Origin of the sequence: Sphingomonas sp. HMP9 (assembly GCF_013374115.1) — a bacterium.
Taxonomy (GTDB): domain Bacteria; phylum Pseudomonadota; class Alphaproteobacteria; order Sphingomonadales; family Sphingomonadaceae; genus Sphingomonas.
Window position 1 is genome coordinate 1,845,479 of the sequence record NZ_AP022673.1, and the last position, 55,854, is coordinate 1,901,332.

At 66.4% G+C, this 55,854-nt stretch carries 59 protein-coding genes (1 of these 59 running past the window's edge); 18 read left to right on the forward strand and 41 right to left on the reverse strand.

Annotated features, from left to right (window positions below):
- On the reverse strand, positions 1–206 hold the 5' portion of the coding sequence (locus HMP09_RS18385) for an excalibur calcium-binding domain-containing protein (protein ID WP_232090795.1). Its footprint begins 196 nt before the window's first position; the window shows 206 of its 402 coding nt (coding positions 1–206); it begins with the start codon at positions 204–206; its stop codon lies beyond the left edge, outside the window.
- A gap of 1,009 nt (positions 207–1,215) precedes the next feature.
- Between HMP09_RS18385 and HMP09_RS08100 the strand changes: the two genes are divergently transcribed.
- The 4 genes from HMP09_RS08100 to HMP09_RS08115 all read left to right on the forward strand — a co-directional run bounded on the left by HMP09_RS08100 (position 1,216) and on the right by HMP09_RS08115 (position 5,312).
- Positions 1,216–1,578, forward strand: a complete 363-nt coding sequence (locus tag HMP09_RS08100; RefSeq protein WP_176499938.1) for a hypothetical protein — start codon at positions 1,216–1,218, stop codon at positions 1,576–1,578.
- Positions 1,579–1,628: 50 nt separating this feature from the next.
- Positions 1,629–3,263: a hypothetical protein gene (locus HMP09_RS08105; RefSeq protein ID WP_232090797.1), complete on the forward strand. Its 1,635-nt coding sequence runs from the start codon at positions 1,629–1,631 to the stop codon at positions 3,261–3,263.
- 286 nt (positions 3,264–3,549) lie between these two features.
- Positions 3,550–4,854: an alkaline phosphatase family protein gene (locus tag HMP09_RS08110; RefSeq protein WP_176499939.1), complete on the forward strand. Its 1,305-nt coding sequence runs from the start codon at positions 3,550–3,552 to the stop codon at positions 4,852–4,854.
- A 14-nt stretch (positions 4,855–4,868) separates the two neighbouring features.
- The gene (locus tag HMP09_RS08115) at positions 4,869–5,312 is read left to right on the forward strand and encodes a MaoC family dehydratase (RefSeq protein ID WP_176499940.1); all 444 of its coding nucleotides are present in this window, start codon (positions 4,869–4,871) and stop codon (positions 5,310–5,312) included.
- A gap of 36 nt (positions 5,313–5,348) precedes the next feature.
- Here HMP09_RS08115 and HMP09_RS08120 read toward each other — a convergent pair whose 3' ends face one another.
- The 5 genes from HMP09_RS08120 to petA form a co-directional block, all read right to left on the reverse strand.
- Entirely contained in the window at positions 5,349–5,996 is a 648-nt protein-coding gene (locus tag HMP09_RS08120; RefSeq protein ID WP_176499941.1) for a hypothetical protein, read from the reverse strand.
- Positions 5,997–6,804: 808 nt separating this feature from the next.
- Entirely contained in the window at positions 6,805–7,353 is a 549-nt protein-coding gene (locus HMP09_RS08125; RefSeq protein ID WP_055880983.1) for an adenine phosphoribosyltransferase, read from the reverse strand.
- 138 nt (positions 7,354–7,491) lie between these two features.
- Positions 7,492–8,334, reverse strand: a complete 843-nt coding sequence (locus tag HMP09_RS08130) for a cytochrome c1 (protein WP_176499942.1) — start codon at positions 8,332–8,334, stop codon at positions 7,492–7,494.
- 21 nt (positions 8,335–8,355) lie between these two features.
- On the reverse strand, positions 8,356–9,675 hold the full coding sequence (locus HMP09_RS08135; protein WP_151991015.1) for a cytochrome b: 1,320 nt from the start codon (positions 9,673–9,675) through the stop codon (positions 8,356–8,358).
- Between the two features lie 10 nt (positions 9,676–9,685).
- Positions 9,686–10,252, reverse strand: a complete 567-nt coding sequence (gene petA, locus HMP09_RS08140) for a ubiquinol-cytochrome c reductase iron-sulfur subunit (protein WP_056489394.1) — start codon at positions 10,250–10,252, stop codon at positions 9,686–9,688.
- 204 nt (positions 10,253–10,456) lie between these two features.
- Between petA and HMP09_RS08145 the strand changes: the two genes are divergently transcribed.
- The 3 genes from HMP09_RS08145 (at position 10,457) to HMP09_RS08155 (ending at position 12,490) form a co-directional block, all read left to right on the forward strand.
- Positions 10,457–10,906 carry a tRNA (cytidine(34)-2'-O)-methyltransferase gene (locus tag HMP09_RS08145; protein ID WP_176499943.1) on the forward strand — a complete coding sequence of 150 codons (450 nt, stop codon included), beginning with the start codon at positions 10,457–10,459 and terminating at the stop codon, positions 10,904–10,906.
- Positions 10,907–11,052: 146 nt separating this feature from the next.
- Complete coding sequence (gene hemF / locus HMP09_RS08150; RefSeq protein WP_176499944.1) at positions 11,053–11,895, forward strand: oxygen-dependent coproporphyrinogen oxidase; 843 nt, start codon at positions 11,053–11,055, stop codon at positions 11,893–11,895.
- A gap of 1 nt (position 11,896) precedes the next feature.
- A complete protein-coding gene (locus HMP09_RS08155; RefSeq protein ID WP_176499945.1) occupies positions 11,897–12,490 on the forward strand; it encodes a GNAT family N-acetyltransferase in 594 nt (197 codons plus the stop codon).
- 283 nt (positions 12,491–12,773) lie between these two features.
- Here the strand turns inward: HMP09_RS08155 and HMP09_RS08160 are convergent, their stop codons facing one another.
- Together HMP09_RS08160 and HMP09_RS08165 are read right to left on the reverse strand one after the other, a co-directional pair.
- Complete coding sequence (locus HMP09_RS08160; RefSeq protein WP_176499946.1) at positions 12,774–13,514, reverse strand: hypothetical protein; 741 nt, start codon at positions 13,512–13,514, stop codon at positions 12,774–12,776.
- A complete protein-coding gene (locus tag HMP09_RS08165; RefSeq protein WP_176499947.1) occupies positions 13,511–14,359 on the reverse strand; it encodes a hypothetical protein in 849 nt (282 codons plus the stop codon). Before HMP09_RS08165 ends, HMP09_RS08160 begins: the two co-directional genes overlap by 4 nt.
- A 118-nt stretch (positions 14,360–14,477) precedes the next feature.
- Between HMP09_RS08165 and lipB the strand changes: the two genes are divergently transcribed.
- From lipB to HMP09_RS08180, 3 genes are all read left to right on the forward strand, one after another.
- On the forward strand, positions 14,478–15,131 hold the full coding sequence (gene lipB, locus HMP09_RS08170) for a lipoyl(octanoyl) transferase LipB (RefSeq protein WP_232090799.1): 654 nt from the start codon (positions 14,478–14,480) through the stop codon (positions 15,129–15,131).
- A 103-nt stretch (positions 15,132–15,234) separates the two neighbouring features.
- On the forward strand, positions 15,235–15,501 hold the full coding sequence (locus HMP09_RS08175) for a hypothetical protein (RefSeq protein ID WP_055881015.1): 267 nt from the start codon (positions 15,235–15,237) through the stop codon (positions 15,499–15,501).
- A 304-nt stretch (positions 15,502–15,805) separates the two neighbouring features.
- Positions 15,806–16,516: a hypothetical protein gene (locus tag HMP09_RS08180; protein WP_176499948.1), complete on the forward strand. Its 711-nt coding sequence runs from the start codon at positions 15,806–15,808 to the stop codon at positions 16,514–16,516.
- A 70-nt stretch (positions 16,517–16,586) separates the two neighbouring features.
- On the opposite strand, the gene queE is transcribed toward HMP09_RS08180, so the two are convergent.
- The 8 genes from queE to parE form a co-directional block, all read right to left on the reverse strand.
- The gene (gene queE / locus HMP09_RS08185; RefSeq protein WP_176499949.1) at positions 16,587–17,219 is read right to left on the reverse strand and encodes a 7-carboxy-7-deazaguanine synthase; all 633 of its coding nucleotides are present in this window, start codon (positions 17,217–17,219) and stop codon (positions 16,587–16,589) included.
- A 3-nt stretch (positions 17,220–17,222) separates the two neighbouring features.
- Positions 17,223–17,939 carry a 7-cyano-7-deazaguanine synthase QueC gene (gene queC / locus HMP09_RS08190; protein WP_176499950.1) on the reverse strand — a complete coding sequence of 239 codons (717 nt, stop codon included), beginning with the start codon at positions 17,937–17,939 and terminating at the stop codon, positions 17,223–17,225.
- A gap of 295 nt (positions 17,940–18,234) precedes the next feature.
- Complete coding sequence (gene hslO, locus HMP09_RS08195) at positions 18,235–19,140, reverse strand: Hsp33 family molecular chaperone HslO (protein ID WP_176499951.1); 906 nt, start codon at positions 19,138–19,140, stop codon at positions 18,235–18,237.
- Between the two features lie 148 nt (positions 19,141–19,288).
- Positions 19,289–20,209, reverse strand: coding sequence for an ornithine carbamoyltransferase (gene argF, locus HMP09_RS08200; protein ID WP_176499952.1), 921 nt, complete (start codon positions 20,207–20,209; stop codon positions 19,289–19,291).
- 139 nt (positions 20,210–20,348) lie between these two features.
- A complete protein-coding gene (locus HMP09_RS08205; protein ID WP_176499953.1) occupies positions 20,349–21,539 on the reverse strand; it encodes an aspartate aminotransferase family protein in 1,191 nt (396 codons plus the stop codon).
- Between the two features lie 106 nt (positions 21,540–21,645).
- On the reverse strand, positions 21,646–21,906 hold the full coding sequence (locus HMP09_RS08210; RefSeq protein WP_332103273.1) for a BrnA antitoxin family protein: 261 nt from the start codon (positions 21,904–21,906) through the stop codon (positions 21,646–21,648).
- Positions 21,899–22,156 (reverse strand): BrnT family toxin, encoded by a 258-nt coding sequence (locus HMP09_RS08215; RefSeq protein WP_176499954.1) that lies wholly within the window; start codon positions 22,154–22,156, stop codon positions 21,899–21,901. The genes HMP09_RS08210 and HMP09_RS08215 overlap by 8 nt, the downstream gene beginning before the upstream one ends.
- A 39-nt stretch (positions 22,157–22,195) precedes the next feature.
- Complete coding sequence (parE, locus tag HMP09_RS08220) at positions 22,196–24,202, reverse strand: DNA topoisomerase IV subunit B (protein WP_176499955.1); 2,007 nt, start codon at positions 24,200–24,202, stop codon at positions 22,196–22,198.
- A 159-nt stretch (positions 24,203–24,361) separates the two neighbouring features.
- Between parE and HMP09_RS08225 the strand changes: the two genes are divergently transcribed.
- Entirely contained in the window at positions 24,362–25,219 is an 858-nt protein-coding gene (locus tag HMP09_RS08225) for an outer membrane protein (RefSeq protein ID WP_176499956.1), read from the forward strand.
- Between the two features lie 714 nt (positions 25,220–25,933).
- Here HMP09_RS08225 and HMP09_RS08230 read toward each other — a convergent pair.
- Entirely contained in the window at positions 25,934–26,704 is a 771-nt protein-coding gene (locus tag HMP09_RS08230) for a GcrA family cell cycle regulator (protein WP_176499957.1), read from the reverse strand.
- A 65-nt stretch (positions 26,705–26,769) separates the two neighbouring features.
- Here HMP09_RS08230 and HMP09_RS08235 point away from each other — a divergent pair, with 65 nt between their 5' ends.
- Positions 26,770–27,624 (forward strand): ABC transporter permease, encoded by an 855-nt coding sequence (locus tag HMP09_RS08235; protein WP_176499958.1) that lies wholly within the window; start codon positions 26,770–26,772, stop codon positions 27,622–27,624.
- A complete protein-coding gene (locus HMP09_RS08240) occupies positions 27,582–28,895 on the forward strand; it encodes a serine hydrolase (RefSeq protein WP_232090801.1) in 1,314 nt (437 codons plus the stop codon). The genes HMP09_RS08235 and HMP09_RS08240 overlap by 43 nt, the downstream gene beginning before the upstream one ends.
- 271 nt (positions 28,896–29,166) lie before the next feature.
- On the opposite strand, the gene HMP09_RS08245 is transcribed toward HMP09_RS08240, so the two are convergent.
- The 19 genes from HMP09_RS08245 to HMP09_RS08335 form a co-directional block, all read right to left on the reverse strand.
- Positions 29,167–29,694 (reverse strand): GNAT family N-acetyltransferase, encoded by a 528-nt coding sequence (locus HMP09_RS08245; protein WP_232090803.1) that lies wholly within the window; start codon positions 29,692–29,694, stop codon positions 29,167–29,169.
- Between the two features lie 41 nt (positions 29,695–29,735).
- Entirely contained in the window at positions 29,736–30,518 is a 783-nt protein-coding gene (locus HMP09_RS08250) for a LysR family transcriptional regulator (RefSeq protein ID WP_176499960.1), read from the reverse strand.
- Positions 30,515–30,913, reverse strand: a complete 399-nt coding sequence (gene apaG / locus HMP09_RS08255; protein WP_176499961.1) for a Co2+/Mg2+ efflux protein ApaG — start codon at positions 30,911–30,913, stop codon at positions 30,515–30,517. Before apaG ends, HMP09_RS08250 begins: the two co-directional genes overlap by 4 nt.
- Complete coding sequence (locus HMP09_RS08260) at positions 30,910–32,115, reverse strand: trans-sulfuration enzyme family protein (RefSeq protein ID WP_176499962.1); 1,206 nt, start codon at positions 32,113–32,115, stop codon at positions 30,910–30,912. Before HMP09_RS08260 ends, apaG begins: the two co-directional genes overlap by 4 nt.
- A 217-nt stretch (positions 32,116–32,332) precedes the next feature.
- Positions 32,333–33,466, reverse strand: a complete 1,134-nt coding sequence (locus HMP09_RS08265) for a glycosyltransferase family 2 protein (protein ID WP_176499963.1) — start codon at positions 33,464–33,466, stop codon at positions 32,333–32,335.
- Entirely contained in the window at positions 33,441–34,487 is a 1,047-nt protein-coding gene (leuB, locus tag HMP09_RS08270; protein ID WP_176499964.1) for a 3-isopropylmalate dehydrogenase, read from the reverse strand. The genes HMP09_RS08265 and leuB overlap by 26 nt, the downstream gene beginning before the upstream one ends.
- A gap of 40 nt (positions 34,488–34,527) precedes the next feature.
- Entirely contained in the window at positions 34,528–35,259 is a 732-nt protein-coding gene (gene recO / locus HMP09_RS08275) for a DNA repair protein RecO (RefSeq protein ID WP_176499965.1), read from the reverse strand.
- 258 nt (positions 35,260–35,517) lie between these two features.
- On the reverse strand, positions 35,518–36,468 hold the full coding sequence (locus HMP09_RS08280) for a GNAT family N-acetyltransferase (RefSeq protein ID WP_176499966.1): 951 nt from the start codon (positions 36,466–36,468) through the stop codon (positions 35,518–35,520).
- Positions 36,423–37,400 (reverse strand): polysaccharide deacetylase, encoded by a 978-nt coding sequence (locus HMP09_RS08285; protein WP_176499967.1) that lies wholly within the window; start codon positions 37,398–37,400, stop codon positions 36,423–36,425. Before HMP09_RS08285 ends, HMP09_RS08280 begins: the two co-directional genes overlap by 46 nt.
- Before the next feature lie 156 nt (positions 37,401–37,556).
- Positions 37,557–39,482, reverse strand: a complete 1,926-nt coding sequence (gene uvrC / locus HMP09_RS08290) for an excinuclease ABC subunit UvrC (protein WP_176499968.1) — start codon at positions 39,480–39,482, stop codon at positions 37,557–37,559.
- A 312-nt stretch (positions 39,483–39,794) separates the two neighbouring features.
- A complete protein-coding gene (locus HMP09_RS08295; protein WP_176499969.1) occupies positions 39,795–40,115 on the reverse strand; it encodes a DMT family transporter in 321 nt (106 codons plus the stop codon).
- A gap of 198 nt (positions 40,116–40,313) precedes the next feature.
- On the reverse strand, positions 40,314–40,886 hold the full coding sequence (locus HMP09_RS08300; protein WP_176501666.1) for a F0F1 ATP synthase subunit B family protein: 573 nt from the start codon (positions 40,884–40,886) through the stop codon (positions 40,314–40,316).
- A gap of 37 nt (positions 40,887–40,923) precedes the next feature.
- Entirely contained in the window at positions 40,924–41,418 is a 495-nt protein-coding gene (locus HMP09_RS08305; RefSeq protein ID WP_176499970.1) for a F0F1 ATP synthase subunit B family protein, read from the reverse strand.
- 57 nt (positions 41,419–41,475) lie between these two features.
- Entirely contained in the window at positions 41,476–41,703 is a 228-nt protein-coding gene (locus HMP09_RS08310) for a F0F1 ATP synthase subunit C (RefSeq protein WP_055873230.1), read from the reverse strand.
- Between the two features lie 41 nt (positions 41,704–41,744).
- The gene (locus HMP09_RS08315; RefSeq protein ID WP_056056028.1) at positions 41,745–42,503 is read right to left on the reverse strand and encodes a F0F1 ATP synthase subunit A; all 759 of its coding nucleotides are present in this window, start codon (positions 42,501–42,503) and stop codon (positions 41,745–41,747) included.
- Between the two features lie 70 nt (positions 42,504–42,573).
- Positions 42,574–42,894: an AtpZ/AtpI family protein gene (locus tag HMP09_RS08320; RefSeq protein ID WP_055873233.1), complete on the reverse strand. Its 321-nt coding sequence runs from the start codon at positions 42,892–42,894 to the stop codon at positions 42,574–42,576.
- A 301-nt stretch (positions 42,895–43,195) separates the two neighbouring features.
- Complete coding sequence (locus HMP09_RS08325; protein ID WP_056416692.1) at positions 43,196–43,576, reverse strand: YdbL family protein; 381 nt, start codon at positions 43,574–43,576, stop codon at positions 43,196–43,198.
- Position 43,577: 1 nt separating this feature from the next.
- Positions 43,578–43,754: a YnbE family lipoprotein gene (locus HMP09_RS08330; protein ID WP_176499971.1), complete on the reverse strand. Its 177-nt coding sequence runs from the start codon at positions 43,752–43,754 to the stop codon at positions 43,578–43,580.
- A gap of 47 nt (positions 43,755–43,801) precedes the next feature.
- Complete coding sequence (locus tag HMP09_RS08335) at positions 43,802–46,981, reverse strand: YdbH domain-containing protein (RefSeq protein WP_232090807.1); 3,180 nt, start codon at positions 46,979–46,981, stop codon at positions 43,802–43,804.
- 85 nt (positions 46,982–47,066) lie between these two features.
- Between HMP09_RS08335 and radC the strand changes: the two genes are divergently transcribed.
- Positions 47,067–47,759 carry a RadC family protein gene (gene radC / locus HMP09_RS08340; protein WP_176499972.1) on the forward strand — a complete coding sequence of 231 codons (693 nt, stop codon included), beginning with the start codon at positions 47,067–47,069 and terminating at the stop codon, positions 47,757–47,759.
- Between the two features lie 82 nt (positions 47,760–47,841).
- Positions 47,842–48,054 (forward strand): hypothetical protein, encoded by a 213-nt coding sequence (locus HMP09_RS08345; RefSeq protein ID WP_176499973.1) that lies wholly within the window; start codon positions 47,842–47,844, stop codon positions 48,052–48,054.
- Between the two features lie 76 nt (positions 48,055–48,130).
- On the opposite strand, the gene HMP09_RS08350 is transcribed toward HMP09_RS08345, so the two are convergent.
- Positions 48,131–48,580, reverse strand: coding sequence for an EF-hand domain-containing protein (locus tag HMP09_RS08350; RefSeq protein WP_176499974.1), 450 nt, complete (start codon positions 48,578–48,580; stop codon positions 48,131–48,133).
- Positions 48,581–48,811: 231 nt separating this feature from the next.
- On the opposite strand from HMP09_RS08350, the gene purB reads away from it, so the two are divergent.
- Positions 48,812–50,110, forward strand: a complete 1,299-nt coding sequence (purB, locus tag HMP09_RS08355; protein WP_176499975.1) for an adenylosuccinate lyase — start codon at positions 48,812–48,814, stop codon at positions 50,108–50,110.
- Between the two features lie 359 nt (positions 50,111–50,469).
- On the opposite strand, the gene HMP09_RS08360 is transcribed toward purB, so the two are convergent.
- From HMP09_RS08360 to dnaK, 4 genes are all read right to left on the reverse strand, one after another.
- Positions 50,470–50,928 carry a TM2 domain-containing protein gene (locus tag HMP09_RS08360; protein ID WP_176499976.1) on the reverse strand — a complete coding sequence of 153 codons (459 nt, stop codon included), beginning with the start codon at positions 50,926–50,928 and terminating at the stop codon, positions 50,470–50,472.
- Positions 50,929–51,003: 75 nt separating this feature from the next.
- The gene (locus HMP09_RS08365) at positions 51,004–51,474 is read right to left on the reverse strand and encodes a hypothetical protein (RefSeq protein WP_176499977.1); all 471 of its coding nucleotides are present in this window, start codon (positions 51,472–51,474) and stop codon (positions 51,004–51,006) included.
- 34 nt (positions 51,475–51,508) lie between these two features.
- On the reverse strand, positions 51,509–52,642 hold the full coding sequence (gene dnaJ / locus HMP09_RS08370; RefSeq protein WP_176499978.1) for a molecular chaperone DnaJ: 1,134 nt from the start codon (positions 52,640–52,642) through the stop codon (positions 51,509–51,511).
- Between the two features lie 115 nt (positions 52,643–52,757).
- Complete coding sequence (gene dnaK / locus HMP09_RS08375; protein ID WP_176499979.1) at positions 52,758–54,665, reverse strand: molecular chaperone DnaK; 1,908 nt, start codon at positions 54,663–54,665, stop codon at positions 52,758–52,760.
- 167 nt (positions 54,666–54,832) lie between these two features.
- On the opposite strand from dnaK, the gene HMP09_RS08380 reads away from it, so the two are divergent.
- Positions 54,833–55,270 carry a copper chaperone PCu(A)C gene (locus tag HMP09_RS08380; protein WP_176499980.1) on the forward strand — a complete coding sequence of 146 codons (438 nt, stop codon included), beginning with the start codon at positions 54,833–54,835 and terminating at the stop codon, positions 55,268–55,270.
- Positions 55,267–55,740: a vgr related protein gene (locus tag HMP09_RS08385; protein WP_176499981.1), complete on the forward strand. Its 474-nt coding sequence runs from the start codon at positions 55,267–55,269 to the stop codon at positions 55,738–55,740. Before HMP09_RS08380 ends, HMP09_RS08385 begins: the two co-directional genes overlap by 4 nt.
- Positions 55,741–55,854: the final 114 nt, after the last annotated feature.

Genomic DNA, 55,854 nt, shown 5'->3' on the forward strand with positions numbered 1-55,854 from the left:
TTGTAGGGCTCGGCGTCGGCTACGCGCCGGGCCGGTGCGACCATAGGGCGCGTCGACGCGGGCGGCGCTGTGACCGCCGGATCGGGCCGCGGTCTGGTATCGACGAGCGCCGGGGCTGCGATCGGCGGCGGTTCGGTGGCTTTCCAGACACCGGCAAACATCAATGTCGAGGCGATCGCAGTGACCGCGATAAAGGAACGCTCCATGGCGTGACCTTACGGGCGTACTGGTTGACGAAGATTTATCGTCGGTTCGGCCTCTGGGGGTGCGACGGTACGGGCGCGATGCCTCCTATGGGGAGGGAATCAGACGTTCAACTTTTGGGGTTTCTTCAATCAGCTGGCAGTTACGGAGACTGATCGCAGCCGAGCCCCGGGCAGCATTTTACATCCCTCTTCTATCGCTATCCCCGCGGACGCTTGTCGTGGTCCGGCAACCCGGAACAAAGAAACGGATGGGGCAAGAAACAAAAGGCCATTCGCCCCCGGTCGTGAACGCTCAAACGTTGCCACGGCGTCCTGAGAGGCATGGTTCGACACCGACAATCTGGGACGATCTCGCCCATTGAGCCCTGTCGTTGTTAGCTGGGTACGGCTTTCATCATCCATAGTGGATAAGTCGTATGTATATACGGGCTGAACAGGCGCGGCCGAGCTTGGCAGACGGTGAGCTATCGCCGAGAACCGGGCGGCGCACTCACTGAGGGTCTCAGGTGCCTGACCGCAGGCCGCTACTAGAAAGGCGACCGAGATAGCCGCAGCGCTTCGCATACAAAACCTTCCAAATCCTGCTCGCAATCATACACGGATACCTCTCATCGGAAAGACCGGTCACGAACGACCGGAATTGAGCGTTAGCTGTCGGCCTTGGTATGATCACGCAATGCCAGCGGCTGTCTTGCGGGTTTGCGGCCGGCTGCGGCGACGATGACGGCGCTGGACAGGAGGATGCTGGAGACGAGCGCGCCGACCGACAGCAGGCCGGCGGTCGTTACTGCGGCGTCAAACGTGGTGCGCTTGCCGATCCGGATCGAGACTGTGGCGGCGGAGGTTTGGCGGGTTTTGGTTCGCTCGGGGGCGTTGGGGTCTTCATGCGGCGAGGCTGGACCTTTCGCGGCTTTCGGGCAAGGCGGCGCGGTGCGGCCGCGAGGGTTGGGGCGCGTTCGGCGCGAGACTGGCTGGTTGTGGCGCGTCGCGCGGGGGGTAGACCGGCGGCATGATCGCGCGTCTGATCCTGGCTTTGCTCCTTGCCGCGTTTGCGTTTCCTGCGGTGGCGCCGGCGGCGTGCCATGACGCATCTATGTCGCGCGGCCACGGCGTCGTGATGGATATGGCGGGGATGCGCGGGACGCGGGCGGCGATATCGGATCATGCGTCGGACCAGCGGCCGGATCACGAACCCGACCGCAAGGCGACCCCGCTGCATGGCTGTATCGGGTGCGTCCCGCCTTCGAACTGGAACGCCGCTCGGGTTCTCGGGCCGGCGTTGCGGGAACCGGCGATGGTGACCGAGCGGGCGGCGGTGCTGGATCTCGGGGCTGGCGTCGCGCCGGCGTTGCGGCCTCCGCGAGACGCCTGATCGTTGGGTGCTGACGCACCCCGATGTTTAGGCGTTTCAAGGATATAACGATGACTCGATCGAGGTTGCTCGCGGCTGGTGCCGTGAGGGCGATGCTGCTTGCGGGCGGTGTCACGGGAACAATGCTGCCGGCTGGCGCAGTGGCGCAGCACGCCATGTCCATGCCGGGCATGACGATGCCGATGCCGGATGCGGCGCACAAGACGACGGTGAAGAGAGCCAGGCCGCGACCGGTCGCGAAGCGGTCGGGTGGGCGTTCGACGGCTCCGACGGTTCGTCCGTCGCAGTCCGGCGTTACGGTCGATCATGCGACGATGGACCATTCGGTCATGCAGGACGCTGCTCCGGTCGTTCCTCCGGTTCCGGCCGCACCGTCTGTGATGCCGGACGCCCGGCTGGAAGTTGGGCCGGACGCCATGCCGGGGATGGATCATGGTGCGATGGGGCGCGCGATGATCGATGACGCTGCCTACCGCGCGGCGTCCGATGCGGCCGTGGCGAAGATGCCGGCGGGGTCGGCGATGGCGGGGATGGCGATGGGAACGTCGGCCGGCTTCTACGGCCAGGGTAGCGGGACGTCGCGGCTGCCGGCGGCCGAGGGGCCGATGCGCGGGTATATGAGACAGGCGGGCGCGTGGATGCTGATGGCGCACGGCTATGCGTGGGGCGTCGCGACCGACCAGGGGGGTCCACGCGGGAAGAGCGAGGCGTTCGTCCAGTCGATGGCGATGCTGATGGCGGACCGCGATCTGGGCGAGCGGTTTCATATCCAGCTCAGGACGATGAACAGCCTCGAGCCGCTGATGGGCGCGCGGGGCTACACAAATTTGTTCGCGACGGGCGAGCTGGCGAACGACCGTCCGCTGGTCGATCGGCAGCACCCGCACGATTTGTTCATGGAGCTGGCTGCCAAGCTCGATTACCGGCTCGGCAATGGCGCCACCGTGTTCCTGTACGGCGGGCCGGTCGGCGAGCCCGCGCTGGGGCCGAGCGCGTTCATGCACCGCGGGTCGGCGCGGTATCAGCCGATGTCGCCGATCACGCATCACTGGTTCGATTCGACTCATATCACCTACGGCGTGGTGACGGCGGGGTATGCGACGCCCGCGTTCCAGCTGGAGGCGTCGGCGTTCAAGGGGCGCGAGCCGGACGAGCATCGCTGGAATATCGAGACGCCGCGGCTCGATTCCTGGAGCGTGCGGGGCACGTGGACGCCGTCGCCGTTCTGGGCGGTGCAGGTGAGCCATGGGCGGCTGAAGGAGCCCGAGGCGCAGCATCCCGGCGAGGACGAGAACCGTACCACCGCCAGCGTGCAATATGCGCGCGGCGGGCTGGCCACGACATTCGCGTATAGCCTCAAGGACCGGGTGCCGGGGGAGAAATTGAGCGCGTTCCTGGCGGAGGCGACGTACGAGCTGACGCCGCGGCATGCGGTGTTCGGCCGGCTCGAGAACGTGGCGAACGACGAGCTGTTTCCCGACGAGGCGGACCCGCTGCACGACACCAAGTTCCGCGTGACGAAGGCGGCGGTCGGGTACGCGTACCGGCTGCCGATCATCGGGCCGCTCGGGCTGGCGCTGGGCGGGACGGTGGCAGCCTATGCCAAGCCGGCGGCGCTGGAAGCGGCTTACGGGAAGGCGCCGGTGAGTTGGACGCTGTTCAGCAAGCTGGCGGTCGGGTTGTAGGGTTCGGGCGCATCGACAGCACGGCCTGCGCCGTCCTCACCCCCTCGGCGAAGGCCGGGGCCCAGTTGGCTCGGCCGGGCTAACCGTTCGCAACGCACATCAGCGACGTCGCCCAACTGGACCCCGGCCTTCGCCGGGGAGGTGCTTTGTGCAAACGAACCCAAATTTCGAGCTGTCGCACACTGGTCATGGCTGCATATCGGCCCCGCCCGACGGATCGCTTCCACTCGCCGTTCGTGCCGCGTAAGGACCGCGCGAAGTCGCCACCTTCTCGGGACGAACGGTTATGATCAAGACGACTGCGCTCGCACTCCTCGGACTGACGCTCGCCGGGTGCGCCTATCCGTACACGCCCCCTGCCCTGGCGCCGATTACTGCCCCCGCCCCGCCATCGACGGCAGCGGCGGCGATGCCCGGCGAGACACGCGCGCCGGTCACGATCCTGGTATCGATCGACGGCTTCCGGCCGGATTATCTCGATCGGGGCGGGACGCCCAACCTCAACCGCCTTCGCACAGGCGGGGTGTTCGCGGGCATGCGGCCGTCGTTCCCGAGCATCACCTTTCCCAATCACTGGACGCTGGTGACGGGCCTGCGTCCCGATCGCAGCGGGATCATCGGCAACAAGATGGAGGATCCGGCGCGACCGGGCGAGACCTTCACGATGGCGACCGACGATCCGTTCTGGTGGAGCGAGAGCTCGCCGATCTGGGTCGACGCGGAGAAGGCCGGGATCCGGACCGCAACGATGTTCTGGCCGGGCGCGAACGTGGCGGTCGGCGGCACGGTGAAGCGCGACAGCCACGGGGCGATCGACGGCGGCACGCGACCGGAGGACTGGCAGCAGTTCAACCAGCAGGTGTCGGGCACGCAGCGAGTCAATGCGGTGCTCGACTGGATGCGGCGGCCCGCGGCGATCCGCCCGAAGCTGGTGACGTTGTATTTCGATACGGTGGACAGCGCAGGCCATGCGGACGGGCCGGACAGCGCGGGTGTCACTCAGGCCGTGGCGGACGTCGATGCGAGCATCGGTGCGCTGGTCGACGGCCTCGCCGCGCTGGGACAGACGGCGAACCTTGTCATCGTCGCGGACCACGGCATGGCGGCGACGAGCAGCACCCGCGTCGTGGCGCTCGATACGATCGCGGACAAGGCGGACTATCGCACCGTCGAGATGGGGCCGTACGCGACAATGTTCGCGGTGCCGGGGCATGAGGCGGCGCTGGAGGCACGGTTGCTGAAGCCCCATGCGCACCTGCAGTGCTGGCGGAAGGGGGAAATCCCGGCGCGGTTCCATTACGGACGCAATCCGCGGGTGCCGAGCTATCTGTGCCTCGCCGATGTCGGCTGGCGGGTCGACACCAGCGCGCCGACCAAGGCGTCGGTCGGCGGGATGCATGGGTATGACAATATGGCGCCGGAGATGCGCGCGCTGTTCATCGCCAACGGGCCGGCGTTCGCACGCGGCAAGACGATCCCGAGCTTCGACAATGTCGCGATCGAGCCCTTGCTGCGCGACCTGATCGGACTGCCCGCCGAAGCGGGGCTGGACGGCACCGACGCGCCCTTCCAGAAGGTGATGCAACGATAAGAGGAGAGGTTTGCGTGCAGTATTTCGAGGATATCGAGGTCGGTCGGACCGCGTCGTTCGGCGCCTATGCCGTCACCCGCGAGGAGGTGATGGACTTCGCGGCGAAATACGATCCGCAGCCGTTTCACCTGTCGGACGAGGCTGCCGCGCAGACGCATTTCGGGCGGCTGTCGGCGAGCGGGTGGCATACCTGCGCGATGACGATGTCGATGCTGGTCGCGCACCTGAAGGAGAACCAGCAGGCGGGCCTTGGGTCACCCGGGATCGACGAGCTGAAGTGGGTAAAGCCGGTGTATCCGGGCGACACGCTGCGGTGCGAAACCGAGATCCTGGAGAAGCGCGCTTCGGCAAGCCGGCCGGAGATGGGAATCTTCAAGAGCCGGATGCGCGTGCTCAACCAGGACGATGTTCTGGTGATGACGTTCGTGTCGAACGGGCTGGTGCAGACGCGCCCATAGGACGCGCCTGCACGCTCTGTCTAAGCTTGGCGCGGATTAGCGCGGCGTGCGGTTGCCACCGCGATTGCCGCCACGGTTGCCGCCGCCGAAGGTGCGACCGCCGCCGCCGCCAGTGCCGCGGTTCTGGCGGAACTCGCGGCGGTCCTGGCGGGCTTCGCTGCGATAGCCCTGGCGGGCGTCGCGACGCTCGCCGCGGAACTGGTCGCGGGTGACCTGGCCGTTGCGCAACTGACCGCGATCTTCGCGGCGATCCTGACGGAAGTCGCGATTGGCTTCGCGGCGATCCTGGCGATAGTCGCGGGCGGCGGGGCTGTTGCCGCGCGCGAAATTGCCCCAGTTGCCGCCACCGCGATAATTGCCGCGGCGACCCTGCCAGTAACGCTGCTGAGCGCCGTTCCAGCGATAGGGACGACGGTTGCGATCGTAGACGTACACGCCCGAGCCGGGATAATAATAATCGCCGCTCCAGCCGTAATAGGAATTCAGGCCGCCATAGCCGGCGAACCCGTCATAGCCGCCGCCGTACCCCCCGCCATAACCGGCGCCGCCATAGCCACCGCCGTAATAGGGATCGCTGGCGTAGCCGACGCCTGCGCCGCCATAGCCGTAGCCGTCGGTGCAGCCTGCAACGCCTAGTCCGAGACCCAGAGCTAGGCCGATAATGCCGAAGCGCTTCATAAACATGGAGATTCTCCCGTACGTGGAGAGCGGACACAACGCGCCGCCATTCGTCGCACAACGGACTCTGTGTGTCGCAAGTTCCATGAACGGGGTCTGACGGGGTTTTGGGCCGGGGGTGGGAAAGGGGTCTGACGAGTTTGAGTTCGGCGAGAGCCTCGGGGGACCGGGACGCCTTACCTTACTGTTCCTCCGCGTACGCCGGGGTGCAGGGTAGCGGTACGCTACGATATTTAGCTGGGCCCCCGCGTCCGCGGGGGAACGGTTTGGGAGGGACGGTTCCTCCCCGGCAGAGGCCGGGGCCCAATTGGAATGGCTGAAGTAATGGGGCGACGCCCTTCGTTAGCAACGTTCCCCAACTGGACCCCGGCCTCCGCCGGGGAGGTATCTAGTGGTGCGTAGTTCAGTCCACTCCAAGCGTGCGCTAGGTGCGAGCATTGGATGACGACGTGTATCGGCGCCGCCCCGGCGATCTCCTCGGTCCACAGAACGAGGGCGCTGCTGATGTGGAGCGGTGGCGGTAGACGCGGCTGTAGAAAGCCATGCTGAGGATCATGGCCACACCCTAACTGTTCCCCCGCGGAAGCGGGGGGCCAGGGTGGCGGGGTGCTGCGGTACTTAGCTGAGCCCCGACGTCGCGGGGGAACGGACGGTCCCTCCCCGGCGGAGGCCGGGGCCCAATTGGAATGGCTGAAGTAACGGGGCGACGCCCTTCGTTGGCAACGTTCCCCAATTGGACCCCGACCTACGCCGGGGGGGAGCTGTGGTTGGCGGCGGGCGCGCGATATGCGAGCGGCGGGCGCGCGGCGAGCGATCAGTGGCCGGGGAAGTCGATCAGGGCCGTGGCGTCGATGCCGTCGGCGCGCAACGCCTCCGCGCCGCCGAGATCGGGGAGGTCGACCAGGAACTGCGCCTGCGTGACCACCGCGCCCGCCTTGTTGAGCAGGCGGACCGCGGCCCGCGCGGTGCCGCCGGTGGCGATCAGATCGTCGACCAGCAGGACGCGCGCGCCGGGCGCGAAGGCGTCGGCGTGGATCGCGATACGGTCAGTGCCATATTCGAGCGCATAATCCTCGGCGATCGTCGCGCCGGGGAGCTTGCCGTCCTTGCGGATCAGCAACACGCCCGCCTTCAGCGGCGCGGCGAGCGCGGCCGCGAACAGGAAGCCCCGCGCCTCGATACCTGCAACGAGATCGACCGGGCCCGAGACCGCCGCGACCATCCGCTCGATCGCGGTCGCCCAGCCGGTCGGGTCGAGCAGCAAGGTGGTGATGTCGCGAAACTGGATGCCGGGCTTGGGGAAGTCCGGGATGGTGCGGATCAGCGCTTTGAGGTCGGCGTTGCGCTCTTCGGTATCGGACATAAGCGTTCCCTTCTTCGCACGGGCGGCAGACGTATCGCGGCACCACATTACGGCCAAAACGAAAGCGGCGGATCGGGCTGTTCGCCCGTCCGCCGCTCCCTCTATCCGTGCGCCCTTACCGTGGGAGCCCTGCGATCATCAATGCTTAACGTCGCGCCAGACATTCTGATACGCGCCCCAGGCAAGCCCGCAGAAGATCAGGATGAAGATGATCGACGCGAACCCGGCGGCGTGGCGGGCCTCGAGGTTGGGCTCGGCGGTCCAGGTCAGGAACGCCGACACGTCGGTCGACATCTGCTCCTTGGTCGGCTTCGTCCCGTCCGCATAGGTCACCTGACCATCCGAGGTCAGCGGCGGCGGCATCGCGATGTTGAGGTTCGCGAAATACGGGTTGTAATGGAGACCCTCGGGCGTCTTGATGTCCGGGAATTCCTTCAGCAGCGCAGCAGGCTGCGTCGTGTAGCCGGTCAGCAGCGAGTGGACATAGGCGGTCCCCTCCTCGCGCGCCTTGGTGATCAGCGAGAGATCGGGCGGCAGCGCGTTGTTGTTCGCGGCGCGGGCGGCAACCTCGTTGGCGAACGGCGACGGGAAGCGATCCGACGGGATGTTCTTGCGTGTCGCGGGCTCGCCGGTCTCGGGGTTGATCGACGGCTGTTCGATCACCCACTGGTTGGCGATCGCCTTAACCTCGGGGTCGGTATAGCCGATCTGGGTCAGGTCGCGGAACGAGAGCAGCCGCAGCGAGTGGCAGGCCGAGCAGACTTCCTTGTAGACCTGGAACCCGCGCTGGAGCTGGCGACGGTCGAACTTGCCGAACACGCCGTTCGAGGCGAGCTCGAGTTCCTTGGGGTGCTTGTGCGCGACGCTCTCCGCGGTCGGCGCGACGGGGTCGGTGATGACCCCGACCACGCTGCCGAAGAGCGCGATGCCGAGCACCAGCACGAAGGCCGCGCCGACCAGGGATGCGATGAGACGAACCATGTGTGTATCCTCGAGTTCGTATCAGTGCGCGGCGTGCGGCGTGGACGACGTCGGCGACGTCTCAAGGGCGGTATGCGCAGGGCTGGTCCCGCCATGATTGGCCAGCACGGCCTCGGTGATCGAGTTGGGCAGCGGCCGCGGCCGTTCGGAGCGCGAGATGATCGGCAGGATGATCAGGAAATGCGCGAAATAATAGGCCGCGCAGATCTGGCTGAGGATCACGTAGAACGCATTCGCAGGCGCCCCACCGCAATAGCCGAGCACGAAGATATCGGCGACCAGCACCCAGAACGCGATCCGCGCCTTGGGCCGATAGTTCATCGAACGCACCGGCGAGCTGTCCAGCCAGGGCAGGAAGAACAGCAGCAGGATCGAGCCGAACATCGCCAGCACGCCCCAGAGCTTCGCCGGCAGGATGAAGTCCGCGGTGAAGGCGCGCAGGATCGCGTAGAACGGCCAGAAATACCATTCGGGGACGATGTGCGCGGGCGTCGAAAGCGGGTTCGCCGGGATGTAGTTATCCGGGTGGCCGAGATAGTTCGGGAAGAAGAACAACAGGCTCGCGAACACCAGCATGAAGATGCCGAGCCCGAAGCCGTCCTTGGCCGTGTAATAGGGGTGGAACGGGACGGTGTCCTGCTCGCCCTTCACGTCGACGCCGGTCGGGTTGTTCGACCCCGGGATGTGCAGCGCCCAGATGTGCAGGATGATGACCCCCGCGATCACGAACGGCAGCAGGTAATGCAGCGAGAAGAAGCGGTTGAGCGCGGCGTTGTCGGGGGCGAATCCGCCCAGCAGCCAGATGCGGATGGTGTCGCCGACCAGCGGGATCGCCGAAAAGAACCCGGTGATGACCTGCGCGCCCCAGAAGCTCATCTGGCCCCAGGGAAGCACGTACCCCATGAACGCGGTCGCCATCATCAGCAGGAAGATGACCACGCCGAGCAGCCACACCATCTCGCGCGGTGCCTTGTACGAGCCGTAATAGAGCCCGCGGAAGATGTGCGTGTAGACGACGATAAAGAACATCGACGCGCCATTGGCGTGCGCATAGCGCAGGAACCAGCCCGCGTTGACGTCGCGCATGATGCTTTCGACCGAATCGAACGCGACCGCGCCGTTGGCGGCATAATGCATCGCCAGCACGATGCCGGTGATGATCTGGATCGCGAGCGCGGCGCCGGCAAGGACGCCGAAGTTCCAGAAGTAATTGAGGTTGCGCGGGACGGGATAGCCGCCGCCGAGTGAATTATAGACGAGCCGGGGAACGGGAAGTCGCTCATCCAGCCACCGCGTCAGCGGCAGCTTCGGTTCGTATTGCTTGGCCCAGGGAAAGCTCATGATGTTTTCCTCAGCCTACCGTGACGACGGTGTCGGAATTGAAGGCATAGTCCGGAACGTGGAGGTTCGACGGAGCGGGGCCTTTGCGGATGCGCGCGGCGGTGTCGTAGGCCGAGCCGTGGCACGGGCAGAAATAGCCGCCGAACGGGCCCTTGTTCTCGCCCTCGCCCGCGCCGAGCGGGACGCAGCCGAGATGCGTGCAGACGCCGAGCGTGATCAGCCAGTTCTTCTTGCCCGCCTTGGTCCGCTGTTCCAGCGTCTGCGGATCGCGCAGCGTCGAGATGTCGACCGCGTCGGCTTCCGAGATTTCCTTCGGCGTCAGGTTGCGCACGAACAAAGGCTGCTTGCGGAACGACGTCTTGATCGCCTGGCCGGGGAGGATCTTCGACAGGTCGATCTCGGTGGTCGACTGCGCGAGCACGTCGGCCGAGGGGTTCATCTGGTTGATGAGCGGCAGGACGATCGCGACGGCGCCGACGCCGGCGAAGGAGACGGCGGCAATGTTGATGAAATCACGGCGGCGAGGGTCATGGGCCTCTTCGTGAAACGGCTCTGGCGATTCGCCGGGAGGAACCATGTCGTCGACTGTCGCCATTCATCTCGCCCTTGCACGTTATTTTTTTCGTGGCCGACTGGGTTACCCGGTTTCGCGAAACCATATCCCCATTCCGCCCGACCGTCCCCACGGAGGCTGCGTTCTGATAGACGGCGCGACCGCGCTTTGCCAACTCCCTTTTGCTTTGGGTTACCCTTGGGCGCTCGCCGCGCTAGAGGATCGGGTATGCGTATTGCCCTGTATCAGCCCGATATCGCCGGAAATGTCGGCGCCATCCTGCGCACTGCCGCGTGCATGGGGATCGGCGTAGACCTGATCGAACCGATGGGATTCACCTGGAGCGAAAAGGCCGTGGCGCGATCCGGCATGGACTATGTCGGCGCGGTCGACGTGGTGCGGCATGTCGATTGGGACGCCTTCCTGGCGCAAGTGACGGGGCGGATCGTGCTGCTGACGACGAAGGGCGCAGTGCGGCTGGATGTGGCCGCGTTTCGCGACGACGACGTGCTGCTGATGGGAAGCGAGGGCGCCGGCGTGCCCGAGGAGGTCCACGCGCGCGCCGACCTGCGCGTACTGATCCCGATGCAGCCTGGGTTGCGATCGATGAATATCTCGGTGGCCACGGCGATCGTCGCGGCCGAGGCGTTGCGCCAGACGGACGGCTGGCCGGTGTAACGGCGACCTCGCCTTGACCCCCACCCCGTTCGTGCCGAGTAGAGACCGAGCGTCGTCGAGGGCTCGTATCGAGGTACATGTCTCTCGATACGCCATCTCGACAGGCTCGATGGCTACTCGAGACGAACGGAAAACTGGACCCGCGCATGATCGAACTCGACCCCCAGCAAGCCGCCGCCCGCCAGTGGTTCGAATCGCTTCGCAACCGCATCTGCGCGGAATTCGAGGCGATCGAGCGCGAGGCGGGCTCCGATGCCGCGTTCGCCTATACGCCCTGGGACCGGATCGACCCGTCGGGCGGGCCTGGCGGCGGTGGCGTGATGGGCGTGATGAAGGGCCGCGTGTTCGAGAAGGTCGGCGTCAACGTCTCGACCGTCGGCGGCACGTTCGAGGGGGAGTTCGCAAAGTCCATCCACGGCGCGGGCGAAGACCCCCGCTTCTTCGCAACCGGGATCAGCCTGGTCGCGCACATGGCCAACCCGCATGTGCCCGCGGTGCACATGAACTGCCGCTTCCTCAACACCACCAAGCGCTGGTTCGGTGGTGGCGGCGATCTCAATCCGCCGCTGCCGATCGAGGAGGATACGGCCGACTTCCATGCGACGATGAAGGCGGCGTGCGACGCGCATGATCCGACGCACTACGCGAGGTTCAAGGAGTGGGCGGAGACCTATTTCTACATCCCGCACCGCAAGGTCGGGCGCGGCGTGGGCGGGATCTTCTTCGATCATCTCGACGGCGATTTCGAGACCAACTTCGCGTTCACGCGCGATGTCGGCGAGGCGTTTCTCGATGCCTATCCGCGGATCGTGCGGCGGCGGATGAACACGCCGTTCGATGCGGCCGACGAGGCGCGGATGCTCGAATGGCGCGGGCGCTATGCCGAATTCAACCTCGTCTATGATCGCGGCACGCTGTTCGGGCTGAAGACCGGCGGCAATATCGACGCGATCCTGATGAGCCTGCCGCCGCGCGCGACCTGGTCGTAGGATGGCGCTGATCCCGGTCGCGGGCGACACGCTGGCGACGATCGTCACCACGCTGGAGATGCGGACGCGGCCGCCGCTCAGGCCGAGCCCGGGGTCGCGGCTGAGGCTGGTGCGGTGGGACCGCCCCGCGCTGGCGAAATACCGCGCGCTGTTCCGTCGGGTCGGCGGCCCGTGGCTGTGGTTTTCGCGGCTGGTGATGGCGGACGATGTGCTGGCGGCGATCGTCCATGATCCGGGGATCGGGGTGTATGCGGTGCTCGATCCGACGGGGATCGAGGTCGGGATGCTCGAACTCGATTTCCGGCAGGCGGGTGCGTGCGAGATTTCGTATTTCGGGCTGATCCCGGAACTGGCGGGGCAAGGTCATGGGCGGTGGCTGATGGCGGAGGCTTGCGCGCGGGCCTGGGCGAAGGGGGTGACGCGGGTCTGGCTGCATACGTGTACGCTCGATCATCCCAGCGCGCTGGGCTTCTACCGCGCGCAGGGGTTCGTGGCGGTGAAGCGGACGATCGAGACGTTTCCCGATCCGCGCGCGTCGGGGGTGCTGCCGCCGGAGACCGCGCCGCAGATCCCGTATTTGGGGAAGCTGGGGTAGACCTGAGACGGGTTTCCCCGCGAGCATAGAGCCAGCAGGCGCAACACGAAGCCCAGAGCCCCGACGTCGAAGAAGTCGCAACCGAAACTCCCTCTCCCCTCTGGGGAGAGGGGCGGGGTGAGGGGCAGCCCCAAGCGGAAACGCTGGCAACAGCCCCAACCCCTCACCCCAACCCTCTCCCCAGAGGGGAGAGGGAGCAGTTGGTGCGTGCCTTCCCCGCAGGCAGTGCAGAGCAACAAGCCTACGTGCTCGCAAACATTGGCGGCCCCCTGAGGCCCGCGCCCTACCGTGCCAGGCGGCGGTAGGCCGAGATCGCGATCAGCGCCATCGCGATGCCGGCCGCCATCGCCGCCACGGCGGCGCCGGCGTCGACGATCGCCAGCGCGACTGGGTTGGCCTGGCCGCCTTCGCGCAGCGCGCGGTCGAGCATCATGAACGGCGCGCCGACGAGCCAGCCGCTGATGTAGCTGAACGCCGCCAGCCCCATCAGCGGCAGCCCCGCGCCGCGGCTGAGCACGAAGCTGCGGCGGATCGCACCAAGCGCGCCAAGCGGGGCTTCGGCGAACAGCGCCGGGCCGGTCAGCATCGTCCGGCCGAGGATGTAGAGACCGGGAATCGCGTACAGCAGCAGCCCCGCCCCCGCCGGCAGCGACACGATGATCATCGCCAGCAGGAAGCGTGGGAATATCCGCAGGCACCGCGTCAACGCCTGCCGCAGGTCGAGCTGGTCGCGGTCGAGATACAGCGCGTAGAATAGCGACGTGCCAAAGAAGCTCATCACATAGGCAAGCAGATACCAGCCGCCATGCGCCGCCGCCCAGCTCTGCACCGCGTCGGCCCAGACGATCGCTTGCGCCTCGTTATTGCCAGCCGCCGCATCGGGCATCGGCGGATCGGGCACGACCAGCGCTAGCGCGAAGGCGGGCAGGAACAGGAACGGTGCGGCAATCCGCAGCAACAGGTCGCGGTCGCGCTTGAAGAGCGTCCAGGCGTCGGTGAGAACGGTCGCGAAATCGAGCTTCATGGGACGGCGTGTTTCTCTCTGGTCGCGACATAGAGCTGCGCGGTGAAGACGGCGGCGAGTGCCGTGAAGGCGGTGGTGACGATCGAGCCGGCAACGCCGGCGAGGAAGGCGGCCGTCGCGGTGGAGCCTGCGCCCAGCACGAGGCGGAAGATGATACCCGTGACCGCTTGCGCGGCGCCGGTAGCGACCAGCAGCACGATGCCGAACAGGATCAGCACGCCGATGATCCGCCACGTCATGCCCTTCGTGAGCTGGATCGACCGACGGATCGCACCGACGCCGAGGCGTTCGTTGAGGATGACCGGATTGAGCAGCACCAGTCGCGCGCCGATCCAGAGCAGGACGAGCAGATAGGCCAGCCCGTAAAGCGCGGTGAAGCTGGCGGCACTGACGCTGGGCGGTGTCATCTGCGCGCTCGATCCGTTCGCCGCGGCGGCGAAGTCGAAGCCGGACTGGACCAGCACGACGATCGGCGGCACCGCAAGCAGGACCGCGACGATCGTCAACAGGACGGTAATGCCCAGCGCCGGGAGCACGCGCGCGCTGCCCTGGCGACGCGCGGATGCGGCGTCGACCGCAGGATCGGTCGCGATCGCGACGATGGCGAGTTGCGCCCAGACCAACGCGACGAGCGCGCCGATCGTCAGGACTGCGCCGACCAGCATCGAAAGGGGATTCGTGCGCGACGAGAATGCGACGAAACCATCGCGCACGACCGTCGGCAATAATATCCCGAGCACCGCGATCCGCGCGATCATGCCGGTGCGTCCGTTGAGCACCTCGACCGTACGATCCCAGACCGTTCCCATCTTCACGCGTGCATTGACCATGCCCGTCGTCGCCATGCCCGTGCTCCCACCATTCCCGTTCCTGCGCGAGGTAGCCCAAGCCCTCGCGCTTGACCACATGGTTGCAACGCGCGCCGCAGTTGCATCTTCGGGTCCGGGTGCGCAATTGGGACCGGTGACCACCCCTCTCCTCTCCGATATCGAATGGCGGACCAGCGCCGGCCTCACCCCCTATGCGGATGCACTGGCCGAAATGGAGACGCGGGCAGCCGCGGTCGGCGCAGGCCAGGCGCGCGAGCTCTTGTGGATGCTCGAACACCCGCCGGTCTACACCGCGGGGACCAGCGCCGAGCCCGGCGACCTGATCGATGCACGCTTTCCCGTGATCCCGACGGGGCGTGGCGGAAAATACACCTATCACGGGCCGGGGCAGCGGATCGGCTATGTCGTGCTCGACCTCACCAAGCGCGGGCGCGACGTGCGGTGCTACGTCCACGCGCTGGAATCCTGGGTGATCGCGGCGCTTGGCGCGCTTGGCGTCGAGGCGTTTGCGGTCGATGGGCGGGTCGGCATCTGGACGCTCGATCGGGGCCGCGAGGCGAAGATCGGCGCGATCGGCGTGCGCGTGAAGCGCTGGGTGACGCTGCATGGCTTCTCGGTCAACGTCGCCCCGGACCTGTCGCACTTCGGTGGCATCGTGCCGTGCGGCCTGCCCGATTACGGGGTTACCAGCCTGCAATCGCTTGGCATTCGGGCCGACCTTGCAACTTTCGACGATGCCCTGGCGTTGACGACCGATGCTTTCCTTAAAACAGTTTCTTGTCCTTGAGAAAACGAGGCTTGAGGGCAAAGCGTTATCGGATTAATGTCCACTACGATTTGGGTATTAAGGGCGAGCAGCCAGCCAAATCCTCTTTCTAGGGAGCTTCCACATGCGTGCACTCATTTCCAAGGTTCTGACCGGTTCGCTGATCGCCAGCGCAGCACTTGCCGTTTCGGCTTGCGGTCCGAAGACCGAGACGACCACCGACAACACGATGGTCACCGACATGAACGCCACTGAAGGCATGGACACCATGACTGACAACATGACCGCAGTCGACGGTGCGTCGAACGGTGGCATGATGGCAAACGACACCATGATGGCGAACGACACGATGATGTCGAACGACACCATGATGACCAACAACGCAATGTAATCCCTTGGCGATCGCCCGTTTAGGCGGGCGGTCTCCAACCGGACTTACGTGGTGTGAAGGGCCGCCCGGGCAACCGGGCGGCCCTTTCTCTTGGTCGGGACGGAATGTGCGATCCTCGCCCGCCCGGGGACGATTGATCGGAGCGATTCCCCTGCGGCCGGACGTCGTTTCGGATGCGGCGAATCGAGTTCTGTGGCTTGGTGAAAACTCCGTGCTTGCGATTGCGGGAAAAGGTTAAAATCGCTTGGGAGTTTCTGCGAAACGCTTTAGATTCGATCACTTGGAATGCCCCGGGGAGGTTGGAATGAAGGTGTTGCGTACCGCGCTCGCGCTTTGCGTAGCGTCGAGCGGGCTCGCTATGGCGCAGTCGGCGTCGGCGCAGTTCTTTTTGCAGTCGCGCGATTTCTCGGGCGCAGCGGTGACCGGCGAGGAATCCGATCTCGGCCAGCCTCTGCCTGGCGCGACGTCGGCGGAAATGCGCGCGGCGTTGGTGTGGCACATGCGCGCGGCACTGAACGTCGCAGCATTGCAGTGCCAGTTCGAACCGACGCTTTTGACCGTGCCGAACTACAACTCGATCCTGGCGGACCACGGCGAGGAGCTGAAGGGGGCGTTCGATACGCTGACCAAATACTTCGTTCGCGTGAACAAGGCGGCGGGCCCCAAGGCTGGCCAGACCGCGCTGGATCAGTTCGGCACGCGCACCTATTCGAGCTTCGCCACCGTGGCGGCGCAATACGGCTTTTGCCAGACCGCCGGATCGATCGGGCGTGATGCGGTGTTCGCACCCCGCGGTCATTTCGCCGAGGTCGCCCTGGCCCGCTCACGCGAGTTGCGCAACAGCCTGATCCCGTGGGGCGAGCAGCGCTTCCCGCGGTATATCGGCCGCGAACGCTCGGCGCCCATGATGATCCGCCTCGACCCGATCTGCTGGAACAAGAAGGGCGAATGGGTCGACAAGAAGTGTGGCGCGCAGAACTGGCCACCGGTCGGTCTGGGGATGGCGACGCGCTAAGTTTGCCGCTTGAGGGTCGGGTGATCCGAGGGTGCGGGTGCACCCTCGCCCTTCGCACCCGGCACGTCGGTTAGCGCAGGCCGAGCAGCTTGTGCGTCTGGAGCGACAGCCGCCACTGGGGGCGTTCCATGACCAGATCCACGCACGCCTCGCGGTTGGCGTCGGCGCGTGGATCGTCGAGCGGCTGAAGCAGGAAGTGCGCGAAGTCCCACGTCTCGACCTCGTGGATATCACTGCCCGGCTGCGGCCAGACCAGCTTCAGTTCGTGTCCGGTGCGCTGGACGACGACGCTGCCCGCCTTGGGGCTAATGCAGATCCAGTCGATACCGGGGTGCGCGGGAATCGTGCCGTTGCTCTCCATCGCGATCCGGAAGCCCTCGGCGTGCAGCGCATCGACGATCGCGTCGTCGATCTGCAGCATGGGCTCGCCACCGGTCAGGACGACGAACCGGTCGCGGAGGCCCTCGCCCCAGAAGCCCGCAACCGCCGCCGCCAGCGCCTGCGCATCGGCGAACTTGCCGCCGCCGAGCCCATCGGTGCCGACGAATTCGGTATCGCAGAACCTGCACACAGCGGTTGCACGATCCTGTTCGCGGCCCGACCACAGGTTGCAACCGGCGAACCGCACGAACACCGCGCGGCGACCGGCGTTCACGCCTTCACCCTGCAACGTGAGGAACATTTCCTTGACGGCGTAGCTCATCGATCAGGCCGGCCCGGATCCGGGACGCACCGCGTAGACGGTCGGATCGGCGATCCCGGCGTCCTCGAATCCCTTGGATCGCAGGCGGCAACTGTCGCACAGGCCGCAATGCGCACCGGCGGGCGTCGGATCGTAGCACGACCAGCTAAGCCCGAGATCGAGCCCGAGACGCGTGCCTTCGCGGACGATATCCGCCTTGGTCATCATCTGGAGCGGCGCCTGGATACGGAACGGCTCGCCTTCGACGCCAGCCTTGGTGGCGAGTTCGGCCAAGCCTTCGAACGCGGCGATGAACTCCGGGCGGCAATCGGGATAGCCGGAATAATCGAGAGCGTTGACGCCGATATAGATGTCGCGTGCGCCCGCGGCCTCGGCCCAGCCGAGTGCGAGGCTGAGGAAGATCGTGTTGCGCGCGGGCACATAGGTGACGGGAATACCGCCGCCGTCCTCGGTCCCTGCGCCGTCCTTCGGCACGTCGATGTCGGCGGTCAGCGCGGAGCCGCCGAACGCAGACAGGTCCATTGGCAGGACGATATGGCGTTCGACACCGAGCGCGGCGGCGACGCGGCGCGCGGCATCGAGTTCGATCCGGTGGCGCTGATTATAGTCGAACGACAGCGCGAGCACGCGCTGGCCGGCTTCACGCGCAAGTGCGGCGGATACCATCGAGTCGAGCCCGCCCGAGACGAGGGCGACCGCAAAGGGAGCAGGGGATGTCATGATGCGTGTTCGCTAGGCCAGCGCGCGCAAAAAAGAAAGGGCCGCCCGGTGGAGCGGCCCCAAGTTTGGCGCGGACGTGCGCCACAAGGGAGAAAACGTGCTGAATAAGAGCACCGGATCAGGGGTAATGCCGAGACGTGAAAACGACGTTAACGGGCACGTCCCCTCTCCCCTCAGGGAGAGGAAGGGAGGAGCCGTAGGCGACGGAAGGGTGAGGGCACGTTTGGGCCACACCCGTGCCCTCACCCTCCCACGCTTCGCGCGGGCCCCTCCCTCTCCCCTTCAGGGAGAGGGGTTAGGCCTCGACCGGTACTGGGAATTTCTTCGCGCAGAACGCGCAGTCGACGATGATGAAGCCGGTCTCGTCCGCCATCGACTGGCGTTCCTCCAGCGGGAATTTCGAGATCACGCCCTTGATGTACTCCGGATCGCAGCGGCAGCCACGCGTGATGGGGATATCCGCGAGGATGCGGACGTCCTGCTCCTCGTTGAACAGCCGCCACACCAGCGTCTCCAGCGGAAGCGCGGCGTCGGTCAGCTCGTCCGCCCCGATCGTGCTGCCGAGCGTGGCGACATGCTCCCATTCGGGATGGTCGAGCTTGGTATGCAGCCGCTCGCGCCCGTCCTCGCCCTCGGGAAGGTGCTGGAGGAACAGGCCACCCGCGACGCAGCGGCCGTCGGGGCCCTTGGCCATGCCGGTGCGGACCATCGTCGGGATCTGCTCGGACTGGGTGAAATAGCTCTGCGCGGCCTGCGACAGCGTGTCGCCGTCGAGCGGGACGATGCCCTGATAGCGCTCGTTGCTGCTCGCCATGTCGAAGGTGATGGCGAGATAGCCCGCGCCGAACAGCGCGAACAGCGACGGTTCGGCAGGCGCTTCGGCGAGCTTGTCCGCGTCATATTCGATGTAGCCGCGGACTTCGCCGCCGCGGTAATCGCAGACCAGCAGCTGGACGACTCCATTGTCGGTGCGCGTCTGCATCGTCAGCTGGCCGCTGGCGTCCTTCAGCGTCGCGCCGATCAGCGCGGCGAGCGTCAGCGCCTCGGCGAGCAGCTTCTCGATCGCAGGCGGATAGGCGTGCGCGGCGAGCACCTCGTCGAGTGCGGTGCCGAGCCGGACGATCCGGCCGCGGGCGCTGCGCGCAGGGATCGCAAAGGCCAGCGCGCGGTCGAGATCGGTCATGTTGGGGTCGTTCACCATCGTTCCTTCGTCATTCCCCATCGCGTCGTCATCCCCGCGCAGGCGGGGGATCCAGAGCGGCAAACGCTCACGGTCTCAACGCCGGCTCGGAGGTTATGGGTTCCCGCCTCCGCGGGAATGACGGAAATGGGGGCGCGCGGGCGTCCGATCAACCAATCTGCCCGAAGCACCAGCGCAGCACCGATTTCTGTGCGTGGAGACGGTTCTCCGCCTCCTGCCAGATCAGTGACTGCGGGCCGTCGATCACCTCGGGCGTGACCTCCTCGCCTCGGTGCGCGGGCAGGCAATGGAGAAACTTCGCATCGGGCGTGGCCATCGCCATCAGCGCGGCGTCGACCTGATACGGCGTCAGTGCCGCCAGCTTGGTCTCGGCGTGCGCCTGCCCCATCGAGATCCAGGTATCGGTGACGACGATATCCGCGCCCTCGACCGCCTCGCGCGGATCGGAGACGACGCGCGCCCTGCCCGACGCGCGAACGATCGCCTCTTCCGCCGGCTGAAACCCCTGCGGGCACGCGGCGACGACGTCGAACTGCATCAGCCCGGCGGCCTCGACGATCGAGGCGAGCACGTTGTTGCCGTCACCAAGCCACGCGACCTTGAGGCCAGGCAGCGTCTTGCCGCTCTCGATGATCGTCAGCAGGTCGGCCATGATCTGGCACGGGTGCGACGCGTCGGTCAGGCCGTTGATGACGGGGACGCTGGCGTAATGCGCCATCTCCTCGATCTTGGCGTGATCGTCGGTGCGGATCATGATCGCGTCGACATAGCCCGACAGGATGCGCGCGGTGTCGGCGATGGACTCACCGCGCCCGAGCTGCATCGAGCCGCCGTCGGACACGATCGACGTGCCGCCGAGCTGACGGATCGCCATGTCGAACGAAAAGCGCGTCCGGGTGGAGCTCTTCTCGAAAACCATCGCGAGGGTGTGGCCGGCGAGCGGCGCGTCGGCATCGGCGCGGCCCTTGGGAAAGCCGGCGCGGGCGGCCTTGCGATCGAGTGCGTCGGCCAGCATCGCGGCGATGCCGTCGGCGCCGGCGTCGGTTAGATTCAGGAAATGGCGGGTCATATTATCCTCCCCGGCACGGGGAGGGGGACCGTTCGCATGGCGAATGGTGGAGGGGGTCCTCCACGAACGCAACACGTCGGGGCGATCCCCCTCCACCATGCTTCGCATGGTCGCCCTCCCCATACCGGGGAGGATCAGTTCAATCGTCGGCGGCGGGCACGTAGACGCGCGCGGCGGTCGACAGCTTGTCGAGGCACTCGGCGATATGGCTCTCGTCGATCACCAGCGGCGGCAGGATGCGGATGACGTTCTCGCCCGCCGATACCAGCAGCAGATTGTGGTGATCGCGCGCGAACGCGACGAACGCGCGGCTGTCGCTCTTGAGCTTCAGCCCGAGCATCAGCCCGGTACCACGGACGCTGTCGAACAGATGATCGTGGTTGGGGATCATCTGCTCGAGCCCCTGCCGCAACCGATCGCCCATCGCGGTCACGTGCGCCAGGAACCCGTCCTCAAGGATGACGTCGAGGATCGCCTCGCCCGCCGCCATCGCGAGCGGGTTTCCGCCATAGGTCGAGCCGTGCGTGCCCGCGACCATGCCCTTGGCCGCCTCTTCGGTCGCGAGGCACGCGCCGAGCGGGAAGCCGCCGCCAATGCCCTTGGCGACCGACATGATGTCGGGGGTGATGCCGTACAGCTCGTGCGCGAAGAACTTGCCGGTCCGGCCATAGCCGCACTGGACCTCGTCGAGAACGAGCAGCAGGCCGTGCTCGTCGCACGCCTTGCGCAAGCCGGTGAGGAACTCGTGGCTCGCCTGGCGGATGCCGCCCTCGCCCTGGATCGGCTCGACCAGGAAGCCCGCTGTGTTGTCGTCGATCAGCGCGAGCGCGCCTTCGAGATCGTTGAACTTGGCGTAGGCGAATCCGGGCAGCAGCGGCTCGAACCCGTCGCGCATCTTGGCCTGGTTGGTCGCCGAGATCGCGCCCAGCGTGCGGCCGTGGAACGCAGTGTCGAACGTGATCAGCGTGTGACGCTCAGGGTTGCCGTTGGCAAAATGATAGCGCCGCGCGGTCTTGATCGCGCACTCGACCGCTTCCGCGCCCGAGTTGGTGAAGAACACGGTGTCGGCGAAAGTGTTGTTGACGAGACGCTGCGCGAGATGCTCGCCCTGCGGCGACCCATAGAGGTTCGACACGTGCATCAGCGTCGCCGCCTGCTCCGCGATCGCCTTGGTCAGATGCGGGTGGGCATGGCCGAGCGCGTTGACCGCGATGCCGCTGGCGAAATCGAGATATTGCTGGCCGTCCTCACCGAAGAGGTACGCGCCCTCGCCTCGGACCGGACGCACGCCACACCGCGGGTAGACGGGCATGAGCGGGGTGATGGTCACAGGCGCTTCCTCTTCGAAACGAGAAGGGCGGCCCCGATGGACCGCCCGGAATGCCTAATACGGGCGGTGAGGGAGGTGCGTCAACCTTGGCCGAACGTGGCGCGGCTCAGACCTTGGCCTGTCGCAGCGCCTCGTTCATCCGCGACTGCCACCCCGGGCCGGTGGCCTTGAACTTGTCGAGCACGTCCGGATCTAGGCGGAGGGTCACCGTCTTCTTGGTCGGCGCGGCCTGCGGCCCGCGGCGGCGTACCAGCAGCGCGGCGACTTCGGGGGGCAGGACTTCGGATGCGGGGCGGGCCTTGGCGAAATCCTCCTCGGTCCACTCGGGATTCTCGTCGAAGTCGGGCGGTGGCGGCATCTTATTCATAACGCCGCATCTCCTTTTCATGCGCTCGTCGAAAACTGATGAGGCGGATCGTCGCCTCTCTCCGCATGAAGACGATACAGAAACCGCGGCCAGCGATCCGGCCATACGCACGGTAGCGAACTTCCCCATATTCGTATCGACCGTCGATCCTGACGATCGGATCATCGTCGAACCCTGCGAACGCCGCCAGAGACACGCCATGCTTGGCGATGTTGGCTGCGTCTTTTGCAGGGTCGAACGTAAACTCCACTTAAGCTCACCCCGCCAAATTGGCAATACGATTTGCACCTCACGCGTCGATCGCTTCCTCGTCCATCCGGCCCGCATTCTCCTGGATGAAGGCGAAGCGGTGCGCCGGGTTGTTGCCCATCAGGCGGTCGACCAGGTCCTTGACCTGCGCGCGCTCCTCATATTCCTGCGGGAGCGTGATGCGGAGCATGCCGCGCGTTGCGGGGTCCATCGTGGTTTCGCGGAGCTGGCTCGGGTTCATCTCGCCGAGGCCCTTGAAGCGGCCGACGTCGACCTTCTTGCCCTTGAACACGGTGCGTTCGAGTTCGGCGCGGTGCGCGTCGTCGCGGGCGTAGACGCTCTTGGTGCCGACGGTCAGGCGGTAGAGCGGCGGTTGCGCGAGATAGAGGTGCCCGCGGCGGACGAGTTCGGGCATCTCCTGGAAGAAGAACGTCATCAGCAGCGTCGCGATGTGCGCGCCGTCGACGTCTGCGTCGGTCATGATGACGATGCGTTCGTAGCGCAGCGTATCGGGCGTGCAGTCCTTGCGGGTGCCGCAGCCGAGCGCGAGCGTGAGGTCGGCGATTTCCTGGTTGGCGAAGATCTTCGCGCTGGTCGCCGAGGCGACGTTGAGGATCTTGCCGCGGATCGGGAGGATCGCCTGCGTCTTGCGATCACGCGCCTGTTTCGCCGACCCCCCTGCCGAATCGCCTTCGACGATGAACAGCTCGGTCCCCTCGGGCGAGTTGGCGGAGCAGTCGGTGAGCTTGCCCGGCAGGCGCAATTTGCGTGCAGAGGTGGCGGTCTTGCGCTTGACGTCGCGCTCCTGCTTGCGGCGCAGGCGCTCGTCCATCCGCTCCAGCACATAGTTCAGCAGCGCTTTGCCGCGATCCATGTTGTGGCTGAGGAAATGATCGAAATGATCGCGCACCGCCTTTTCGACGAGGCTGGCGGCCTCGGGGCTGGTCAGGCGATCCTTGGTCTGGCTCTGGAATTGCGGCTCGCGGATGAAGACCGACAGCATCAGCTCGCTGCCGACCATCACATCGTCCGCGCTGATATCCTTGGTCTTCTTGTTGCCGACGAGGTCGCCGAACGCGCGCAGGCCGCGGACCAGCGCCTGGCGCAGGCCCTGTTCGTGCGTGCCGCCATCGGGGGTCGGGATCGTGTTGCAGTACCAGCTGTACGAGCCGTCGCTCCACAACGGCCAGGCGACCGCCCATTCGACGCGGCCCTGCGTCTCGCCGTTCGCGCTGGGGAAATCCTGCGAGCCCGAGAAGAAATCGGAGGTCGCGCATTCGCGGCCGGCGATCTGGTCGCGCAGGTGATCGGCGAGGCCGCCGGGGAACTGGAAGACCGCCTGTGCGGGCGTGTCGTCACCGATCAGGTCGGACGTGCAGTGCCAGCGGATCTCGACGCCGGCAAAGAGATACGCCTTCGAGCGGACGAGCTTGTAGAGGCGCTGCGGCTTGAAGTTCAGTTCGGTGCCGAAAATCTCGGTATCGGGCGTGAACGCGACGCTGGTGCCGCGCCGGTTCGGCGTTGGCCCGAGATGCTCGATCGGTCCGAGCGTCAGGCCCTTGGCGAAGCGCTGGCGGTACAGTTGGCGATCCCGCGCGACCTCGACCACCGTGTCGGACGACAACGCGTTGACGACGCTGATGCCGACGCCGTGGAGGCCGCCCGACGTCGCATAAGCTTTCCCTGCAAACTTGCCGCCCGAATGGAGCGTCGAGAGGATCACCTCGAGCGCGGACTTGTCGGGAAATTTCGGATGCGGATCGACCGGGATGCCGCGGCCGTTGTCGACGATCGTCAGCCGGTTGTCCGCCTCCAGCGTGACTTCGATCCGCGTCGCGTGGCCAGCGACCGCCTCGTCCATCGCATTGTCGAGCACTTCGGCGGCGAGGTGATGCAGCGCGCGCTCGTCGGTGCCGCCGACATACATGCCGGGGCGGCGGCGTACCGGTTCGAGCCCTTCGAGGACCTCGATCGAGGACGCATCGTAGGTGTTTGCAGCGGTTTTCCCGCCAGACGCGCCCGGGGACGCGAACAGATCTTCAGCCATGCCGGGAGCGTAGCCGCTGGTAGCGGACAAAGCCACAGGCTCCGTTTGTTCTCCCTGTGATGCGAAAGCCACATTGATATAGATTGTTGGTTCCAGGGGATAATTTTCCGGCGACGGGCCGTTTATGAAAAACCTGTCATGAAGTTTCCGGGAGTGAATATGACTAAGACGATGATGGTGGCGCTCGCTGGCGCCGCTACGCTGGGGTTTGCTGCAATGCCGGTCTCGGCCCAGGAGATCACCGAAGACGCGCCGTTCAGCGGCATCTATGTGGGCGCGGCCGGTGGGTATGACGTGCAGCCCAACGATATCGGGTCGTCGATCCAGTTCGATCGCAACCTCGACGGCCGGTTTGGCGATGCGGTCACGACCGCGACGGGTGCCAACGCGTTCTCGCCGGGCTTCTGCAACGGCGCCGCGACCAGCAGCACCGCCCCTGCCGTCGGTGGCAGAGGCTGCCGCAACGACAAGAACAACACGGCCTATTACGCGCGCGTCGGCCTCGACCAGCAGATGGGCAACATCGTCGTCGGTGTCGTTGGCGAGTTCGGCAAGTCGAACATCCGCGACAGCGTCACCGCGTTCTCGACCACGCCCGCCTTCTATACGATGACCCGCGATCTTGCCTGGGAAGCCTCGATCCGCGGCCGTGCGGGCTATGCGGTCAACACGACGCTGTTCTACGGCACGTTCGGCGCGGGCTATGCGCGGATCAACCGCGATTTCTATTCGAGCAACACCGCCAACGCTTATGCGCAGAGCGGCAAGAAGAACCAGTTCGGCATCACCGGTGGCGGCGGCATCGAGCAGAAGCTCGCCAAGAACATCTCGGTCGGCCTGGAATATATGTTCCACCAGTATCAGGACGACGACGCCCGGGTCCTGGTGACGCGCGGCACGCAGCCCGCGACCAACCCGTTCGTGCTGGCACCGAACACGGCCGGGACGGCGTTCAAGCGGTCGGACGACAATTTCCGGTGGCACAGCGTCCGCGGCACGGTGGCGTTTAGGTTCTGAGGCGACGGGCGGCCTGCACCATGCTTGTGCAGGACTCGCCCAAGCCCGGCCGGCGCGGCTCGCCGCGGCCGACGACATGGGCTTTGCCCATGGCTAGCTGATACAGAGGCCGCTTCCCCACCAGGGGAAGGGGCCTCTTTCTTGTTTTCGGGAGGTCGATGCTGCGTCCTTAGGACAGCCGGCAGCTCCGTCGCTCGGGTACATCACGTGAGTGACAGACTGATTTTGCTGTCCCGCGAAGCTTGTTCTCCGGTGAAGGCGGGAGCCCAGTCTGGAACCCTGCCTTCGCGGGGAAACATGCTGGGGGCGGTCGGTATGGTCGTGGCTAGATGTTCTCACTGGGTTTGTTAAGCGCCGCCCGTGTCGCTCCGTATACCTCCCCGGCGAAGGCCGGGGCCCAATTGGGAAGGTCGATGTAACGAGGGGCGGCCCGTCGTTATTGCCGTTTCCCAATTGGGCCCCGGCCTTCGCCGGGGAGGGGCCTGGTTTGAGCGTGGCGGCGGGTTGAGACGCGCAAGCCAAAGCGCGCTGCCGGAACGAGCCCGGTACCCAGACGGGCAATCCAAACGGAAAAAGGCCGCTTCCCCGGGGGTGGGGAAGCGGCCTCTGTCTCAGGCTAGCCATGGGCAAAGCCCATGTCGTCGGACGCGGCGTTGCCGCGCCGGCCGGGCTTGGGCGAGTCCGTTGCCAATGTGGCAACGGCCGCCCGGCGCCTCACCTCGGCCGAGGCCCACCGAACGGCAGCGGCGGAGTCGGGCGACGGTCGCGGCGCGGGAGCTGCGCCTGATACGCGTGGCCGCAGTGATCGACGCAATACGGGAAGCCCGGATTCACGGCCTTGCCGCAGAAATGGAAGTCCGGCTCGCCGGGATGACCGAGCGGCCATTTGCAGATGCGGTCGTTGAGTTCGAGCAGGCTCGTCTTGTTCGCCATCTCGGCGGACGGCTTGGCGGGCACGAGGCGACGCGGCGGGGCGGGCGTGCTTGGCGGCTGTTGCTCGCCGGGCGCCTGGCGGAGGAATCCGCCTGGGCCGACCGAGCGCAGGATCGGCTGCGGTGCACGGACGGGCGCGGGCACGGCGGGTACCGCTTCATCCTCGTCCTCGTCTTCGTCCTCGTCGTCCTCCGGGTCTTCAGCAACCGGCTCGGGCTCGACCGGTGCTGCGGGCTTGGCCGCTGCGACGACGGGCGGTGCGACCGGTGCAGGCTTGGGGGCCGCGACCTCGACCGGCTCCGCTGCCGGTGCCGCAACCGGCTCGGGAGCCGCTGCTGCGACCGATGCCGAAGCCTCGGCTGCAGCCGCTGCCTTGGCCTCGGGATCGTTCGGCTTCACCGGCGACGGGCGCGCCTGCAGTTCGAGGCGGTGCGCCTTGCCGATGACGGCGTTGCGGCTGACGCCACCCAGTGCTTCGGCGATCTGGCTGGCGGTCTGGCCGGCCTCCCACATCGTCTTGAGCGTCGCGATGCGCTCGTCGGTCCAGGACATGTTCGTTCCTTAGTCAGCGTCAGCCGGGTTGCGGGCGGCAGCGGCAGGGATTACCCGCAACCACTATGAGCAGCCAGCCCCCAATCGGTGAAATCCATTCGGCGGTGCGATCCGCCCCCGGCGTTCCCGTCATAAAGAGCGTGAACTGGGAGGGTTTGCGAACCCTCTATATCAAGGAGGTGCGCCGATTCTTCAAGGTGCAGCTTCAGACGGTGTGGGCGCCCGCAATAACGACGCTATTGTTTCTGATCGTGTTCACCATCGCGACGGGCGCGAAAAGCCCCGTGCCGGTCGACGGCCAGATCGTCGCGTTCGCCGATTTCATCGCGCCGGGGCTGATCATCGCACAGGGGATGATGGGCCCGGCGTTCGCCAATGCCAGCTTCTCGCTGCTGGTCGGCAAGATGCAGGGCACGATCGTCGACTATCTCCAGCCGCCGCTTTCGACGGGTGAACTGCTGGCCGCGCTGGTCGGTGGGGCGGTCACGCGCGCGGTGATCGTCGGGATCGTCGTGTGGGCGGCGATGGCGCTGTATCCGGGCGTGCACGTCACGCCGCACGCGCCGCTCGCGATCATCTGGTTCGGCTTGCTGGGCGCGGTGTTCCTCGCGCTACTGGGCGTGCTGACGTCGATCTGGGCGGACAAGTTCGATCATGCCGCGGCGGTCACCAACTTCGTGATCGCGCCGCTGTCGCTGCTGTCGGGCACCTTCTATTCGGTCGACAAGCTGGCGCCGGCGTTCCGCGCGTTCAGCCATGCCAACCCGTTCTTCTACATCATCTCGGGCTTCCGTTACGGGTTCCTGGGGATCGCCGATTCGCCGGTGATGGTCGGCGGGATCGTGATCCTGGTAATCGACGTGGTGCTCGCGACGCTGTGCTACCGGTTGCTGAAGAGCGGCTGGAAGCTGAAGAACTGATGCGCGGGCTGGCGCTCTGGCTGATGGCGATGGCGGTGGCCTTGCTGCCGGTTGGTGCAATGGCGCAGGGTGCCGTGGCGGACCCGGCGTTGCGGGCCAAGGCGGACGCGCTGGTGGCGATACTGGACGGTCGCGGGTCGTACGACACCTATTTCGCCGCGAGCTTCCGTGACAAGGTCCCTGCCGCGCAACTGTCGGCCATTGCCGCGCAGTTGAAGACTGCGCTCGGGGCCCCGCAAAAGATCGAGACGTTCACCGCGACCTCGGCATGGTCGGCGGACCTGACCGTCGGGTACGCGCGTGGCACGGCGAGCGTCCGCCTGGTGATCGATCCCGCCCCGCCGCATGCCGCGACCGGACTGCTGATCACCGGCACGGCACCGCGCGACGACAGCATGGCCAAGCTCGAAGCGGAGTTTCGCGCGCTGCCGGGGGCCAGCGGGTTCGGGCTGTATGCGTTGGGCCAGGGCAAGCCTGCGCCGATCCTGGAATATCGTGCCGATGTCGCCGCACCGCTCGGGTCGGCGTTCAAGCTGTGGGTGCTGGCGGAGTTGGCGCGACAGGTGGCGGCGGACGAGCGGCATTGGGCGGACGTGGTGACGGTCGGCGCGCCGTCCTTGCCGTCCGGCGTGTTGCAGACCTGGCCTGCCGGGTCGCCGGTGACGGTGCAGACGCTGGCGACGATGATGATATCGATCAGCGACAACACTGCGACCGATACGCTGCTGACGACGCTCGGCCGTGCGAAGGTCGATGCGATGGCGGCGGCGGCGGGCGGTAGCGTGCCGGTGATGACCACGCGCGAGATGTTCGCGCTGAAGGGCGATGCGGCGCTGACCAAGGCCTGGGCTGCGGGATCGGTGGACGCGCGGCGCACGCTGCTCGTGGACAATGCGGTGAAGATTTCGACTGGGAAGCTGGATCCGACAGTCTTTGCGGGCAAGCCGGTGGCGATCGACAGCGTCGAATGGTTTGCGAGCCCGGCGGCGATGGCGGGGCTGCTCGATCGGTTGCGGACCGCCGACCCGACGACGCGCGCGATCCTCGCGATCAACCCGGGCATCGACCCCGCGATCGCCAAGCGCTTTCGGTACGTCGGGTTCAAGGGCGGCGGCGAGCCAGGAGTCGTCGCGCTCGACTATCTGGTGCAGGCGAAGGACGGCCGCTGGTATGCGGCGACGGGCAACTGGCACCGTGCGGACGGCCCGGTCAACGACATGCGGTTCGCGGGGTTGATGGGGCGGGCGTTGACGCTGCTGGCGGGGCGGTAGCCAGCTTCATACTACCTACGCTGTTCCCCCGCGAAGGCGGGGGCCCAGGATACCAAACGCCATCGCCCGTGACCCTGGACTCCCGCCTTCGCGGGAGAACGGCAGTGGTGGATCGAGCGCCGAGACGTCCCCGTACTGCTACCACCCCGGCGGAGGCCGGGGTCCAGTTGGAAAGGTTAGCGTAACGAGGCGCTGTCGTCCGTTAGCAGCGTTCCCCACCTGGGCCCCGGCCTTCGCCGGGGTGGTGTATCTATCAGGGTGGTTGAGGCCCTCAGGCCCGCCCGGCGGCCTGCCAGCTGTCCGCGCAGAGCCCGTAGATGAGACTGTCGCGCAACCCCAGATGCGTTTCCCATTCGTCGCGCAACAGGCGTTCGCGGCGAAACCCCAGGCGCTCCAGCAGCAGGATCGACGCGGTATTCTCGGTATCGGCATCGGCGAACACGCGTTTGCGCCCCTCGGCGAAGAGTCGGTCGATCACTGCCGACACCGCCTCGCGCGCGATCCCTCGCCCCCACGCTTCGCGCGCGAGGATGAAGCCGATCTCGGTCACCCCTGCCCCGTCCGCCTCGCTCCCGGAAACCCAGCCGATCGCGCGGTCGTCACCGGTGCGCGTGATCGCCCAGGTGCGCTGGTTGCCCGGCGCGGCCTCCTCGGCGAGGTAGGTGCGGACATCATCGACGCTGTCGAGCGGACCGTCGGCCGAATAGGCCATCAGCTCCGCATCGGCGAGCATCGGGTGCAGCGCGGGCGCATCACCCTCGACCAGCGGCCGCAGTCGCAGCCGGCGCGTCTTCAGCACCGGCGATACACCGGCACGGCGCGGTCTGCGTCCGGCCTGCCTCACGCGGTCAGCGCATCCACGAGCGCGCGGACTTTCTTCTGGCGCCATTGCGGGAGCGGCGCGACCAGCCAATAGCCGCCCTTCGACGGCTGCGACTCGCCGATCAATCGCACGCGCCCCTGCAACAGATCGCGCCGTGCAAGCAGTTCGGGAACCGTCGCGCGCCCCAACCCCGCCGCCGCCGCGTCGATCGCGAGACCGGCATCGGTGACGCGGACCAGCGCCACGCCGTCCTCTCCCGACCACGCGATCGCCGACTCGCTATCGGTGCCGGGCGCGGCGATCGTCACCATGCCTTCCGATTCGAGCGCCTCGCCCTCATGCTCACCCGGGCCATCGCCCCAGCGGATCGCGAGATCGAGATTGGCCTCGGTGAAGTCGACATTCTCGTCCGCGGTGATCAGCACGAAGCGCAGCTCGGGATCGGCCTCGGCGATCTGCGCGAGCCGCGGCATCAGCCATTTCTCGGTCAGGTCGCGCGGCGCGGCGATCGTCAGGGACTTGGACGACTGCCCGGCCTGCATCGCGCGGACCGCCTCCTCGAACTGGAGGAAGCCGCCACGCAGCGCGCCCAGACCCGCTTCGGCCTCGGGAGTCAGTTCGAGCCCGCGCGTGGTGCGGCGGAACAGGACGACGCCGAGCGTATCCTCGAGCGCACGAATTTGCTGGCCGACCGCGGCCGGCGTCACCGCCAGTTCGTCCGCGGCACGCGTGAACGACAGATGCCGCGCGGCCGCATCGAGCACGCGAAGGCCGTTGAGCGGAAGATGCGTGCGCTTCAATTCAGCACCGCAGGCGCGAACAGCGAGAAGCGGGGGATCTCGACGGCGAACACCGCGCCGTCTTCGCGGACCATCTGGTAACTGCCCTGCATCGCTCCCGACGGCGTCGCGAGCGGGCAGCCCGAGACGTAATCGAAGCTCGCGCCCGGTTCGATCACCGGCTGTTCGCCCACCACGCCCTCGCCCTCGACCGAATGGCGCGCGCCGCGGCCGTCGGTAATGACCCAGTGGCGGGTGAGCAACTGGACGCTCTCGTCGCCCTCGTTCTCGAGGCGGATGTGATAGGCCCAGAACCAGCGGCCACGCTCAGGCTCGGACTGTTCGGGCAAATAGCTGACCGACACGCGCACCGTCACCCCGTCGGTCGTCGCCGCGTTGGGGAACAGCGCCTTCACAGACCCGCCCTGGTCAGCGCCTGGTCGAGGTCGTCGATCACGTCCTGCGCGTCTTCGAGCCCGACGTTGATCCTGAGCAGCCCCTCGGTCACGCCCATCTCGGCCTGCTTGTCGGGCGATACGCTCGCGTGCGTGGTCGAGGCGGGGTGCGTCATCAGCGAACGCGAGTCGCCGATGTTGTTCGAGATATCGACGAGTTCGAGCCCGTCGAGCAGGGCATGCGCCTGCTCGCGCCCCTCGACCTCGAACGCGAAGATCGGGCCGCAGGCGTCCATCTGTCGGATCGCCAGCTCATGCTGCGGGTGGCTGGGCAGGAAGGGGTGCAGCATGCGGGGCACGCGGCCTTCGAGGAATTGCCCGACCTTCATCGCATTCTCGGACTGACGGTGGATGCGCAGATCGAGCGTCTCGAGCCCCTTGAGCACCACCCACGCATTGAACGGCGACAGCGTCGGGCCGGTGTTGCGCGTGAACGGCAGCAGCGTGTTGGTGATGAAATCCTCGGTCCCGCAGACCGCGCCGGCGAGCACGCGGCCCTGCCCGTCCATCATCTTCGTCGCGCTGTAGGCGGTGACGTCCGCGCCGAACTCCATCGGTCGCTGCAACGCCGGCGTGGCGAACGCATTGTCGACCACCGTCGTGATGCCGCGTTCGCGCGCGATGGCGCAGATCGCGTTCAGGTCGGCGATATCCATCGTCGGGTTGGCGGGCGTCTCGAAGAAGAACACCTTCGTCTCGGGACGGACCGCATCGAGGAACGCCTGCGGGTCACGCGCATCGACGATCGTCGTGGCGATCCCGAACTTGGGGAGCAGCGTATCGGTCAGCCAGCGGCACGACCCGAACGCCGCGCGCCCGCCCACCAGATGGTCGCCGGTCTGGAGCTGGCAGAGCAAAGCCGCAGTCATCGCCGCCATGCCCGTCGCCATCGTCCGGCACGCCTCGGCGCCTTCCAGCAGCGCGATCCGCTCCTCGAGCATCTGCACGGTCGGGTTCTGAAGGCGGGAATAGGTCATCCCCTCCTGCTCGCCGGCGAAGCGCGCCGCGGCGTCGCCCGCCTTGTCGTAGCAATAGCCCGAGGTGAGGAACAACGCCTCCGACGTCTCGCCATATTCGCTGCGGGCGGTGCCGCCGCGGATGGCGCGCGTCGCGGGACGCCAATTCTGGGTGATCGAACGATCCTGGCCGGTCTTGCGCTTCATGCCCGCCGCTTTGCCGCTGGGGAGCCGCGATGACAAGCCTTGCGGCCGTAACGGTCGGGTTAGATCCGGCGCAACCTGTCGATCCTCCCCCGCCAGGGGGAGGTGGCACCGAAGGTGACGGAGGGGGAGGACACGTAACAGGCGTTTCCTCTACCGCCCCCTCCGTTTGGCGAAGCGCCAACCACCTCCCCCTGGCGGGGGAGGATTGAGGGATCGATTAGTAGCGGCCCCAGGTGAATTTTGACGACAGCGCGTAGTTCCAGACCGCGCCGACCAGCACGCCGACCAGCGCCGAGGCGGCCCAGGCCCCGTCGCGCATCTCGTACAGGAACGCGGCGATACCGACATTTGCGACCGCGCCGACCAAACAGATCACCGCGAACGACACCCAGCCGTCGACAAGTTGCCGCCACCCCTTCAACCGCCGATCGCGGTAGGTCAGCGCGTTGTTGAGGAAGAAATTGAAGGTGAGCGCCGCAAAGGTCGCGAGGATCTCGCCCGAAAGAAACTGCGTGCCGAGGCCCATGAACAGCGCGGTCAGCACGGCCATGTGGATGCCGACGCCAAGCAGGCCGATCGCCGAGAACATCGCGAACCGCACGGGCACGATCCGTCCGAACATCCGGTCGTAGATCGCAATCAGATATTCCAGCGCGACGACGTGATCGAGCTTGCTCTCACCTTCTGCGCGGACGCGGAAGGTATAGGGAAGTTCGACGAAGCGGAGCGGCGTCGGCGAGGCAGTGAGCAGGTCCAACAGGATCTTGAAGCCGATCGCCGACAGCGATGGCACGAGGCGGCGGACGACGTCGGTGCGGATCATGAAGAAGCCGCTCATCGGATCACTGAGGTCGGCCTTCAGCACCATGCGCGACAGCCTCGTCGCAAATGCCGACTTGGCGACACGGTCGCTGTCCCATGCGCCGGTGCCGCCGCCCGCGACGAAGCGCGAACCGATCACGACGTCGCTCTCGCCGTCCCGGAGACGATCGAGCATCGCCGGCAGCAACGTCTCGTCATGCTGGAGATCGCCGTCGATCACCGCGACGAACGGCGCCGCGGTGGCGCACATCCCCTCGATGCACGCGGACGACAGCCCGCGGCGACCGATCCGCTGGATGACGCGGACCCGGGAATCGTGGCGGGCGATCGCGCGTGCGGCGCCCGCCGTGTCGTCGGGACTGTCGTCGTCGACGAAGATCGCCTCCCAGTGGCGCCCCGCCAGCGCCTGGTCGAGCCTGGCGATCAGGGTCGCGACATTCGCCGACTCGTTGAACGTCGGGATGACGATCCCGAGTTCGAGCAGGTCGCCGGTCACCGGACGCTCAAGCCAGTTTGGCCAGCACCGCATCGCCCATCGCGCGCGTCGACAGCGTGCCGCCGAGATCGGGCGTGCGCGCACCGTCGAGAATCGCGGCCGCGACCGCTGCCTCGATCCGGTCCGCCGCCTCGGGCATGTCGAGCGAGTGGCGCAGCATCATCGCGGCGGACAGGATCGCGGCGCACGGATTGGCCTTGCCCTGCCCTGCGATGTCAGGCGCGCTGCCGTGGATCGGCTCATACATGCCCTTGTTCGAGCCGTTGAGCGCAGCGGACGGGAGCATCCCGATCGAGCCCGCGCACATCGAGGCCTCGTCGGACAGGATGTCGCCGAAGAGGTTCCCGGTGACGATCACGTCGAACTGGCCCGGGTTGCGCACCATCTGCATCGCCGCGTTGTCGACATACATGTGGCTCAGCGCAATGTCGGGATAGTCGGCGGATACTTCGATCACGACGTCGCGCCACAACTGCGAGGTTTCGAGGACGTTGGCCTTGTCGACCGACAGCAGCGTGCCTTTCCGGGTGCGCGCGGTCTCGAAGCCGACGCGGGCGATGCGCGCGATCTCGGCTTCGTCGTAGCGCATCTCGTCATGACCTTCGCGCAGGCCGTCGGCGGTGGTACGGATGCCCTTCGCGCCGAAATACACGTCGCCGGTAAGCTCGCGGACGATGACCATGTCGATCGACCGCGCGATCTCCGGGCGGAGCGCGGACGCGTCCTCGAGGCCCGCGAACAGCTTGGCAGGGCGCAGGTTCGCGAACAGGCCCAGCGCCTTGCGCAGGCCCAGAATGGCTTGCTCGGGGCGAAACTGACGTTCGAGCGCATCGCAGTCGGGATCGCCGACCGCGCCGAACAGGATGGCATCGGCGCGACGTGCGAGGTCGAGCGTCTCTGGCGGCAGCGGGTGCCCCGCGGCCTTGTACGCGGCGCCGCCGACGAGGCCCTCTTCGTAGCTGACGTCGAGACCGAGCGTATCGAGCACCCGGCGCGCTTCCGCGGTGACTTCGGGTCCGATGCCGTCTCCGGCCAGTATCGCGATCAAGGGCATGTGCGTTCCTCCTGCGCGGCCTCTGCCGGGCGGTGCGCGCTCACGCAACCGCCCTTTTGAGCCGATCGACCAGCCGGTCCCGCGCCGCCAACGGATCGGCGCGCCGGTCGACGAGGATGTCGCGCGCCAGGAAATGCCCGGTCAGCCTCAGGCCATCGAAGATATCGGGCCATTCCGCCTCGCCGCCGACCATGAGGAACGCGGGCAATCTGAGCAGCTTGGCCTCATAGCCGAACGCCGCCCCGCGCGAGACCGCGGCGCCGCTCTTGGGGCTGACGAAACCGAGATCGTCCGCGGTGCCGTTCGCGACGCACCGGTCGAGGTCGAGCCCGAAGCCAAGTTCCGCGAGCATCAGCAATTCGTACCGCACCAGCGCGGCGGCCCAGCCGCGCGCGGACGGCGCCGCCTCGATCGCGCCGAGCACGCCGTCGAGCGCGTCGTGGATCTGCGGATAGGGCTGCGCTTCGGGCAACGACGCCGCGGTCAGCGCGGTGGCCCATTCGAGCGCGCCTGCCGCGAGCGGCTCGCCGTGCATCTGCGCGCGGCTGTGGATGAGTTCTGCGGTGAGCGAGGCAAGTTGCTCACCGGTGCGCGCGCGCCATTCGCCCTGAATGACGTTCGCCTGCAGCAACACCGGCCGCATCGCCCGCGACCGCCCGCCACGGACATAGCCGGGTTGCACGCCGTCGTTGCGAGTCAGCGCCCGCACGATCGCGCCATGCTCGCCATGCTGACGGACGGCGACGACGATGGCGGCTGCGCGGAGGTGCATGAGTGGCCTATACCCCGGTCGTTCCGGGAGCGGGAGGGGGACCGCCTTGTGTCATACTGACACCCGGTGATCCTGCCCCACCCCCGTCATCCTGACCCACCCCCGTCATCCTGACGAAAGTCAGGATCCAGAGTAACGAATGCCGCCCTGCGTGGCTCTGGATCCTGACTTTCGTCAGGATGACGGGGGGTGTGGGGCCTGCGGTTCGCGGTGCGACGACGTGGTTCGTCACCTTGCTTGGGACTGGCAATCGCGACCCTAGCGGCGGATCTTCTTCGCCAGTCTATCCACCAGCGGCACCGTCGCGGCGCGTTTCGCCAAGGCGATCGCGGCGTCGAACGTGCGCAACGCCAGCAGCGTACTGCGGTTCGCCAGGGTCGGACGCAGCAGCAGCACGTCGACGCACGCCGTGCCCGCGCTCGAGAATTGCCGCTTGTGCTGCCCCTCGCCCTCGGTGAAGTCGAACCGGGCGAACCGTCCCTCGGCGAACAGGTCACGCAGCGCCTCGACCTGGAGAACCGCTCCCGGCGACAGGGCGCTATGCACGGGATCATGCCCGACATAGGTGTAGCGCAGCGTATCCCCGTCCGCGGTGCAGCACAGATACGCGATCGGCGCGTCCTGCAGGAACACCAGCCACGCCCGCAGCCCGTCCTCCTCCGCAAGCGCACTCAGTGCGCGCACTGACGCTGGATCGGCGGGCAGGCCAGACCCCAGCAATTTTTCCTGATAGGTCTTTGCCGAGACGCGGCGAGCAAGCGGGTAGAACGTCGCGAACTGCTCGGCCCGGTGATAGCGACGGACGTCGAGTAGGCCGTCGTTCGCCGCCGCAAGCTTCTTTGCCTTGCGCTTGATGCCGGTGCGCGCGGTACTCGACAGGCCGGACAGCCATGCCGCTTCACCGGCCGCCAGATCGACATGATACCGGCTGTACCGCTGTCGGACGAGCGCCATTACGTGCCGATCGATCAGTCCGGCGAGCCTCGTCTCCGGCAACGACGTCACCAGATACCCGTCGGCATCCGACGGTAGCGGCGGCAATTCGGGCTGCGTCCCGGCGAGGACATCGGCGAGCGAGAGCGATAGCCGCACAAGGCGTTTCGGGATCGTGCCGAGCGTCCGCGCGCCGACCTGGAACATCAGTGCCACGGTCGACGTCGCCATCAGGTGCGTCGCGACCGGGGGCGTTCCGAGATCCAGTTCGACCATAGTTGCTCGGCCTGCCGCCAGCGCGTGCGCACCGGGTCGGGGCCGAGCGGGATGTCGCCGCGGTCGAGGTCGAGCACGGGGCGATCGGCGAAATGCGTGGTCGGCAACACGTCGCGCATCTCGGCGAGCATGGTGCATAACGCCTGGAAACGGCGAACATGGACCGCGTTGGCGCGCGTACCGCGGCGGTTGGCCAGTTCGAAGCCGTGGCTGACGATCGTCACCGCGGCATGATGCGCCGCCGCCGCATGTTCGAGCGCATCGTAGCTTTCGCCCGCGGACAAAGCGCAGAGCTGGAACGTGCGCACGCGGCCGCGCAAATCCTCGATCACGGTCACGGGGACCTCGACGATACCGGCGTCGGTCGACCGTCGGACCGGGGCGATCTGGCGTGCGGGGAGCGAGATACGGCTGGTGTGCGGCGCCTCCGACCCGTTGTGACTGCTGTCATAGGCGAAACCCAGGCTCTCGAGCGCAGTCAGCGTATCGTCATTGGCGGCATAGCTGCCCGCGCGGAACGCGATCGGATGCGGCGCGCCGGCTTCGACCAGCAATTCGGTGGCACGAACGAGCAGTTCGACCTGTTCGGCGAGGCTGTAGCTGTAAAGCTGAAACCGGTCATGCGCGACGCCGTGGTCGCCGGCTATCGCACGGGTCCAATTGGGGTGGAGATGAAGCTGAACCTCCTGCCCCCCGTCCAGGATCGTTTCGACCATGCGACGGATGGGCGCCAGTCCGAAGGTGATCGCAGGCATGGGATCGACGAAGAAACAGGCTTTCAGGTCATGCCGGGCCAGTTCGGCCAGTTGATACCCCAGGCCCACCCCCGCCGGCTCGAGCGAGCGCGCATAAATCGCGTCGCAATCGAGGCCAGCGGCATGGTGGCGCCACGCGAACTCGGTATCGACAGTCAGGAAGACAGGCGTGGTCACGGGGCAGTCTGTAACAAACGGTCATGAAAAAGGAGTTTCGTTTTATCCAATCCGACTTGATTTGAATTAAATTTTTACGCCGTCTGGATGAACCCTGCATCGCACAGATGTGGGTGATCAGACGGACGGAGGTCATCCGTACTGCGATCTGGTCCGCTACCGCGAATGGTAGAAATCATAGACCTGTTGCGCGACGCCCGCGGATACGCCTGGCGCCTGTTGCAGATCCTGCAGGCTCGCATTGCGGACCGCGCGGCCGGTGCCGAAATGCATCAGCAGCGCCTTCTTGCGCGCAGGGCCGATGCCGGGCACCTCGTCGAGCGGACTCGCGCCGATCGCCTTGCTGCGCTTGTCGCGGTGGACGCCGATCGCAAAGCGGTGGACCTCGTCGCGCAGCCGCTGGAGGTAGAACAGCACCGGCGCGTTGACGGGCAGCTGGAATTCGCGACCGTCGAGCATGTGGAACACCTCGCGCCCGTCACGGCCATGCTGCGGCCCCTTGGCGATCCCGACGAGGCACACGTCCTCGACGCCGATCTCCTCGAGCGCGGCCTTGACCGTGTTGAGCTGCCCCTTGCCGCCATCGATCAGCACCAGATCGGGCCATTCGCCCGAATCGCGATCGGGATCCTCGGCCTGCGCGCGCGCGAAGCGCCGCGTGAAGACCTCGCGCATCATCCCGAAATCGTCGCCTGGGATGGTGTCCTTGTCCTTGATGTTGAACTTGCGATACTGGCCTTTGCGGAAGCCTTCGGGCCCCGCGACGACCATCGCGCCGGTCGCGGCGGTGCCCTGGATATGGCTGTTGTCGTAGATCTCGATGCGCTGCGGCGGCTCGGCCAGGTCGAACAGGTCGGCGACCTCGCGCAGCAGCTTGGCCTGCGTGGTCGATTCGGCCTGGCGCCGCTCGATCGCCTCGATCGCGTTGCGCTTGGCCTGATCCATCAGGCGGCGGCGGTCACCGCGCTGCGGCACCTGCAACGCGACCTTGTAGCCCGCGCGCTCGCCCAGTGCCTCGACCAGCAGCGCGCCTTCGGGCAGCTCGCGGTCGAGCAGGATCTGCCGGGCGGGCGGCACGTCCTCGTAGAACTGGCCGAGGAAGCTGGTCAGCACCTCGTCCTCGGGCACGTCGTTGGTGTGCTGCGGGAAGAAGCTGCGATGCCCCCAGTTCTGGCCGCCGCGGATGAAGAACGCCTGGATGCCGATCAGCCCGTCCTTGCATGCCATCGCGAAGATGTCCGCGTCGCCTACCCCTTCCGCGTTGATCGCCTGCGTGCCCTGGATGAACGTCAGCGCCTTCAACCGGTCGCGCAGCAGCGCGGCGAGTTCGAAGTCCATGTTCTCGGCGGCGGCCTGCATCTGCGCGCCGAGCTTGGCCTGCACGCCGGTCGACTTGCCCGCGAGGAAGCTCTTCGCGTCCTCGACCAGCTCCTTGTACGCAGGCTCGTCGATCCGGCCGACGCACGGCGCGGAGCAGCGCTTGATCTGATACAGCAGGCACGGCCGGTCGCGCGTCTTGAAGAAGCTGTCGGTGCACGATCGCAGCAGGAACAGCTTCTGGAGCGCGTTGAGCGTGTTGTTGACCGACCCCGCGCTGGCGAACGGGCCGTAGTAATTGCCCTTCGCGCGCCGCGCGCCGCGATGCTTCTGGACGCGCGGGAAATCGTGATCGTCGCGCAGCAGGATGAACGGGAAGCTCTTATCGTCGCGCAGCAGCACGTTGTACGCGGGGCGATAGCGCTTGATGAGCTGCGATTCGAGCAGCAGCGCCTCGGCCTCATTGTTGGTCGTGACGATCGTCATCGACCGCGTCTGCGACACCATCCGCTGGAGGCGTTTCGTCAGCCGCTCGACCTGGCAGTAATTGGCGACGCGGTTCCTGAGCGCACGCGCCTTGCCGACATAGAGCACGTCGCCGCGTGCATCCTGCATGCGATAGACGCCGGGGCGGACCGGGAGCGTGTCGAGCACGTTACGGATCGCCGCGACGCCGGCCGCCAGATCGGGCGCTTCGCCGCCACCGCGGACGGCAAAGGTGGATTTGTCTTCGTTGAACCGGTCGGGGGAATTGGGGGAGGACATCGGCCGGAATCTAGGGAGTGCGTGGGGGTTATGCCAGCAGAAGGCAGTGATGTTCACGCGAAGGCGCGAAGGCGCGAAGAGAAGAAGTTTCGTTCACGCGGAGACGCAGAGCCGCGGAGAGAAGAGTCGAGCATTGCGGCGTTCGCCATCACACTGCCGAAGGCCTGTATCAGCTTGATGCTGGCCGGTCCGTCGGCCCCGTGCCCAACACCTCCGCGCCTCCGCGCCTCCGCGTGAACCAACTCCTTCTCTTCGCGCCTTTGCGCCTTCGCGTGAATCAAGCTTCTGAATGCCCTGCGGGCAGAGAGATGGTCAGGCCTGCGCGAAGACCTTGGTGCCGACGATGCCGACCACGGTCAGCGCCATGAAGCCCGCCTGGAACCCGCTGACCTTGTCGCCGAACAGGATCACGCCGCCGATGATCACGCCGATCGCGCCTGCGCCGGTCCAGATCGCGTACGCCGTGCCCGCAGGCAGGCCGCGCATCGCGAGCGCGAGCAGGCCCATGTTGACGAAGCTCAGGATGATCGGGACGCTCGACGCCTGCCAGGTGGCGACGGTGGCCGCCCATTTGAGGCTGAGCGCCCAGCAGATTTCGGTGATAACGGCGATGCCGAGGATGAGCCAGGACATGGTTGTTCTCCAACGGGCTCAGATTGGAGACTCGGCCGCCGGAAACCCGGGAAGAGACGGCCGTCGATTTGGAAAGCTTCAGCGCACCAAGCGCTTTGCCGTTCCCCCGCGGAGGCGGGGGTCCAGGATCTCACAGGATAACGCCCGCAACCCTGGACCCCCGCCTTCGCGGGGGAACAGTATCCTACGCGGATGCTGCTAGTTCAGGCGGCTGAGACCTGAGATCGAGCGGTCGACCATCGCGCGGTCGGCGGCGGCGTCGTGATGCTCGGCGATCAGCATGCCGGCAGCCTTGGCGGCCGCGTCGGCAGCCCGCGCACGGACCTCGGCGATCGCTGCGCGTTCGGCGGCGGCGATCTTGTCTTCGGCCATCTTCGCGCGACGGGTCATGAGGTCCTCGGCACCAGCCTTGGCCTTGGCGATGATCGCGGCGGCTTCGTGATGCGCGTGCGCTTTCATGGCTTCGGCTTCGACGTGCGCGGTCTTGGCCTTGGCCTCGTATTCGGTGCGGATCGCCTCGGCTTCGGCGCGGAGCGCCTTGGCTTCGTCGAGCTGCGTGCGAATGCCCGCGATGCGCGTGTCGAGCATCTTGCCGATCATCCCTGGAACCTTCTTCCAGATCATCAGCAGGATCACGACGATCATCGCCACCGCGACCCAGCCGGTCGAGGTCAGGCCGAGTGCGGTCGGATCGGGAACGTGCTCGACACCGCCGGGTGCGGTCGTGTGACCCTGGATGCCCTGGTTGTCGATCGCACCCTCGGGCGCCATGCCCTCGCCGTGAATGACCTTTGCGGCCGAATCGGGATTAGCCATGCGCCGTCGTCCTGCGTACCGCGTCGCTCGCCGCATCCAGGCTAACCTGGAGGCCGGCGACCTTGGCGGCCAATTGCTGTGCTGCTTCGGCGGCGACGCCCTGAAGGTTCGAGAGCGCCTCGGCCTTCGCGTTCGCGACCGCCAGATCGTGATGACCCAGACGCTCGGCGAGATCGGCGTCGGCAGCATGGACCTGCTGCTCGAACGCCAACGCCGCCCGCTTCGCAGCGGCGGCCGTCTCGGCCTGCGCCGCGGTACGCGCCGCGTCCATTTCTGCCTGCCAGTTCGCCTGGACCGTATCGGCCTGCGCACGGGCGGCGACCGCCGCCGCCAGATCGCCGGCGATCCGGCCTTCGCGCGAGTCGACGTTGGACACGATCTTTGGCACCATTCCCTTGCCGATCCCGAAATACAGCATCCCGAAGGTGAGCAGCAGCCAGAAGATCTGCGAGGCGTAGGTAGCGGCTATCTGGGCAATCTGGGGCATTGGTCTGTCCTGCGTTAATCCGGCCGGGCGCGGTTGCCCGGCCAAATCACCGAGTGGTTAGGCGACGAACACCAGGATGATCATGGTGACGAAGGCGAGCAGGCCGAGAAGCTCGGCTGCTGCGAAACCGATGAACAGACGGCCCTGCTGGCTGTCGGCTGCGCCCGGGTTACGGAGAGCGCCAGCGAGGAACTGGGCGAACACGTTGCCCACGCCGAGTGCGGCGAGGCCCATGCCGATCGCTGCGAGGCCGGCACCGATCATCTTTGCTGCTTGTGCGTCCATGATAAATTCCCTTTGAAAAACAGTTTAGGTGATGGAAAAACTTAGTGAAGGTTGACCGCGTCGTTCAGATAGACCGACGTCAGCAACGCGAACACATAGGCCTGGATCGCGGCGACCAGCAGCTCGAGCAGTGTGATGCCGATCATCAGCAGCATGCTCGGCGCGCTCACCAGACCGATATACATCCCGCCCAGGTTCAGGCCGTTGATCACGAACGCGGCCAGCACCTTGAGCAGGATGTGCCCTGCGGTCATCGCCACGAACAATCGCAGGCCGAGCGAGAACGGCCGCACCAGGAACGACATCAGCTCGACCACGAAGATCAGCGGGATCATCAGCGCGGGCGTGCCGCTCGGTACGAACAGCGAGAAGAAGTGGAAGCCGTGCTTGCCGAAGCCCACCAGGAGCACGATCGCGAAGCTGATCAGCGCCAGCACGCCGGTGACGGTCATGTGGCTGGTCACGGTGAACGGATGCACGCCGGGGACGATGCCGAACGGCAGCAGGCCGATGATGTTCGCGAACAGGATGAACATGAACAGCGAGAAGACATAGGGCACGAAGCGCTTGCCGCCCGGGCCGACATTCTGCTCGAGCATGCCCGAGATGAAGCCGGTAAAGCCCTCGACCGCCATCTGCCACCGGCCGGGGACGAGCTCGCGCTTCATCCCGCCGATCATGAACGCCCACAATGCGACCAGCGTCACCACCATCCACAATGCGGAGTTGGTGAAGGACAGGTCGTAACCACCTACGATCCAGTGCGAGCCGAACGCCGGCTCGATCAGGAACTGGTGCATCGGATCGATCTTGCCGCCCTGTTCTGCCGCCACGTGGAATCCCTGCCGTCTTGATACGACAAACGCCCGGTTACTCCGGGCGTTCGCCTGAAATTCGAATGATCTGCCTGAACGCGACCGCTATCCCGAGGAACAGCAACACGATCAGCCCCCAAGGGCCAGTACCGAACCAGCGGTCAATCAACCAGCCGATCAGCGCACTGCCGACGAGACTCCCGATCAGAGCGGAAATGACGCGATTGCCTTGCGAGTATCCCCGCTCGGCATCCGCCCCCTTCTGCCCCTTTGCCAGCGTTTCCCGAGCCTTGACCTCTCTCAATCGCTCATCGAGCGCGGAAAGTCGCGGATCGTCAACACCCTGGGGGTCCTGTCCGGGTTCGATCTCCGCCACGCACGTTCCTCCACCTGATTTCGCATCGGGGAGGAAGCAAGCAGCGACGAGCGATCCCGCCAAGGCGCGGTCCGTTTAGAAAAGGGGGGGGTGCAAGTCAACCGGTGTGACAGGCGCGTCATCATTGGGGTCGTCGGTCGCGAGCGCTTGGTAGTCGTTCGGCACCATACACCCAGCCGTCATCCTGACGAAAGTCAGGATCCAGAGCCACAAGCGAACCGTGTTGGGCTCTGGATCCTGGGTCGAGCCCAGGATGACGGACTAAGCGAGCGTCGAGATTTCGTTCTCAGTTCGGCCCAGTTCAGACGCAGCGCGAATCGCGTTCCGGGGCGGCCGCCGTGCGCGTCTTCCAGACGCCGCCCGGGGTCTTGTACTTCTCGCCCGCGTTGGTCTGCAGGATCAGGTTGCAGCCGCTGGTGAACGCGAGTTGCTCCACCGTCGCGCCGCTCGCCTGCGCCTTTTGCGTGTAGGCCGACTTGCGCTGGATATTGATGTTGTTGACCAGCGCGCGCAGATCGCCGCTCGCTGCGCCGACGAGGCCGAGATAGCCGTCGGGCTGCTCGCCGACCTCGCCGCCGGCGCGCGCCGCGGCATAGGCCGGGTCGCGCTGCGCCGAGGCCGCCACCGAAAGGCCGCCGAGAGCCACCGCTGCGGCAACCATCATCATGACCTTGGTCTTCATCTTAGAATATCCCCGGATTCTGCTGGATCAACGATTTCGCCTCGCCGTCGAGACGATAGACCACTTCTTGCGTGACGTTGATGTTGAGGTTGATCTCGATCGGCTTGTCGGGCGCCGACACGTTGATGCAGCTCGGCAGGGCGGCAGCGGTCGTGACCAGAAAAGCGATCGTCCTCATCCTATGCAAGATCGGCCTTTGCTCCAGCTTCTTCAATCCTGTTTCGGTCATGGCACGATCCTGCTTGCGGGAGGCTGAATAGTCGGAAGTTTGGGAGGCGGCGGCGCGGCCTGCTGTTGCAGCAACGCGGGCAGGTTGCGCTGGATGAGGCGCTTCGGATCATAAAAGCTCTGTGCCGAATCGAGCAGCCCGCGGAACGGCGCCTTGATGCGGATATTGAACACGAACGGCAGCTTTTGCAGGCGACGGACGATGAAGTTCGCCTTCGCCCCCTCGCCCTGGCTGATCCCGGCGAAGCGCACGTCGGTGACCATCTCGCCCGCCAGCGGCCCGTTCATCCCGACTCGCAGCGACTGGTAGCGCAGCGACTTCAGCGCCTGGAACGCGATGTTCGCCCAGATGCCGAGGTCCTTTTGGCTGAGGTCGCCGACATAGGCGAGCGTACCGCCGCCTTTGCGCACCTGAAGATCGCCACCCTCGATACGGCCGCCCGTTTCGTCGAAAATCATCGGCAGCACGCCGTCGAAAATTCCGGTCGCGTCGAGATTCTTGAAATCGAACTGCTGGAGGAACTGGTCCGCCGCCATGTTGGCGACATGGAACGTCATTCGCCGCTCGGACGCCGCGGAGAAGTCGAGCAGCGTCGGGTCGAGCGTCAGCGATCCGCCCGCGAACGGCCATGACCCGTCCTCGACCTGTACGCGCGCGCCAGGCAGCGTCTGGTAACGGATCGTGCCGTCGGTGACGGGGATGCCCGGGTTGAGCGTGCGGATCGTCGCCACCTGCCCCGGCGCGCTCTGCAGATTGAGCAGATCGGTGAAGCGGATCTCGGTCGCGATCCCGGTCACCGGGCCGAACGCGGCGGCGAGGTCGGTGCCGGCGGTGCGGAACACGCCATTGCTCGTCACGCCATCGGGGGTCCAGGCGATATGCCCCTCGCCACTGACCGATCCGTTGACGTCGGCGATCACGCCGAAGGTCAGCGGAGTGAGCGCGTCGGGTTGCAGCTTGTCCTTGGCGAACGCGATTGCGGGGACGATGAGGTCGGCCTTGCCCGCCCCTGCCCCAAGCGCGTGGGTGAGCGTGACGTCGGCGACCTTGGTGTTCGACGTCGGCTCGACCAGCGTCCCCGCGGCGGTGATGCTGCCGTTGACCAGCGCGAGCGTCACGGTGCGCGCGTCGAGCGGCTTGAACCGCGGGGTCGGCGCGGCATCGGATACGCCCATCGCGCCGGTGAGGTTGAGCGCACCGCCGACCAGCGTCCAGTCGCCGGCCGCATCGCCGAGCAACAGCGGGACGTTGGCGATCTGCCCCGAACCGCCGGTGAACGCGCCGGCCAGCCCTCGCGCGGTCATGCGGCCGGTCACGGTGCCGAAGTCGAGTCGCGTGACGCGCTGGGGCGCACCGATACGCGTCTGCACGCGCTCGATCGCGAACCCGCGATCGGCAAGCCGCACGGTCGCGCCGGCGGTCGCGAGCGTGATCGGGGTGGTGCCGAGCCGTCCGGTCAGGCTTGCCGCCGCGATCCGGGCACCGCCGCCGATCCGCGCGCCGTTCACCTGCACCAGCGCGCCGTCGACCGGGCACAAGGTCAGTCGCGACGGGTCGAGCACCAGCCCGGATAGCGCGAACCGCTGCACCGCCAGGGGCGTGCAACCGGTGTTGACGACCAGTCGCCCGCGACCGTCCCACAGCGCGACAACCGGCATCGCCAGGCCATTGACCCGGTTGGCGGACCCGCCGCCGCCGATCGGCCCCGAAAGCGTCATGCGCGTCGCGATCGACGTCGCACCCCCCGGAGTTGCGCTGAAGGTGACGGGGGTCAGCGCCAGACGCGCGGCGCCCGCCGCATAGGGCGCGATGGTAGCCACGCCGCGGATCGCCGCGCCGGGTTTGGCCTGCGCGAGCGACACGCGCGCCTCGGGCAAGCCGCCGCCGCGCATCGCGAGGTTCGTGTCGAGCCGCACACCGCCATTCGGCCAGTCCAGCGCGACCCCGCTCCCGCCGCCGAGCGCCACGCGCGCACCGCTGGCAGACGCGAGCGCGAGACGGGACAGCAGCGCCTTACCGAGGCCGCCCTCGATCTGCACGCGCACGTCGGCATCCGCGGCAAACCCGCGACCTGCCTTCTGGATCGCCTGCGCCGCCGCGGCTGCCAAGGGGGCAACGGGCGTCCCCGCCGCCGCCCCGCCAATCGCCGTCAGTCCAGCGAGTCGTTTTGGCGCCACGGCGGCACCGCTCGCCTGGATGCGCCCGGCGAAGGCGATCTGCTTGCCGATCCGGTAGGCGCCAGCGAGCGAAACGCGTCGCGCGCCGCCCTCGAGCGTGCGAACGGTATCGGCGGCAATGTCCACCTTGCCCGCGGTCGCCGCCGCGCTTCCGGTGAAGGCGATCGTGCCGCTCGCGCCGGCCGACGTGCCGCCGGGCGTCCGTGCAGCCCCCGTCGTGAGCGTCGCCTTGCCCTGCCAGCGATCGAGCGCCGCGGAGAGGCCGACGTCGAGGTCTGCCACCAGCCGGTCGACGCGCGTCGTGCCACAGGCGAGCCGCGACACGCGCACCGGCCCCGTGACGGTCGGTTTGGCCGCGTCGATCCGCAGCTTGACGGTCGCCGCCAGCCGGTCGATCGCGCACCCGCCGATATCGAGCCGCTCGCTGATCGCCGCGAGCGTACCGCGAAACCCGTCGTCGAGCTTGCCCGATCCGGCCAGCTTCAGCCCGACGATCCCCTGCGGAGTCTCGAGCCGCATCCGCCCATCGGCGACCGACACGTCGAGAGCGGGCAGCGTAAACGGCTTGCCCGACGACGCTGGCAGCAGCTTGTCGATCGCACCGAGCGAGACTTTCCCGTCAACCAGCCGGCCACGCAGCCGCACCTTCCCCGCGCGCACGCCCTCCAGATAGGGGCCCGACAAGCCGATGCCGGTGCGCGTCTCGACCCAGTCGGCGACGAGATCGGGATGCGCCGGATCGCCGATCACGACATTGGTCAGTCGCTGGCCACCCAGTGCGAGGTTGGCAATATCGTAGCGCGCCGGCACGCCGGCCTTGACGAGTTCGCGGTCGATGAACCCTTCGGCGATCGGTTTGCGCACCAGCCACAGCACGACCAGCGCGGCGAGCAGGAGCAGCGCGATCGCCAGCGCGACGCGGCGGGCAGTCGCTCGACGGTGAGAGCCGGACCGGGGGTCGGCCGCGGGGCCGGCCCCCGTCTCGCTCGTCTCGCTCACCCACGCACTCCGCTACAGTCGACGCCCTGCATAGGCGGGTGCGGGGGCGTCATGCAATTGCACGTGGATGTGCTAGCATTGGCATATGGCCGAACCGGACGAACATATCGACGATCTGAAGGGTCACCGGGGGCGCCTCCGCAAACGCCTGTTCGAAGGCGGCAGCGACGCGTTGCTCGACCACGAACTCATCGAATATCTTCTCGCGATCGCGATTCCCCGCGGCGATACCAAGGCGCTCGCCAAGGCGCTGATGCGCGAGTTCGGTGGAATTGGCGGGGTGCTCACCGCGGATGCCGAGGCGCTCGGCCGCGTGAAGGGGATGGGCGAGATCTCGACCGCGGCGATCAAGATCGCGCACGCCGCCGCGATCCGCCTGCTGCAATCGCAGGTCAGCGACCGACCGGTGCTGGCGAACTGGCAGGCGCTGCTCGATTATCTCCGCGCGGACATGGCACATCACGCGATCGAGCGGTTCCGCGTCCTGCACCTCAACACGAAGAACATGCTGATCCGCGACGAAGTGATGAGCAAAGGCTCGATCGACCAGGCCGCGGTCTATGTCCGCGAGGTCATCCGCCGTGCGATCGATCTCGGCTCGGCGTCGATCATCCTCGTCCACAACCATCCGAGCGGCGACCCCTCCCCCAGCCGCGCCGACATCGAGATCACGCGCACGATCGCCGAGGCGGGCAAGCGGCTGGGTATCACGGTCCACGACCATATCGTGATGGGCACCGGCGGCCATGTCAGTCTGCGCGCGCAAGGGTTGATCTAGAGCAAGAAGATAACGGTGTAAGTTCCTTGATGCGCTGCGTCGTTTCGCCGGCATCTTCGTTGTCAAACGGAAGGAATTGCATGTGGACAACAAGTTACACGACGAACCCTCGAGCGTGACCGCGGAACACGGGCAGGTTCTGGTGGATGGACCGGACGGGGTCGCGGTGTCGCTGACGCCCGACGCGGCGGTCGAGACGTCCGACCGGTTGCTCGAAGCCGCGGTCGAGGCGCAGGGTCAGAAACTGGCCGAGACACTCGCGGAGAAGGAGCGGGCGGAGCGCAAGGCGGGCTGATCAGCCTCACCGCACTTCGGCGTTGGCGGACCGAGTTGGTCAGGATTTCCTGACCGTCCTCGATCCGCGATACTCGTCAGCCCTGCGTCAGAAAGCTGGTGATTTCGCTCTTCGTCAGCGACTTGTTCTTGTCCCCGTCCGCCTGCGCGAAGGCAGCCGAAACCCACTTCTTGGTCTCCGGCGCATCCGGCTTGGTCGACGGATCGGTCTTGCTCTTCAGCGCAACCATCCAGCCGCCGAATTCAACCGCGCTGAGCTTGCCGTCGCCATTCTTGTCGTAGGTCGGAAACTCGGTGTCGACGACCTGCGCGACCTGGCTGCCTGTCGCGGGTTGTTCGCGCGCGGCGGACTGCATCGGCACCGCATCGGTCGGCGTAGCTTGCGGCGATGCCATCGCGCCAGACGGATTCGTCTGGCCGGTAGCAGCACCAGACGGGGCCGAAGTCTGCGAGGATGTCGTGGTCGACTGTGCCAATACGGGTGCAGCAACCAGTGCCGCGCCGGCCAGCATAGCATATTTCAACATTGCGTCTCTCCGGTAGTGTTCTACGCGTCTACTGAGCCGCTTGGCGATCGAGCATGGAATATACTCGGCGCCGCGAACTGCTCACTCACTCTATACGCGTTGCGGTGCCGGATTCATACGCGATGCGGGGTATTTGAACCTTGTCCTGCGTCCTGCTACCGCGTTTCGCGCGCAAACGCGGGGAATATGCCACGCGACATGCCTTACCCTTCACGCTCCCGAGGAAACCCGATGGTCCCCCGCTATTCCCGCCCCGACATGGTCGCGATCTGGACGCCCGAAGCGCGCTTCAAGATCTGGTTCGAGATCGAGGCGCACGCCACCGACGCGCTCGCCGAGCTGGGCGTCGTTCCCAAGGAGGCGGCCGCGGCGATCTGGGCTAAGGGTGCGTTCGAGGTCGATCGGATCGACGAGATCGAGCGCGAGACCAAGCACGACGTCATCGCCTTCCTGACCAACGTCGCCGAGCATGTCGGCCCCGAAGCGCGCTTCATGCATCAGGGCATGACCTCGTCCGACGTGCTCGACACGTGCCTCGCGGTGCAGCTGGCCAAGGCGAGCGACATCCTGATCGCCGATCTCGATGCGCTGCTCGTGGTGCTCGAACGCCGTGCGCGCGAGCACAAGATGACGCCGACGATCGGCCGCAGCCACGGCATCCATGCCGAACCCGTCACGTTCGGGCTGAAGCTGGCGCAGGCGCACGCAGAGTTTGCCCGCAACCGGGCGCGGTTGATCGCGGCGCGCGAGGACGTCGCGACCTGCGCGATCTCGGGCGCAGTCGGCACGTTCGCGAACATCGACCCGTTCGTCGAGGAGTATGTCGCGGGCAAGCTGGGCCTGTCGGTCGAGCCCGTCTCGACGCAGGTCATCCCGCGCGATCGCCATGCAATGTTCTTCGCGACGCTGGGGGTGATCGCCAGCTCCATCGAGCGGCTCGCGACCGAAGTGCGGCATTTGCAGCGTACCGAAGTGCTCGAGGCGGAGGAATTCTTCTCGCCCGGCCAGAAGGGCTCGTCGGCGATGCCGCACAAGCGCAATCCGGTGCTGACCGAGAACCTCACCGGGCTCGCGCGGATGGTGCGCGGTTATGTCACGCCCGCGATGGAGAATGTCGCGCTGTGGCATGAGCGCGATATCTCGCACTCGTCGGTCGAGCGCTATATCGGGCCGGACGCGACGATCACGCTCGACTTCGCGCTCGCGCGGTTGACCGGGGTGATGGACAAGCTGGTCGTCTACCCCGAGCGGATGTTGAAGAACCTCAACAAGATGGGCGGCCTCGTCCATTCGCAGCGCGTGCTGCTGGCGCTGACGCAGGCCGGCGTGAGCCGCGAGGACGCGTATCACCTCGTGCAGCGCAACGCGATGAAGGTGTGGGATTCGGACGGCGCGTTGTCGCTGCTGGAGTTGCTGAAGGCGGATCCGGAAGTGACGTTGTCGGATGCCGAACTCGAGGACAAGTTCGACCTCGGCTATCACCTCAAGCACGTCGACACGATCTTCGCGCGGGTGTTCGGCGCGGCGTAAAGGCGTGGCTTAGTCCCTTCCCGCATTACTTACCTCCGTCATCCTGACGAAAGTCAGGATGACGGGCCGGGCAGGATCGCCCGCCCTGCAACCACCCAAAGTGCACGCAACGCAATTACGATTGTATGTTACAAAATTGCGACAACGCGCAATAATGCCCATATCGCCCTTGCCGGATATTGTTCCGGCATCGGAGACCTACCCATGCGCATGTTCGAAACCGTGACCAGCACCATGCTGGCGATCGCGGCTCAAGCGCTGGTGGTCGGGGTGGTCATCACCGCCCTCTGATCCATCGGCCCGCCCGCCCCCTCCCGAGGGGGCGCGGCTAGGCCGGGCGTTTTAAGGCCCGCGCGCGGCTATCGCTTGCGCGGATAGCGTGCGGCGAATTCCTCGTCGGACATCACCAAATATCGGATCGTGTCGATCAGCGCCCAGGGCGCGCTGATGATAAGGCCGATCACGGTAATGCTCAGCACCAGCATGACGATCCCCGAACCCGTCCGGCCGAGATAGAAACGGTGGATACCGAGCGTGCCGATCACGAACGCCATCACCGCCGCGACGTATTTGTTGCGATCGTTGGTCGGCGCGGCGACGGCCGCGGGTGGCCCCGCGCGACGCGGGCCCGGCGCGGTCGGCACCGGGAAAACACTGAGCGCACGATCGTTGGCGGATTCGAAATCGACTTCGATCCCGATCGCCGGTTCGCCGCGATGCGCCCAGTCCTCCGGCGCGAACCGGTAGCGTTGTCCGTCCTGGCCCGCGACGATCCCTTCGCCCGTGCGGGAATCGACCCCTAAAACCTGTCCGCGCATATGAATCCCCGATGTTCGCCAGCCAGTCTGGCGAATGCCACGGATCAAGCAAGTCCGAACTCAAACGAGCAGAGTTCAGGCGGCGGATGCGATACCCCGCCAATGTCTGTCGTCGTCATTGTCAGCAACCATCGACCGCGTTTTGCGCGATCGGGTTGCGCGCGGGTGGCCCTTTGCAGCCGGGCGTCGGGCGAAGACACCCAGATAGCGCGCGACGGCACCGCGAACGCGTAAACTGGAGGCTGCGGCAGCCAACGCCAGGACGATGTCGAGATAAGCCGACACCTCGAAGGTGGTGATCCAGACCGCGATGTCGGGAGCCGCAAGGGTCAAGACACGGATGCCGTCGCCTTCGCCAACGAGGGTGACCATCGCGGCGGCTATCATCAGCAGGACGATCACCGCGGCGTCCCCTCGGGTGAAGCGCGACAACCGCGTCGCCGGCTCGGCGACCAGCATGTAACGCATCGCCCTGCCGATCGGCGTTTGGGGGGCGGCGAGCATGATCAGCCAACAGGCTATTGCGGTGAACAGACATGCCAGCATTGCGCCCCCCTTTGGTTCAGTATTGTAGTCCCGCTTATTCGGCCGCGAACACACCCTTGAGCTTGGCGAAGAAGCCCTGGCTCGCCGGGCATTCGTCGCCCGTTTCCGTCTCGCGGAACATCTCGAGCAATTCCTTCTGGCGGTTGCTCAGACGCGTCGGGGTCTCCACGTCGATCTGGACAACGAGATCGCCGTGGCCGCGACCTTGCAGGACGGGCATCCCCGCACCGCGCTGGCGCAACTGCTTGCCCGACTGAATGCCGGCGGGGATCTTCACCTCGTGCGTGCGGCCGTCGAGGCCGGGAATCGACAACGACCCACCAAGCGACGCGACGGTGAAGCTGATCGGCGCACGCGCGAACAGGGTCGTGCCCTCGCGCTCGAACAGAGCGTGCTTGGTCACGTGAAGGAAGATGTAGAGGTCACCCGCCGGAGCGCCGCGCGCGCCCGCTTCTCCCTCGCCGGACATGCGGATACGCGTGCCTTCCTCGACGCCCGGGGGGACGTTGATCGAAAGCGTCTTGGTCTTGTCGACACGGCCCTCGCCGCGGCAATCGGGGCACGGGTCGGCGATGACTTCGCCTGCGCCGTTGCAGACCGGGCAGGCCCGCTCGACGACGAAGAAGCCCTGCTGCGCGCGCACCTTGCCGTGGCCGCCGCAATGCTGGCAGGTCTTGGCGCGGGTGCCGGGCTTCGCGCCCGAGCCGTCGCACGTGTCGCAGAGCGCGGAGACGTCGATCGTGATCTCGGTCGTCTTGCCGTGGAACGCTTCCTCCAGGCTGACTTCCATGTCGTAGCGAAGGTCTGCGCCGCGCCGTGCGGCGGAGCGCCCGCCGCCACGCTGTGCGCCGCCCATGAATTCGCCGAAGACGCTTTCGAAGATATCGCTGAAGCCGCCAAAATCCTGCGTACCGCCGCTATGACCGCCGCCGCCGCCGTTCTGGAACGCGGCATGGCCGAAGCGATCATAGGCCGCGCGCTTCTGCGGGTCCTTGAGGCAGTCATAGGCCTCGCTGACCGCCTTGAACTGCGCCTCGGAATCCTTGCAGCCCGAGTTCTTGTCCGGGTGATATTTCATCGCGAGCTTGCGGTAGGACGACTTGATCGTCCCCGCATCCGCGGTCCGCTCGATCTCGAGCAGTTCGTAATAATCTGTCTGGGTACTCATGATCTTAGCCCTCTCCCCTCCGGGGAGAGGGTTGGGAGAGGGGCCGCCACACACGGACCCTCTCGGTACTGCCCTCACCCCGACCCTCTCCCCGAGGGGGAGAGGGGGAAGTCGTTTACGCCTTCGGGTTGTCGTCGACTTCCGAGAATTCGGCGTCGACGACGTCGTCGTCCTTCTTCGCCGCATCGCCATCGGCCGACGGCGAGGCGTCCGCCTGAGCCTGCTTCTCGTAGATCGCCTGGCCGAGCTTCATCGCGACCTGGGCAAGCGCGGTGCTCTTCTCGGTCATCGTGTCGGGATCGCCACCCTCGACCGCAGCCTTGGTCGCGTCGATCGCGGCCTGGATCTCGGTCTTGAGCGACTCGTCGACCTTGTCGCCGTTATCGGCGAGCTGACGCTCGGTGGTGTGGATCAGCGACTCGGCGTTGTTCTTCGCCTCGGCGCCGGCACGACGCTTCTTGTCCTCTTCGGCGAAGGTCTCGGCGTCGCGGACCATCTGGTCGATGTCGTTGTCCGAGAGACCACCCGACGCCTGGATGCGGATCTGCTGCTCCTTGCCGGTGCCCTTGTCCTTGGCCGAGACGCTGACCAGACCGTTGGCATCGATGTCGAACGTGACCTCGATCTGCGGCACGCCGCGCGGGGCCGGCGGGATGCCGACGAGATCGAAATTGCCGAGCATCTTGTTGTCGGCCGCCATCTCGCGCTCGCCCTGGAACACGCGGATCGTCACCGCGCCCTGGTTGTCGTCGGCGGTCGAATAGGTCTGCGACTTCTTGGTGGGGATCGTCGTGTTGCGATCGATCATCCGGGTGAACACGCCACCCAGCGTCTCGATGCCGAGCGACAGCGGCGTCACGTCGAGCAGCAGCACGTCCTTGACGTCGCCCTGCAGCACGCCGGCCTGGATCGCGGCGCCCATCGCGACGACCTCGTCCGGGTTGACGCCGGTGTGCGGCTCCTTGCCGAAGAACTGCTTCACGACCTCACGGACGCGCGGCATGCGAGTCATGCCGCCGACGAGCACGACTTCCGAGATGTCCTCGGGCTTCAGGCCGCCGTCTGCGAGCGCCTTGCGGCACGGCTCGAGCGTACGCTTGACGAGGTCCTCGACCATCCGCTCCAGGTCGGCGCGCGTGATCGACTTCACCAGATGCTTCGGGCCGTTCTGGTCCGCGGTGATGAAGGGCAGATTGACCTCGGTCGACTGTGCCGACGACAGCTCGATCTTCGCCTTCTCGGCCGCTTCCTTCAGACGCTGGAGCGCCAGCTTGTCCTTGGCGAGGTCGATGCCCTCCGCCTTCTTGAACTCGTCGGCGAGGAACTGAACGATCTTGTTGTCGAAATCCTCACCGCCGAGGAAGGTGTCGCCGTTCGTGGCCTTCACCTCGAACACGCCGTCGCCGATCTCGAGCACCGAGATGTCGAACGTGCCGCCGCCGAGATCGTAGACCGCGATGGTCTTGCCGTCCTGCTTGTCGAGGCCGTAGGCCAGCGCTGCCGCGGTCGGCTCGTTGATGATGCGCAGCACTTCGAGGCCGGCGATCTGGCCGGCGTCCTTGGTCGCCTGGCGCTGTGCGTCGTTGAAGTAGGCCGGCACGGTGATGACCGCCTGCGTGACCGTCTCGCCGAGATAGGATTCGGCGGTTTCCTTCATCTTCTGCAGCGTGAACGCCGAGATCTGCGACGGCGAGTAATCCTTGCCGCCGGCCGAGACCCACGCGTCGCCGTTGGGCCCGCGCGAGATCTTGTACGGGACCAGCTCGGTGTCCTTCTTGGTGATCGGATCGTCGAAACGACGGCCGATCAGACGCTTCACCGCGAAGATGGTGTTGTCGCCATTGGTAACAGCCTGACGCTTGGCGGGCTGGCCGACCAGCCGCTCGCCATCCTTGGCGAACGCGACGATCGACGGCGTGGTACGTGCGCCTTCGGAATTCTCGATGACCTTGGGCTTGCCGCCTTCCATCACGGAAACGCAGCTGTTGGTCGTGCCGAGATCGATACCGATTACTTTAGCCATGAGTTCTGATTAGCCCCTCACTTGAAACGAAATACGAAATCGGTTCCGCCCCGTTACGGGAGTGGAACCTTTCTGATGATGGGCGCGATATAGGTGGCCTCGCGCTTGCCGCAAGATTGTACCGGTCATAGGATGCACAAGAGGCAGGGCCCGGAGAAAAGTAACCTATGCGTATCGTTTTCGGACTGGGTGTGGCCGCGATGGCGCTAGCGTCGTGCGCGCCACCGAAACAGCTGGCGGTCGATGGCGCCTGGGTGCGGCTTGGTGCGGTCACGGGGCGACCGGCGGCGGCGTATTTTACGGTGCATGGCGGGCCGACGCCTGCGACGCTGATCTCGGCCACCACCGACGTCGCGATCAAGTCCGAGATGCACGAGACGATGGACAAGGGCGGCATGTCGACGATGGCGCCGCTCGCGAAGGTCGAGATTCCGGCGAACACCGATGTCGCGTTCGCACCCGGCGGGCGGCACGTGATGCTGTTCGACATGAATTCGGGGATCAAGCCGGGTGACCGCATCATGCTGACGTTCGCGTTTGCTGACGGAACGCGGATCCTGGGCAACGCGAACGTGGTTGCGGCGGGGACCCCGGCGGGCACGTGAACCGCGGGCTTACCGACGGCGAGACGGCGCTCGCCGCGTCCGTGTTCGGCGGCGCGATCGACTACGCGCAGGTGAGCCTGTCCCGCAGCAAATGGGCGTTCTTCCAACCGCGCGATACGGTGATGGCGCCGCGCGGATGCATCCACTTCCACCCCAAGGGCGATTTGTGGTGCGACGATTTCGCGCACGCGAACCTGACGTTGCAGGGGCTGTTCGTCCACGAGATGACGCATATCTGGCAACATCAGCGCGGCGTGTTCCTGCCGCTCGCACGGCATCCATGGTGCCGGTACGACTATGCGTTCCGGCCGGGGGTCGCGCTGCACCGCTACGGCATCGAGCAGCAGGGCGAGATCGTGCGCCATGCCTTCCTGCTGCGCGCCGGGGCGAAGGTGGCGGGTGCGCCGCCACTTGCGCAGTATGAGACGGTGCTGCCGTTTGCGCCAACCACACCATTCCCGTCATCCTGACGAAAGTCAGGATCCAGAGTAACCAAGCGCGCCGGCCGTGGCTCTGGATCCTGACTTTCGTCAGGATGACGGGAGCGTCGGGCGTAATCCCTCGCCTGTCATCCCTGCGAACAC

Bases quoted from the DNA above. Each gene is read 5' to 3' on its own strand.
- HMP09_RS08100 (WP_176499938.1), top strand. From the start codon at position 1,216: ATGATCGCGCGTCTGATCCTGGCTTTGCTCCTTGCCGCGTTTGCGTTT.
- HMP09_RS08105 (WP_232090797.1), top strand. From the start codon at position 1,629: ATGACTCGATCGAGGTTGCTCGCGGCTGGTGCCGTGAGGGCGATGCTG.
- HMP09_RS08110 (WP_176499939.1), top strand. From the start codon at position 3,550: ATGATCAAGACGACTGCGCTCGCACTCCTCGGACTGACGCTCGCCGGG.
- HMP09_RS08120 (WP_176499941.1), bottom strand. From the start codon at position 5,996: ATGTTTATGAAGCGCTTCGGCATTATCGGCCTAGCTCTGGGTCTCGGA.
- HMP09_RS08125 (WP_055880983.1), bottom strand. From the start codon at position 7,353: ATGTCCGATACCGAAGAGCGCAACGCCGACCTCAAAGCGCTGATCCGC.
- HMP09_RS08130 (WP_176499942.1), bottom strand. From the start codon at position 8,334: ATGGTTCGTCTCATCGCATCCCTGGTCGGCGCGGCCTTCGTGCTGGTG.
- HMP09_RS08135 (WP_151991015.1), bottom strand. From the start codon at position 9,675: ATGAGCTTTCCCTGGGCCAAGCAATACGAACCGAAGCTGCCGCTGACG.
- petA (WP_056489394.1), bottom strand. From the start codon at position 10,252: ATGGTTCCTCCCGGCGAATCGCCAGAGCCGTTTCACGAAGAGGCCCAT.
- HMP09_RS08145 (WP_176499943.1), top strand. From the start codon at position 10,457: ATGCGTATTGCCCTGTATCAGCCCGATATCGCCGGAAATGTCGGCGCC.
- hemF (WP_176499944.1), top strand. From the start codon at position 11,053: ATGATCGAACTCGACCCCCAGCAAGCCGCCGCCCGCCAGTGGTTCGAA.
- HMP09_RS08155 (WP_176499945.1), top strand. From the start codon at position 11,897: ATGGCGCTGATCCCGGTCGCGGGCGACACGCTGGCGACGATCGTCACC.
- HMP09_RS08160 (WP_176499946.1), bottom strand. From the start codon at position 13,514: ATGAAGCTCGATTTCGCGACCGTTCTCACCGACGCCTGGACGCTCTTC.
- HMP09_RS08165 (WP_176499947.1), bottom strand. From the start codon at position 14,359: ATGGCGACGACGGGCATGGTCAATGCACGCGTGAAGATGGGAACGGTC.
- HMP09_RS08175 (WP_055881015.1), top strand. From the start codon at position 15,235: ATGCGTGCACTCATTTCCAAGGTTCTGACCGGTTCGCTGATCGCCAGC.
- HMP09_RS08180 (WP_176499948.1), top strand. From the start codon at position 15,806: ATGAAGGTGTTGCGTACCGCGCTCGCGCTTTGCGTAGCGTCGAGCGGG.
- queE (WP_176499949.1), bottom strand. From the start codon at position 17,219: ATGAGCTACGCCGTCAAGGAAATGTTCCTCACGTTGCAGGGTGAAGGC.
- queC (WP_176499950.1), bottom strand. From the start codon at position 17,939: ATGACATCCCCTGCTCCCTTTGCGGTCGCCCTCGTCTCGGGCGGGCTC.
- hslO (WP_176499951.1), bottom strand. From the start codon at position 19,140: ATGGTGAACGACCCCAACATGACCGATCTCGACCGCGCGCTGGCCTTT.
- argF (WP_176499952.1), bottom strand. From the start codon at position 20,209: ATGACCCGCCATTTCCTGAATCTAACCGACGCCGGCGCCGACGGCATC.
- HMP09_RS08210 (WP_332103273.1), bottom strand. From the start codon at position 21,906: ATGAATAAGATGCCGCCACCGCCCGACTTCGACGAGAATCCCGAGTGG.
- parE (WP_176499955.1), bottom strand. From the start codon at position 24,202: ATGGCTGAAGATCTGTTCGCGTCCCCGGGCGCGTCTGGCGGGAAAACC.
- HMP09_RS08225 (WP_176499956.1), top strand. From the start codon at position 24,362: ATGACTAAGACGATGATGGTGGCGCTCGCTGGCGCCGCTACGCTGGGG.
- HMP09_RS08230 (WP_176499957.1), bottom strand. From the start codon at position 26,704: ATGTCCTGGACCGACGAGCGCATCGCGACGCTCAAGACGATGTGGGAG.
- HMP09_RS08235 (WP_176499958.1), top strand. From the start codon at position 26,770: ATGAGCAGCCAGCCCCCAATCGGTGAAATCCATTCGGCGGTGCGATCC.
- HMP09_RS08260 (WP_176499962.1), bottom strand. From the start codon at position 32,115: ATGAAGCGCAAGACCGGCCAGGATCGTTCGATCACCCAGAATTGGCGT.
- HMP09_RS08265 (WP_176499963.1), bottom strand. From the start codon at position 33,466: ATGCGGTGCTGGCCAAACTGGCTTGAGCGTCCGGTGACCGGCGACCTG.
- leuB (WP_176499964.1), bottom strand. From the start codon at position 34,487: ATGCCCTTGATCGCGATACTGGCCGGAGACGGCATCGGACCCGAAGTC.
- recO (WP_176499965.1), bottom strand. From the start codon at position 35,259: ATGCACCTCCGCGCAGCCGCCATCGTCGTCGCCGTCCGTCAGCATGGC.
- HMP09_RS08280 (WP_176499966.1), bottom strand. From the start codon at position 36,468: ATGGTCGAACTGGATCTCGGAACGCCCCCGGTCGCGACGCACCTGATG.
- uvrC (WP_176499968.1), bottom strand. From the start codon at position 39,482: ATGTCCTCCCCCAATTCCCCCGACCGGTTCAACGAAGACAAATCCACC.
- HMP09_RS08295 (WP_176499969.1), bottom strand. From the start codon at position 40,115: ATGTCCTGGCTCATCCTCGGCATCGCCGTTATCACCGAAATCTGCTGG.
- HMP09_RS08300 (WP_176501666.1), bottom strand. From the start codon at position 40,886: ATGGCGCCCGAGGGTGCGATCGACAACCAGGGCATCCAGGGTCACACG.
- HMP09_RS08305 (WP_176499970.1), bottom strand. From the start codon at position 41,418: ATGCCCCAGATTGCCCAGATAGCCGCTACCTACGCCTCGCAGATCTTC.
- HMP09_RS08310 (WP_055873230.1), bottom strand. From the start codon at position 41,703: ATGGACGCACAAGCAGCAAAGATGATCGGTGCCGGCCTCGCAGCGATC.
- HMP09_RS08315 (WP_056056028.1), bottom strand. From the start codon at position 42,503: ATGCACCAGTTCCTGATCGAGCCGGCGTTCGGCTCGCACTGGATCGTA.
- HMP09_RS08325 (WP_056416692.1), bottom strand. From the start codon at position 43,576: ATGAAGACCAAGGTCATGATGATGGTTGCCGCAGCGGTGGCTCTCGGC.
- HMP09_RS08330 (WP_176499971.1), bottom strand. From the start codon at position 43,754: ATGAGGACGATCGCTTTTCTGGTCACGACCGCTGCCGCCCTGCCGAGC.
- radC (WP_176499972.1), top strand. From the start codon at position 47,067: ATGGCCGAACCGGACGAACATATCGACGATCTGAAGGGTCACCGGGGG.
- HMP09_RS08350 (WP_176499974.1), bottom strand. From the start codon at position 48,580: ATGTTGAAATATGCTATGCTGGCCGGCGCGGCACTGGTTGCTGCACCC.
- purB (WP_176499975.1), top strand. From the start codon at position 48,812: ATGGTCCCCCGCTATTCCCGCCCCGACATGGTCGCGATCTGGACGCCC.
- HMP09_RS08360 (WP_176499976.1), bottom strand. From the start codon at position 50,928: ATGCGCGGACAGGTTTTAGGGGTCGATTCCCGCACGGGCGAAGGGATC.
- HMP09_RS08365 (WP_176499977.1), bottom strand. From the start codon at position 51,474: ATGCTGGCATGTCTGTTCACCGCAATAGCCTGTTGGCTGATCATGCTC.
- dnaJ (WP_176499978.1), bottom strand. From the start codon at position 52,642: ATGAGTACCCAGACAGATTATTACGAACTGCTCGAGATCGAGCGGACC.
- dnaK (WP_176499979.1), bottom strand. From the start codon at position 54,665: ATGGCTAAAGTAATCGGTATCGATCTCGGCACGACCAACAGCTGCGTT.
- HMP09_RS08380 (WP_176499980.1), top strand. From the start codon at position 54,833: ATGCGTATCGTTTTCGGACTGGGTGTGGCCGCGATGGCGCTAGCGTCG.